This window comes from Nostoc sp., assembly GCF_036917535.1.
Classification (GTDB): Bacteria; Cyanobacteriota; Cyanobacteriia; order Cyanobacteriales; family Nostocaceae; genus Nostoc.
The window spans coordinates 1-57,671 of the sequence record NZ_JBALDA010000050.1; the positions used below are offsets into that span (position 1 = coordinate 1).

Below are 57,671 nucleotides of genomic sequence, written 5' to 3' on the forward strand. Positions count from 1 at the left end.
TGCAGAAGCTGTGCGGGGATTAATCGCCGCCCTTAATGACTCTGATTATTACGTGAGACGCAACGCGGCAGAGGCTTTAGGTAAAATTGGCAATGCAGAAGCTGTGCGGGGATTAATCGCCGCCCTTAATGACTCTGATTATTACGTGAGACGCAACGCGGCAGAGGCTTTAGGTAAAATTGGCAATGTAGAAGCTGTGCCGGAATTAATCGCCGCCCTCAAGGACTCTGAATCTGACGTGAGATACCAGGCGGCATTGGCTTTGGGTAAAATTGGCAATGCAGAAGCCGTGCCGGGATTAATCGCCGCCCTCAAGGACTCTGAATCTGACGTGAGATACCAGGCGGCATTGGCTTTGGGTAATATTGGCAATGCAGAAGCTGTGCCGGGATTAATTGCCGCCCTCAAGGACTCTGATTCTTTTGTGAGACGCAACGCGGCATCGGCTTTGGATAAAATTGGCAATGCAGAAGCTGTGCCAGGATTAATTGCCGCCCTCAAGGATTCTGATTCTTTTGTGAGACGCAACGCGGCATTGGCTTTGGGTAATATTGGCAATGCAGAAGCTGTGCGGGGATTAATCGCCGCTCTTAAGGACTCTGAATCTGACGTGAGACGCAACGCGGCATTGGCTTTGGGTAATATTGGCAATGCAGAAGTTGTGCGGGGATTAATCGCCGCTCTTAAGGACTCTGAATCTGACGTGAGACGCAACGCGGCATTGGCTTTGGGTAATATTGGCAATGCAGAAGCGTTAAACAAAATCATCGGCCTTTCGGAAATAGACATTTATGAAGCCGAAATTTTTACTTTAGCAAGGACGTTAGCAGTTAGATTTAGCAAGCAAAAGCTGTCTTTTATTCCTGTTTATCCTGAGTTAGTTAGATTTAATCCAATACTGACATTTGTAAAGCGTCGTTTGCGATTTTAGATTTTGACTTATACGAATTCCAGAAAAGAATGAAACAGATACGTAGGTTGGGTTAAACGTTCGCGTAGCGTCCCGTAGGGAAGTGAAACTTAACAAATACAAGATTTTGAGGTGTTGGGTTTCGTCCCTCAAACGCCACTTGCTTCTCCCAAGGGGAGACGCTACGCGAACAAGTCGGGAAACCCGCCCAACGCAGTGGTTCTCCAACCTACAATTTTTCACAAAGCCAAGCGTATTGCGTTATATGCATTAGGCGATCGCTTTCGTCCGATCTACTCATAGTTTGTAAACTGTAGCATTCGGCTAATCTCTGTTCACTTGCAAGGTAAGCAATTTATACTGAATAGACCCTACAATACAGAAAAAGCTTGAGTAATCTATGATCACACTGGAAGGGTATAAAGTCCTAACAGAACTGCACGCAAGCCCCAATTCTCAGGTTTATCGGGGATATCGAGAGTTAGATCGACAACCAGTAGTACTGAAAGTTCTGTGGCAAGAATACCCATCCCCAGAAGCGATCGCCCGGTTTAAACTTGAATACGATCTCACGCGTCGCTTTCAAGCGCCGGGAATTATCCAAGCCTACGACTTAAAAAAATATCAAAACACCTTAGTGTTAGTTTTAGAGGATTTTGGTGGACAACCTCTGCGTGGGTTACTCAATCAATCGCCTCTACCGCTAGAGAATTTTTTGCAATTGGCTATACAAGTAGCAGCTGCTTTAGAAGAAATTCATCAGCAACAGATTATTCATAAAGACATTAATCCTGCCAATATTCTTCTCAATCCCACGACTCAACAGACGAAAATAATTGACTTTGGCATTGCTACTTTGCTGTTGCGGGAAAATCCCACTTTGCAAAATCTGAATGTTTTAGAAGGGACTCTCGCTTATATTTCTCCCGAACAAACAGGACGGATGAATCGCTCGATTGATTATCGCACCGATTTTTACTCTTTGGGAGTCACTTTCTACGAACTGTTGACCCAGAATTTACCTTTTATTAGCGATGATCCTGTGGAACTGGTTCACAGCCATATTGCCAAACAACCGATTCCGCCCGATCAAATTAATCCCCAAATTCCGCCAGCGCTTTCGCAAATTGTGATGAAGTTGCTACAAAAGACCGCCGAAGCGCGTTATCAAAGTGCTTTTGGATTGCAAGCAGATTTACAGCAATGCCTGGAGATGTTCACCGCTACAGGGCAAATTTCCTTATTTGAACTCGGACAGCAAGATTGCTCCGGTAAATTTCAAATTCCCCAAAAACTGTACGGACGCGAGGCGGAAGTGGCAAATTTGCTCGCAGCTTTTGAGCGAGCTAGTCACGGTCAGAGCGAAGTGATGCTGATTGCAGGTTATTCTGGGATTGGCAAATCAGCTTTAGTTCAAGAAATTTATAAACCAATTACCCAGCAACGGGGATATTTTATTTCTGGGAAGTTTGACCAATTTCAACGTAACATTCCCTACAGTTCTTTAATTCAAGCCTTTCAAGCTTTAATTCGCCAACTCTTAACTACAAGTGAAGCAGAAATTACCATTTGGCGCCAAAAATTATTAGATGCTCTTGGTATGAATGGCCAGGTGATTATCGAAGTGATTGCAGAGGTGGAACTGATTATTGGTCAGCAGCCACCTGTTGTAGAACTATCGCCCAAGGAAGCACAAACTCGGTTTAATTTAGTCTTGCAAAACTTTATTAAGGTCTTTACCCAAAAGGAACATCCTTTAGTAATGTTCTTGGATGACCTGCAATGGGCGGATAGTGCATCACTTCAACTGATTCAGTTGTTAATTAGTCAGGCAGATAGTCAATATCTATTGCTGATTGGTGCTTATCGCGATAATGAAGTAAATAAAAGCCATCCACTGCGGACAACGATCGCATCTTTACAACAAGCAGGCGTAGCTATTCAGGAACTGACCTTAACGCCCTTAGCATTGCCCGAAATTCAACAACTCCTCAGCGATACCCTCAACAATGCCGATTTAGCAGAAGTTACTCCTTTAGCAGAACTGCTGCAACAGAAAACTAATGGCAATCCCTTCTTCATGAATGAATTTCTGAAGTCGCTGTATACAGAAGGATTACTACAGTTTAATTTCACCCAGCGACAATGGCAGTGGCAACTGGCAAAAATCCAGGCAGCGCAGATTACCGATAACGTCGTCGAGTTAATGGCGCTGAAAATTCAAAAGCTGCCAGCCGCCACGCAGGAAGCTTTAAAATTAGCAGCTTGTATTGGCAATTCCTTTGATTTGCATACCTTAGCGATCGCTAGCTCAAAATCCCTCCAAGATGTCGCCGCCCAACTCTGGGAAGCCGTGCAAACAGGACTAATTTTACCCCAAGGCAATGACTACCAACTCTTGCAAGTTGCCGATCAAGAAGTAACAGCGAACTTGACAAATTTGGATGTAGTCTACAAATTCCTGCACGATCGCGTCCAGCAAGCTGCCTACTCACTGATTTCTATTGACCAAAAACAGGCAGTACACTTGCAAATTGGGCAACTATTATTACAAGGCATTACTCCCCAAAAGCAAGAAGAGAAAATTTTTGACATTGTTAACCAACTGAATTTTGGCATCGACCTGATTACAGACCCTCAACAGCGACAAAAACTAGCTCAGTTGAACTTAACAGCAGGTAACAAAGCCAAAGCCTCAGCAGCCTATCAGCCAGCCTTAGATTATCTAACAATGGGGATTAACTGCCTAGCAGCTAACTGTTGGCAGCAGTATCAGCTAGCTTTGACATTGCATACCGCCGCCGCAGAAGCTGCTTATCTGGGTGGGGACTTTGAGCGCATGGATGCACTCACAGATGAAGTACTGCAAAAGACCCGCAGCACAGTCGATCAAGTACAGGTTTATGCCATCAAAATCCAAGCTGCGATCGCCCGCGATCAACTGTTAGCAGCTTCTCAACTTGGTCTGCAAGTTCTGCAACTGCTGGGCATTCCCTTAGCTAGCAACCCCGGTCAATCGCAAATTATGCTGGGATTGTTCAAAACTAAACTTGCTTTGGTAGGTAAACAGGTAGACACCTTAGCCGACTTACCAAAACTCACCCATCCCACAAAATTAGCGGCAATTCGCATCCTTGCAAGTATTGCCTCGGCGACCTACCTAGCAGCCCCGAATGTTTTTCCTTTGACGGTCTTTAAACAGGTAGAACTATCTGCAAAATACGGCAATGCGGCGGAATCAGCCTTTGCCTACGCTACCTATGGCTTGATTCTCTGTGGCGTTGTTGGGGATCTGCAAAGGGGATATAAATTTGGTGAATTAGCCTTGAAAGTGCTAGACCGCTTCCATGCCAAGCACCTGCAAGCAAGAACTTTATTTGTAGTTAATACCTTTGTCCGCCACTGGCAAGAACCACTCCAAAATACTATTCCTTCACTGCAAGCCGCATTTCAAATTGGGTGCGATACAGGTGATACTGAATACGCTGCATTTTCTGCCAATACATCCTCTATGCATTCCTACTTTTCTGGTCAAAATCTGGCTGAATTGGATGAAAGTTTAGCTATTTATGCAGAGGCAGTTCAGCAGTTTAAGAAAAAACCGATTTTTGTTCTCATTCAACTCTATCGCCAAGCAGTTGCTAATTTACAGGGCAAAAATGCTAATCCCTGTCAGTTGGTGGGGGAATTTTATGATGCAACGGCTATGTTAGCCCAGCATATTGAGAATAACTATCGCACAGCTATTTTTTATATTTATACTAATCAGTTAACGCTGAATTATTGGTTTGAAGATTATGCTACAGCCGTCAAGAATGCTGATTTAGCAATTCCTTATTTAGATGCAGTTGTGGCTTTATATATTGTGGGATGGTTCCACTTTTATGACTCATTAGGACGACTAGCTTTAGCTGCTGTTGTCAGTGCGGCAGAACGTCAAAAGTTACTCCAGCGAGTGGCAGCAAACCAGAAAAAATTGCAAGTCTGGGCAAAATTTTCTCCTGTCAACTATACCCATAAATTAGCGCTCTTAGAAGCAGAATGGCATCGGGTGCATGGAGAATCTAGTCAGGCGATCGCCTGTTATGATCGCGCTATTACCTTAGCTCAAGAAAACCAGTATTTTAATGAAGCGGCTCTCGCCAATGAATTAACTGCTAAATTTTACCTAGCCCAGAACAAATCTAAGATAGCCCAAGTTTATTTGCAAGAAGCCCGCTATCTTTATTTGCAGTGGGGAGCGATCGCCAAGGTAAAAGATTTAGAAGCCAAGTATCCCCAAATCTTAACGCGCATTCTTGAAAAAGCTGTTAAATCAACTTTATCAAGCACCAGTTCTAACCCGACCGGTCTTACAAGTACTAGTCGCTGCGAATCATTAGATTTGCTGACAGTCATCAAAGCTTCTCAAACCCTTTCCGAAGAAATTCAGCTAGATAAACTTTTATCTAATTTAATGCGAATTTTAATGGAAAACGCCGGGGCGCAACGGGGGTTTTTGCTATTGTCAACTAAAGGCAAATTTTTAATTGAAGCTCAGGGAAACGTTGGTGAGAATACCATTCAGGTGTTGGAATCACTCAGTATTGAAGATAGCCAAACTCTCTCGACTGCGATCGTTAATTATGTGATTCGCACTAAAACCAATGTAGTCTTAAACGATGCCATCAACGAAGCAGTGGGGATTGGGGAATTCATCAAAGACCCCTACATTCGCCAATATCAACCGCGATCTATTCTGTGTACTCCTTTGATTAACCGAGGAAAGTTAGCAGGGATTGTCTATTTGGAAAATAACTTGACAACAGGAGCATTTACCCCAGATCGCTTGGAGTTGCTCAACTTGCTTTCAGCACAAGCAGCTATTTCCATTGAAAATGCCCGTTTGTATACGGATTTAGCCGCACTCAATAAAGCTTATGAGCGCTTTGTCCCGCGTCAATTTCTGCAATTCCTGAATAAGCAAAGCATTATAGATGTGCAATTAGGCGATCAAGTGCAGCAGGAAATGTCAGTCTTATTTACCGACATTCGCGCCTTTACCTCCCTTTCAGAAAGCATGACTCCCGCCGAAAATTTTCGATTTATTAACTCCTATCTCAGTTGCATGGAGCCGATCATTCTCGAAAACAATGGCTTTATCGACAAATATATTGGTGATGCCATCATGGCCTTGTTTGCGGGAGATGCCGATGATGCGGTATTGGCGGGAATTGACATGTTACAGACCTTAACAACCTACAACGAAAAACGCCAAGCCAAAGGTTACTTACCAATTCAAATTGGCATTGGGATTAATACTGGTTCGTTGATTTTGGGGACAGTCGGGGGGTTGAATCGCATGGATAGTACAGTGATTAGTGATGCAGTTAATCTAGCAGCGCGAATCGAAGGATTGACGAAAACATTTAACGCCCCACTCTTAATTACCGACCAAACTTTTGAGCGTTTACAAAATCGCGATCGCTATGGCATTCGTATAATTGGTCAGGTAAAGGTGAAGGGTAAGATAAATGCTGTGACTGTTCATGAAGTGTTTGCAGCCGATCCCCCAAAAATTGTTGCAGGTAAAACAGCGACTTTAGAAGTATTTGCCTCAGCATTAGCGTGTTACGAACAACAACAATTTGCAACAGCAGCCGAGTATTTTCAAGATTGCTTGCAGCAAAACCCGTGCGATCAAGTCGCGCAGATGTATCTTCAGCGCTGTCAGCCAGGACAACAAATAGTATCAATTTTTACTGAGGCAGTTAAATTTTAACAAGAGAGGCAGGAGGCAGGGCAATACGGTTCGGTTAAGAGAGTTATCTGTTGAGGTGAGCTCTTGAGGCAGGGGGAGAAGAAGAGCAAGGGGAGAAATGAACTATTGTTTAATAACTCTTTTTCCTCCCCTGCCTCCCTTGCCTGCCTCCAGCCCCCTGCCTTCTGCCTTCTCTCAACGATAAATTTTCCCACCCAGCTACTTACTAGTTATAAAGCGTTAGCGCAGGCATCGCTAGCTTTTTCGGATATACCTGATCAAGTTAGCGGAATTTAGGAATACATGAACTTATAGATTAGCGCACCCAAAGCTAAACCTCCCAATGAAAAGATAGAGGCAGTTGAAAAAGCTAGGCCTTCTTTAAGACCCGCTCTTTGAAAGTCTATCTTGACTAATATAGTCGCTGAAATGATCAGCAAAGTATCAAGAAATACCCCAAACCAGGCAATCATGATAAAAAACAAGAAAGCTGCTAAGACGGCAATGCCGAAAGACCTAGTATTTGATTGAAGAAAAATACTGTAATATGTCATTTTCGGCCAAGGAGCGGTCAAAGTTATGATTAAAAGTAAGATAGCAACTACAGTTGCCACCCACATAAACATAGAAGCACGTGTTTCAGATATTACCCAGCCCAAAGTACTGTAACTCAATAGTACTAGCGCCAGGGACACCCAAGGAACTCTTTTCAAAATTGACATGGGTTTATATTTCTAGTACAGAGTTAAGGTCTGATCGCTTATCCCATAAAGCATAAATAAGTGTAGGAACTCAAGACTTTATTTTGCTTAAGGACTTGCTCAATTTATGATGGTTGTCCTCTCTTAAAGATATCCCAGTATCAAAGGAGTTTTTCCAATATGGATATCAGTCAGACAAGAAACCAGAAGTTCTAACAAATAAAATTATGTAGATTTAGAATATATAGCTTAAACTAGTAAGTTTAGCATCATATTTTTATAGCTTCAATCAATAGACTTTTATGCTATTCACAAGAAAGGCAAACAAGTTTGTCGAAAATTGCGGTACAAAGTAGTTAAAGATTTGTAAACTGTTAGCAGCCGAGTAGCCGCGTGTCACATCTTGTTAAGGAATTATCATGAGACAACTTATTATTGCTGAACGCGTATGCCTCATTGGTCATATCGCGTCAAAAGCCTTTGGACTGGTAGGGATGCTACTGGTAGTACCTCATGCTGAAATAATTTTCAACTTATCGCAGGTAGGAGAAACTGCCGTACAGTTAAGTATGGCTGACGGCGGTGTAGTTGATATCATCTTAGGGACAGTAGCTGTTTCTATTTATGCTCACCGGACGTTAGGATTAGGAACTTGGCTAGCATTTATGCTACCGGCTATGTTTATCTCTTTGGGAAGTGAACTACTAGGAACTAGTACAGGATTTCCATTTGGTGATTATAGCTACTTGAGTGGCTTGGGTTATAAGATTGGGGGGCTAGTTCCTTTTACAATTCCTTTATCTTGGTTTTATGTTGGGCTGTCGTCTTACTTAATTGCAAGAACTGGTTTGAAAGTAGCTCAAAAACCCAGTTGGGGTCGGCATATTGCTGCGATAGCCGTTGGTGCTTTGCTCTTCACTTGCTGGGACTTTGCCCTTGAACCAGCTATGAGTCAAACTTCTCTGCCCTTCTGGTATTGGGAACAACCAGGAGCTTTCTTTGGAACACCTTACCAGAACTATGTAGGTTGGTTTGGTACTAGCGCCCTGTTTATGAGTGTGGCAGGATTATTGTGGAGAAATACCTCGATTAAATTAGAGCGATCGCAACTCAATCTGCCCTTAGTCGTTTATTTAACTAACTTTGCCTTCGCCGCCGGACTTAGCTTGGCCGCTGGATTTTCCATTCCTGTATTACTCGGCTTATTGCTAGGTGTGATTCCGGCTGTGGTGCTGTGGTCAAGGATTTCAACCACACCTGCTCAAGTTACTATTGAACCAGTAACCAAAGAAGTATCAGTAGCAAAGGTTGAAGTTGCCTTGAAATAAGTTTAGAAAATAGTGAGTGGGGAGTGGGGAGTGGGGGAGAAATCAATTCAAAATTCAAAATTCAAAATTAAAGAACTTCTGCCTCCTGCCTCCTCTTTCCCAATGCCCCATACCCAATGACTAATGACTAATGACAACGCTTTGATAGTGGAAAGCGCAATTTCTTTTTTATTGCTACTTATCCAAGCACCAGCAACGGTGATTCTGTTTTCACGCCTGTTAAAGGGACCAAGACGCCATCCTCCAATAGAACCCCAACAACCGATACCTGAGCTTTTAGGTAGGGTTAGCATCGTTGTTCCCACGCTGAACGAGGCGCTTCGTATTAACCCTCTGTTGGTTGGTTTAAGTCAGCAAAGTTATGAAGTTCGGGAAATTATGGTTGTAGACAGCAAGTCCAGTGATGGTACCCCCAACTTGGTAAAAGCAACACAGCAAAAAGATCCGCGCTTTCGCGTGATCACAGATGATCCCTTACCCTCTGGTTGGGTGGGGCGTCCTTGGGCATTGCATAACGGTTTTCTATATAGCTCAGAGGCTAGTCAGTGGTTTCTGGGGCTGGATGCTGATATCCAACCGCATCCTGGTTTAGTTGCTGGTTTGGTGAAGACGGCCGAAGCACAAGGCTACGATTTAGTTTCTCTTTCACCCCAGTTCATCCTCAAATATCCTGGGGAGTGCTGGCTACAACCGGCTTTGTTGATGACTTTGCTTTACCGATTTGACCCAGCGGGGATCAATACAGAGCAACCAGAACGGGTAATGGCAAATGGGCAGTGTTTTTTGTGTCGTCGCTCTGTTTTAGCTGCTGTAGGTGGTTATAGCAGTGCGAAGAGTTCTTTTTGTGATGATGTCACGTTGGCACGCAATATTGCTATCCAAGGGTATAAGGTTGGCTTTTTAGACGGTGCAAAGGTGCTGAAGGTACGCATGTATGAAGGTGCGATGGAGACGTGGAAGGAGTGGGGGCGGAGTCTCGATCTTAAAGATGCAACTTCTCGCTCTCAGTTGTGGGGAGATTTATGGCTACTCACATCTGTTCAAGGTCTACCCCTTTTAATTGTCTTGACTTTTTTGTTGATGTCTCCCACACTTTTATATTCGCCCATTCCCCCACTCCTGCTGCTGGGACTGAATTTATTTCTGTTGGTGATTCGCTTTGCGATGCTAATAGCGATCGCACCTTCTTACGATCGCACAAACGCTAAAGGCAGCTGGTTATTCTGGCTTTCCCCTTTGGCCGATCCCTTAGCTGTACTGCGAATCTTTTTATCTGCATTCCGCACCCCACGCGAGTGGCGAGGACGCAAGTATATATAGTGGGGCATTGGGCATTGGGCATTGGGCATGGAGAAGAGACAAAGTAGACAAGGAAGAGGGGGGAGACAAGGAGAGAAGTCTGAGCGCCGGCTTCCGGCGTTGGCGCAGCCCGCCATAGGCATCAGAACTTCGGAGAGAGATTTATTCAATAATTCCCCCTTGTCCCTCTTGTCCCTTACTCCTCTTCCCCTCCTACTTGATCCCCGCGTTCCAATTCCCAAAGAATTTGATTTCCTTCACGGCGTACCCGTGACACTATCCAGTTTCGCCAGCGCCATTGATCTCCACGACTGGTGACAGCGCTAGCGTGGACATCCATCAAGTCTGCTAACTCAGAACTGGTGATTAAGTAGCCTTTTTCAGAAATTTCGTCAGCTATACGCAGAGCTTCGACCAAACTGCGAAGTTGCGAAACCCTCATTTCTAGCGGTTTTTCATCGGTCACGGTCGCAGTTGGGCCAATTGATGTTTCCATAACGGTTATTTCTGGTGCAGAAGTACTGATTTCTTGCGGACTTTGGTTAGTTATTCGAGAGTTTTTTTCATAATCAGCTACTTTTGCTACATTTAATTCATTTTGGGAAAGTAAAGATTTATAAAAATCTGTGGAAGATAATTGTTGTAGCGTAGGGATTTTGCCACTAGCATAAGTGCGAGCGATCGCATCACAACGTTCGTTACCTATGTTACCAGAATGTCCCCGGACGTATTGCCATTTTACTTGTTGAGTATTGAGTTGATCTAAGATTTCTAAAAGGTCTTGGTTTTGGACGGGTTTACCATCTGACTTTTTCCAGCCTTTATTTTTCCAGCCTTTAACCCATTTGGTAACGCAGTTAATCAGGTATTCGCTATCGGTATGAAGGGTGATGGGTTGAGCTTGTTGAGATGTTTGCAGAAATTGAAGGGCGGCGATCGCAGCTTGCATCTCCATTTTATTATTAGTGGTATGAGGGGATGCATCGCCCATTTCGTGGATTGAGCCGTCGCTGAAGTAGACGACAACACCCCAACCGCCAGGGCCGGGATTACCGGTGCAAGCACCATCGGTGTATATGCTTTGAATTGTGGGTTGGGTGGACATGCTTAGAGTATCGAACCGCGAAGGTAAGAGTTATTAGCGGCGAATTTTTTTAACAATATTCAGGCTATTATACTGATAAAAAGTCTTAATTCTTACTCCTGAATTCTGACTTCGGAATTCTTCTTTAATCCTCATCATCAGGCAAATTTTCCATTTCTTCAGTAATTAGCATCTGAAAATCATCGTCACAATGATTATCCAGATGAACCGCAGCAGCTAGGAGTTCTGCGAGAATTTCAGCTTGTTGGTTAGCAGTTAAGCTAGTTAACTGTAACTGGTTAACTAATGCTTGTACTTTCAGGCATTCTGTACCTAATTCAGCAATCAAGGTACTGAGGGTTGAATTGGTTATTGCAAGAGGGCGATCGCTAATCTGCATATTTATTGTCCCAATCTTTTACGTGCTTGTTGGATTGCCTTGTCAAAAGCACAAATCTCTTTTTCCCAATGCTTAATTAAACCTTCGTCAGCAAAACTATTTTCTGATTCTAATTTAATCTTTTCTTGATGTTCAGTAATTCTTTGAGCTAAAGATTCAATTGCCTTTTAATGGTGCTTCTTACTCATTACTCAGAACGATAAGCAACACGGAGACTTTGGATTAAAATCACCAAAGATGCGATCGCCATTAACCCGCCCCAAAACCAGTAAGGTAAAAGCAAATATCGCTGCATTTGCGCTGTATCAGAAATTCCCAGGGGGCCAGCAGAACTACTAAATAGATAATCAAGTTGATGGTACGTACTTACACAAGCTTGTACACCTAAAAATTGAATGACAAACCCTTGTGTCCAGCGAGGTGCTCTTAAAGCAATACCTAAGATTATTAAACCTAGTAAGGGAATTGCCACCAATCCAAACCAGGAACGCACCCAAATTAATGTGGACAACAGCAAAAAACTTCCTAAAATTTTCAAACAGAGGGTTGCTGTTGTAAAACTGCGGGAAGCCAGAATCAAAGCTGCACCGGCAAGAGGCGGCCCCATTGGCCCGGCTGCGGCGATTATTGCCGGGACAATTGGCCCTAATGACGACTGGATGCCATAATAAGTTGCGACACCAGAACCATTGCTAAAAATCTGCAACTTCTGAAACTGTCCCCCTAATAACAGTGCCATTAAACCGTGGCCCATTTCATGAAACCAAGTTGCCAGAATTGTAAATGGGTATAATATATAATCCCCTCCTGGTACTTGCCACAATAAAGCTGTTGCGATCGCTGCTGCAACTAGCCAGGTTAGCCCCATACGTTCAACAACTGGCGGGGCTTCTTTAGTGAGCAAGGGTTCAAAATTTTTACTTGGTTGCCTCATAGGTCACTTATTGGCAGTGTATTTCCATCCATCCTAGTGTAATTATTCAGGTAATGGAGTTGCTGGGCAATGCAACAATTCGCACCTCGAAGCGAAGGCTATCAGCCCCTGCGGGGAAGTCAAAAAGAGCCAGTGCGTTGGGCGGGTTCCCCGACTTGTTCGCTCTTAGCGTTCCCGCAGGGTAGCAACTGGCGTTCAAAAGTCAAAAGTCAAAATTAAGATTAAGAACCACCAAAATAAATTTAGCGCAAAGTCTGAGCGGAGGTTTCCTCCGTTGGTGCAGCCCGCCGCAGGCATCAGAACTTTGTAAGAGAGGGGCTTGTACCTTTTTCTTTCTGGTCAACTATAGCGCTATCAAGAAAAAGTAGCCATATCAGAAGTAAGCGATCGCAATGTACTTGGTCATGGCACTGGAGAATCTCATTAACCAGGCGTGGGACGAGGTAGACCAAATTCACGAGCATTACTCATTGGTGTGCCTCTACCATGTGTTGTAAACAACATTCTTTAACTATAATTCATCCCAAATTACTGGAAAGGAATAATCTGAAAACGCCGAGAAATCACGATTTTCGCTGCGAGTTTCTTCATCCAGAACTTTGACAACTTTGTTATAAATGTCTTGTGCTTGTTGCGGGGAATCACCGATGCTGGTTAATCCCACCTTGCCAAACTGCGAAAGGCAACCCATAAGATGAAACACTGTACCCGTTTCTGTACCACTATCGAAGTGTAGTCTGTGGTGAGCGATGACATCCATCAAATCATTGGGTAATAATCCTTGATAGCGCTCTTTTTGTAGATTATCAGTAGCAATGTAGTATTTTGGACGACCTTGTTGACTATAAAATAAACCCGTGGAAAGGTCATAGCGGCCGTTCGTTAATAATTTCAAGGTCATGAATGGATGAGTTGTACCACCTTTACGTAGGTTGATTTCGATCGCCTGCATATCCCATTCTCCGTTACCCTTGTCAACGGCAATAAAATCTAATCCAAATCGCTCTAAAGTGCCTTTCTCCGCTAGTTTTCTGCCGACTTGAAGCCCCAATTGCTGCAATTGCAATCGATATCTTTCATCAGCAGGAAAGCGACAACCAAGGTAAATCTGACCGTCTGGGCCTCCAAGAATTTGGTCGTGAGTTGAAAGGATTTCCACTTCGCCATTAGGTGTGATCTGTCCTTGGACGCTGGGCGATCGCTTAATTTCCCCTTCCACAAATGCTTCAGCGATTGCCCCTAACTCAGGCATTTTTCCCAAAAAACTATCCCAAGTCTCTTGTTTTGCTTGAAAGCGCATCGTTGATAAGCGATCGCTAATTGCTGCTATCCTTTCGGCATGAGTACCAATGTTTGGTGCTAAATTCTCAATCGGTCTCAGATCCAGCAATGCATTTCCCTCTCCAGAAATGCCCTCGTTAAGTTTTACTACTACCCGTTTTAATGTTGGTTGGCGTTCCCACAAATCAACGGTAGCTTCTGCCAAATCTGTGTGGTTCCAAACTTTTTCGCTGCCATCTGGATGCGGTATTCCGCTTTCTTTGAAGATTTGCCGACTGCCACTTTTTGTTCCCCAAATCTGTAAATTTGGTGCAGCAGCATACAGAGGTACACCTAATTTTAAAGACAATTCGCCTTCCCAGTAGGAAGAGTTGTAACAGATCATAAATGATTTGTCTAGCCTCAAAGATTGATGAATCCGCTCTAGCAAGCGAGGACGTTCTAAAATCTTTTGGCTTAGAGGCTTAAAGGAGGAATCATAAGTAGAAAGTAGCAGTAAACGATTGCGAGCATGAGAAAAGGGAATTCCTGGCAACAGTTGCAGATAATAATCAATGATACTAGGATGCAGTGGTACTGATGTTACGTAAATCAGTCGAGTCTGGGGATTCTGCAACCGGATCAAGGAAAATAGTAATCTTTCTTCATAATGCTCGCAGCCTTCGATCTTTTGGAGTTCACCCTGGTCGATACTCAGAGAGGGAATAATTAAAATATCTGCTTCACTATTGTCAAATAGTTCGCTCGTTTTCCAGCGATCGCGCAGGGTTAATTGTAAGTGGCGAAACTTTTCAACTTGTTCTAACTCGGAAATATTTAATGTTGCCATAACCCCTGCCCTCTAATAATCTCAATTTAGCGTACCACGCAGCCTTTTGGAAAATCTCTAGTCGCCGTGTCAAGATTCAGATAGTTTTGCAAAAAATTTCCGGAAGTCCGCAAGGAACGATAAAACTCAAGCAATTTGTAAATCGCCGACTTCTTTATTCTTTAATTTCGTTTCCATCTTAAGGTTGAGCTAATTGCAGCTTAGTTTACCTCTAGGGGGTGATAAAGTATAGCAATATAATAGTTAACTTGAAGGCATACCAAAAAGATAAATTCTTCATCACATCAGAGTTGTGTACTTATTTTCGAGGAGCGATAATGTAAGTTGCGTACAGTTGCTAAGAATAAGTAAGTTTGGCAAACATCTAAGATATACAGCAGTTTGTAAGTAAATCAGGTACAAAACGTAGGACTCATGCATCAAATATAAAGAGTTTCTACCTCCTGCCTTCTGCCTCCTGCCTCAAAATCCGTAACTTTGTACCTCATGTAAAAGAAAAGTGCTGTAAATGCCTAAAATTGCAAATGGCTAATGAGAGTTAAAGCAAAAAATAAACCTTGGGTTGAATTTCCGATCCAAGGTTTAGTTATGAAATAGTGAATGGGAGAGATGAAAAAAATGGGGTTCAATCAATCTCAATGCCTCATTCCCAATACCTAATTCAATATACAATTACCAAGACAAAACCTATGGCTAAATCAAAAGAGAAAAAAGAGCAAAAATTGCAACCGCCACAGCAACAAGAAACACCAGGTGTTCAATCAGAAATGACACCAAAACCTAAAGCAGATGATGCTCAGTATCAGGGTAGTGGTAAGTTACAAGCTAAAGTAGCATTGATTACGGGTGCAGATAGTGGTATTGGTCGTGCTATTGCGATCGCATTTGCAAAAGAAGGTGCAGATGTGGCGCTCCTTTACCTTAACGAACACGATGATGCCAAAGAAACAAAAAATTTGGTAGAAAAACAAGGGCGTCGGGCAGTAACTATTGCAGGTGATATTGGCAATGAAACTTTTTGTCAGCAAGCCATCCAACAAACAGTTGGTGAATTTGGTAAACTCGATATTCTTATCAATAACGCCGCTGAACAACATCCGAAAGAAAGTATTGAAGAAATCACCGAAGAACAACTAGAGCGAACTTTCCGCACTAATATCTTTTCGATGTTTTTCATGACTAAAGCTGCACTCAAGCATTTACAAGCAGGCAGCGCTATCATCAATACCACATCGGTAACAGCTTATAAAGGTAGCCCACAGTTACTAGATTATTCCTCTACAAAAGGTGCGATCGTTGCCTTCACTCGCTCCTTATCAAAAAATTTGGTATCCAAAGGAATTCGCGTTAATGCCGTTGCGCCAGGGCCAATTTGGACACCTTTAATTCCCTCAACTTTTCCTGACGAGAAAGTTGAAACTTTTGGTAAACAAGTACCAATGGAACGAGCCGGACAACCAGAAGAAGTTGCTCCTAGCTACGTATATTTAGCCTCTGATGATAGTTCTTATGTCTCTGGACAAGTGTTACATGTTAATGGTGGAGATGTTGTGAATGGCTAATTAAAATAGTTAAAAGTTATGAGTAATGAGTTAGAAACTAAGAGTTATAAACAATATATTTTAAGCTGACAACTTTTAATTTTTAACTCCTAATTCTAAACTTATAACTCTACCCTCATGGTCATCCATTGGAGGGATGATTTAATATCGAAATATTGATAGCCTGTCTAACAGCGTACATTTAAGAAATAATAACTACGTTTATGGCATCTCTTACACCACTGCATGGCACAGAATTAGTAGATTGTGCTAGAGCAAATGCCAAGCAAGGGATTGAAACCGCTGCTTATCAATGTGGCTATGGTCAAGACCTGAATAAATTTGCACAAGAACTTAGACAAGCTTGTGAAGAAATGAATTTACAAGTGAAAGAACTAAGTGGATTGATTACTGAGCAGGACTTGATACTGGAATTGGGTACTGGCGAAATTGTTGCTCCAGATTCAGAATCAGAATTGTAAAAGTTAGTCATTTGTCATTTGTACTTTGTTATTCACTAATGACTAATGACTCTTTTCATAACTTTAAAATTACCCGCGCCAAATTGAAATAAATCAAAACGCCTAAGACATCAACGGCTGTGGTAATGAATGGTGCTGACATTAATGCTGGATCTAAACGCAGATAGCGAAAGAGAAATGGCAGTGCTGAACCGGAGATCGAAGCTAAAATAGAAATAGCTACCAAACTAGTGCCTACAGCGATCGCTACTTCTAATCGTCCTTGCAGAAAATAAGCCCAGACAGTAGCGATCGTACCTAACATTCCTCCCAAAAATGCCCCAGCGATCACTTCCCGGCCGATTACTTGCAATACACCAAGCGATCGGATTTCATCGGTGTTCATCCCGCGAATCACCACTGTAGAAGATTGAGCGCCTACATTACCCCCAGTACCAGTCAACAAGGGGATAAAGGCCGTCAGTGTCACCACTTTTGCTAAAATATCTTCTTGCGACTTAATAATTGTGCCTGTGACGGTATTGGTTACAAGTAAGACTAATAACCAGACAACTCGCTTCCGAGCAATTTCTAGCAAATTCATTTGAAAATAGTTGTCGCCCCCCGACTGCACACCACCCAAGGCATAGATATCCTCGGTGGTTTCTTGTTGCAGAATATCAATCACATCATCCACCGTAACAATACCTACTAGAAGCTGTTCTCGATCTACCACAGGTACAGCCAAAAAATCATATCTTTGGATTAATCTTGCAACTTCTTCTTGGTCTGTATCAGTGTAGACAAACACCACATCACGGGTCATAATTTCGCCAATAATTTGCTCAGGCTGAGACGTTACTAATTCCCGCAACGATACAATCCCCGTTAAGCGCCTTGCCGCATCTATGACATAAAGATAATAAATCATCTCACTGGCATTAGCTAGGTTGCGAATTCGCTCTAGAGCTTGAGATACTGTCAAGTTTTCTTTCAGCGAGATAAACTCTAGTGTCATAATTCGCCCAGCTGTATCAGCTTCATAACCTAATAGTTGGGCTGTAGCTTGACGTTCTGCTGGACTGAGTTGTTCTAGCAGGCGATTGACAACTTTTGCCGGTAATTCATCAAATAACCTAGCTCGGTCATCCGGCGACATTTGATCGACAATATCGCAGACTTCCTGGCTTTTAAGTTCTTCAATTAACCGTTCTTGAACACTGTAGTCAAGATATTCATAAACTTTGATCGCATCATCCTTAGAAAGCAAGCGAAAAGCCAAAGCGTGCATTGCTTCTGGCAAACCCTCAATCGCCTCGGCGATATCCGCAGGCCGCACAGGTACGAGAATAGATTTTGCTCCTTGCAAGTCTCCTGCTTCCAGGAGCATTTGCAGCTGAGTCCGCACTAAATCTCGCAATTCCCTGCGTGAGAGATTCTGGATGGTAGAGTTTAAATTGTTTGTCTCAGTCAAAGTCTACTTTCCTCAGCCAGTTTGAACAAGGTTGCTGCCCTTAGTCTAGGGGAAAGTGGGAATGTGCAACGTCAAACTTGTAATTTTTCTGACTTGGAGTAAATTGAAAACTTTTGTAAATGAACGAAAGAGTAGGGTTTCGGACGCTGACAATTCTTTGCTCGTGGCGTCTCGTTGGTGTAGCCTCTCATGGAGAAACTGTCGCGTAGTAATTCGCAGGATAATCTACCCGCAACAAGGTTACTCAAAAAGTACGATTATTTCTTAATTCCAGTGGATTATGTTCCCTAGCTTAAATGCATGAATGGTAAGGCTCTTGCAAAAGTTTTTGCTCCACTGATTTGAGGTTATTACTATATTTATGCTGGTTCTGGAGGACATAAAGTAATAGTCAAGATGAAGTATAGATAAATATTAATTTTTCAAATCTTTAAAGATTAAAATTTTTCTTTAACCAATTTTTATATAGTTAATAAATCTGTAGATCAAACACACTAAATTATCTGGCATTTTGGCAGTTTTTATTTAAATATCATCAAAACTTTTATATTCCTTTAAAAAAAGATAGATCAATATGAATATTTAAATAAAATCTTATAAACAAGATAGACATAACACTGCAATCTATTGTCAAATATGTAGAAGTAAAAGGAATACTTAAGTAATCTATGTAAAGTTATTGATTAGACTAATTACGTATGTATCTGCTTTTCTTGGGCATTGCTTGCCTCAAGGAATATGCATCTGCACATCCATGAGATTAAAGGCTCTCAAGAATTCAGAACTTTGTTGAAATCAAACAAATACCAATATGTTCTTCAACTAATTATTCATAATTAGCGATTACTAAATATATATTTGTAGGTTAATCAATGATTAGCTTATCAATATATTTCTATCAAGCTTTATGATGCATTCTTTGTTGAAAATATTCATCCATACAAAACTGATCCTGAAACATTAATTATGGCATCGAATCAAAACTTATCAACATCTGTAAGTCCAGTAATTGCTACTAAATCATCTTTAGAAAATATTGATCCGGGACAAACCAGCATTGCTGCTCGGTCTAGCCTACTTTCTCAAGGAGATGGACTCAAGGCAGAGTATTACGACAACATCGATTTCACTAACCTGAAGGTAACTCGCACAGATCAGACGGTGAACTTTAACTGGGCTACTGGTTCTCCAGATTCGTCGATTGATGTAGATACCTTTTCAGCGCGGTGGACAGGTCAGGTAGAAGCCAAGTACAGCGAAACTTACAAGTTCTACACCACTGCTGATGATGGTGTGCGACTGTGGGTAAATGGTCAACAAATCATCAATCAGTTTATCGATCAACCTGCCACCGAATCCAGTGGCTCGATCGCATTGGTTGCAGGTCAGAAGTACGATATTAAACTTGAGTACTACGAAAATAAAGGCAATGCCGTTTCTCAACTACGTTGGTCAAGCGCCTCTCAGGCCAAGGAAATCATTCCTCAGTCTCAACTGTATAGTAATATCAGCACACCTAGTAATGGCAACGGAACAACTAGTAATGGCAACGGACTAAAAGCAGAGTACTACGACAACATCGACTTCACCAACCTGAAGGTAACTCGCACAGATCAGACGGTGAACTTTAACTGGGCTACTGGTTCTCCAGATTCGTCGATTGATGTAGATACCTTTTCAGCACGGTGGACAGGTCAGGTAGAAGCCAAGTACAGCGAAACTTACAAGTTCTACACCACTGCTGATGATGGTGTGCGACTGTGGGTAAATGGTCAACAAATCATCAATCAGTTTATCGATCAACCTGCCACCGAATCCAGTGGCTCGATCGCATTGGTTGCAGGTCAGAAGTACGATATTAAACTTGAGTACTACGAAAATAAAGGCAATGCCGTTTCTCAACTGCGTTGGTCAAGTGCCTCTCAGGCGAAAGAAATCATTCCTCAGTCTCAACTGTATAGTAATATCAGCACAACTAGTAATGGCAACGGACTCAAAGCAGAGTATTACGACAACATCGACTTCACTAACCTGAAGATAACTACTACAGATCCGACGGTGAACTTTAACTGGGCTGCTGATTCTCCTGCTCCGTCGATTGATGCAGATACCTTCTCAGTGCGGTGGACAGGTCAGGTAGAAGCCAAGTACAGTGAAACTTACAAGTTCTACACCACTGCTGATGATGGTGTGCGACTGTGGGTGAATGGTCAACAAATCATCAATCAGTTTATCGATCAACCTGCCACCGAATCCAGTGGCTCAATCGCACTAGTTGCAGGTCAGAAGTACGATATTAAACTTGAGTACTACGAAAATAAAGGCAATGCCGTTTCTCAACTGCGTTGGTCAAGCGCCTCTCAGGCCAAGGAAATCATTCCTCAGTCCCAACTGTATTCACCAGTTCTTCCGACCACTATCACCTTAGGCTCGTCTTCGATGACTGTGAACGAAGGCAGTGGTAGTGTTACCGTCAAACTACTTAGAACTGGAGATTTAAGTGGTACATCTTCAATCAAGTATGCGACTATAGCTAATACTGCTACAAAAGGAGTTGACTATGGCAGTGAAGGCATTGAAAGTGCTGGAACACTGACTTTTGCGCCGGGACAAAGTAGCACGCAGGTATCCATTCCGATCATTGATGATTCCTTGATAGAAGGAGATGAAACCTTTAATTTTGTCATCGACCAGGCACAGGGGGCAACACTAGGAGTCCAAAGAACTCTCGCAATTACGATTCAAGACAATGATCGCTCCGGCCTCGATTTCAGTCAGACAGTAGTTAATGAAGGTGACGGTACTGCTAAGGTGATAGTTACACGGGGCAACGCTTCGGCGGCTGCTAGCGTGGACTACACGACTGAAGATGGGACTGCTAAAGCTGGATCTGATTACAAAACTGTATCTGGAAACTTGAGTTTTGCAGTTGGACAAACCAGTAACACAATTGCTATCCCCATTGTTGATGACAACGTTGGGGAATCAAATGAAACATTTACTTTGAAGTTCAGTAACCCAGTTGGAGTACAGCTAACTAATCAACAGACAAGTATCACTATTATTGATAATGACTCTGGTAACTTTGCTTTAGATACGGTAGCTTCTGGTTTGACTCAACCCACAGCTTTTGAATGGGCACCTGATGGCAACAGCATGTTCATTACCCAGAAAGATGGAGTAGTGCGAGTCATGAAAAACGGTAGCTTATTATCAACACCATTTATTGATATTAGCAAAGAGGTAAATGATACGCGCGATCGCGGTCTATTAGGCATTGCCGTACATCCAGATTTTGGCAAAAGTTCAAACGGCAACAACTATGTTTACCTGTTGTATACCTACGATCCACCAGAAACTAGTGTAAACAATCCTAATAATAATCCCAATAGCACATTAGACGATCCCGATCAGAATGGGAATCGTACTGCACGCCTAAGTCGCTTTACAGCTGACCCCAACACTAATTACACTACTGCAATTGCTGGCAGCGAAGTTGTACTACTCGGTACAAATGGTACTTGGGCAAATATCAGCCACCCAGATGGAAATAGTACAGATGTCTCACTTGGCTATGCACCATCAGGAATTCTCAACAAAGATACTGGTAAGCCATTTACCAGCTTGCAGGATTATCTTAATAATCTCGATAAAGTCCAAAATATCGATAATTTTATAGCCAATGATAGTGAATCTCACTCAGTTGGTTCTGTGCATTTTGGTACTGATGGTTCTCTATTTGTGAGCTTAGGAGATGGTACTTCCTACAATGGGATAGACCCGCGAGCAATTCGCGTCCAGGATAAGAATAGTCTGTCCGGCAAGATTCTGCGGATTGACCCGATTACTGGTAAAGGCTTATCAAGTAATCCTTTCTACAACGGTGATCCTAATAGCAATATTTCCAAAGTTTATGACTTAGGTCTGCGTAACCCCTTCCGTTTCACAATTGATAAGAAGACTAATACCCCCTATATTGGTGATGTTGGCTTCGGTAGTTACGAAGAGGTGAATGTCGGAAAACCAGGGGCTAACTTTGGCTGGCCATTCTATGAAGGTGGCCTTGATGCAAATGGTAATATCATCAGTCTGAAACAACCATCCTACGCTACTTTAGATGCAGCAAAAGCTTTCTATAATAGTGGCTCAACTGTTACAGAACCATTGTACACTTACAAGCATTTTGGTTCTAATGCGATCCTCGTGGGTGACTTTTACACAGGTAATACTTTCCCCTCTATGTATCAAAATGCCTTATTCATTGGTGATTTCAGTCAAGGAACTATCGATGCTTTGATATTAGATAGTCAGGGCAAAGTTGCTTCAGTTAAGCAGTTTGCTTCCCAAAAGGACAGGCCTAATCTAGGACTGCCTACACAAATCACTACTGGTCCTGATGGTAATCTGTATTACGCAAACTTGACCGGAGGCGAGATTGATCGTTTCCGACCTGTTTAGAGATAAATACAGTTTAGAATGAGCAACAAAACCCTGATGTAGAGACGCGATTTATCGCGTCTTGAAAGACCAATTATCCTTAACCCAAACGTATTGGTTTAGAGATGACATAAAAGTTATTAATTATCAGCGAACAGTTATCTGACCTTTCGCTGATTTTGCTTAAGATAACTTTGTCAGAAATCTCAACAATTTTTTGGTATTTGATGTTAGGAGTGTTCGACAATAAGCATCAGCTGCTTTTTTAATCGCTTCCGCTTGAGTGGGATAAGGATGAATTACACTGCTTAACTTGCTCAAACCAATCTTATTCACCATTGCCGTAGTCACTTGTGAAATCATCTCACCCGCGTGACTGGCGACAATAGTTGCACCGATAATTTTATCAGACCCCTTTTTATGGTGGATTTTGAGAAATCCTAACTCTTCACCATCTGCGATCGCTCGATCTACACTACTAAAAGGGATCTCAATTGTTGTCACCTTAATACCCAATTTCTGCGCCTCGTGTTCGGATAACCCTACGTGAGCAATTTCTGGGTCAGTATAAGTTACCCAAGGCATCACCAAACTACTGAGTTTGGAGCGTCCCAAGCCAAAGGGAGAAAACAGCGTATTCTTAATTACAATTCGCGCCGCAGCATCAGCAGCATGGGTAAACTTCCAATTCATGCAGATATCGCCAGCTGCATAAATTTTGGGATTGGTTGTCTGGAGATAATCATTTACCTTTACACCTTGGCGCTTGTCATATTCCACCCCCACTGATTCTAAATTCAAACCTTCTACATTTGGCGATCGCCCCGCACCAACTAAAATTTCATCTACTGTCACCGAATCTCGATGACCATTAGAGGAAAAATAAAGCCGTTTCCCCTGAGTGACAGTTACCACTTCTTCTAACTTGGAATTTAGTACTACGCGAATTCCTTCGTTAATCAATACCTTTTGGAGAATTTCAGCAGCCTCAGCATCTTCTTTATTCAGAAGATGAGAACCGCTATGGAAAAGCACCACCTCAGAACCCAAGCGCCGGAAAGCTTGCGCTAATTCGCAACCAATGGGGCCGCCACCAATTACTGCCAAATGTTTTGGTCGTTGAATCAGGGAAAAAACCGTCTCGTTAGTTAGATAACCCGCCTGTTCAATTCCTGGAATCGCCAGTTGTGTAGCTCTAGTACCAGTCGCAATTACAGCTTTTTTAAACTTGAGAGTTTTGTCGCCAACTTCTACGGTATTTTTACTCGCAAATCTACCGCTACCCAAAAAGATATCAACACCCAACAATGAAAACCGCTCTGCCGAGTCGTTATGGCTGATACCAGCTCTTACCCGCCGCATCCTTGCCATGACTTTGGGAAAATCAACATCAATATTATTATGTTGGGGAATATTAACTCCCAAATCTTTAGCATCCCAGATTTCGCCAACGACGCGGGCAGACCGAATAATAGTTTTAGATGGTACGCAACCAACATTTAAGCAATCTCCACCCATGAGATGCTTTTCAATTAACGCCACTTTTAAACCCAAATCCAGTCCCGCCGCACCCGCCGCCACCACTAATCCCGCCGTACCAGCACCAATTACTACCAAGTCGTAAACGTCGACAGGTTGAGGATTAACCCAATTTGGCGGATGGACGTGAGACACCAACTTTTGATTATACTCATCCGTTGGGCGAACTGTAACGATCTCGAATTCGGAATTGGTCATTGGCAAAACCTCTTTTAAGAATTGAAAATACTAAAGTCAACTGCCTTTTAAGGGAATTCAAAATTAAAAATTCAGAATCCCGATAAATTTAGGTGGCTCAATCTTTTATTTATGCTTGTTTAATAATGAATACAGCCTTTGAATTGTTTTGTCCGTTTGAGAATTGACAGATACGATTGAAGTTTTCCTGTATAAACGTTTCAGCAATGGATAATTTACAGTAAAGGGATTAAGGGGGGTAAAGAACATACTTCCTTTAGATGCAAAATGCTGTATTACTCTCTACTTTTCTAATCTTCTTTAATTAAACGGTTGATTTCCTGTTGTGTGAATGGATTCTTCCCAGCGCTCAAAATTTTTACCCAACTTTGGCGTTGTAATTTTCTTTCTTTATCGTCAGTCTGAGCGATGAATGCTTGAAAGTCTTCTATTGCGCCTTGAGTGTTCCCTGTTAGCGCCCTAGCAAGACCACGACTATCACGAGCATTACCATCATCAGGAGCAAGCGCCACAGCTTTTTCACAGGCAGACAATACATCTTTTGCATGATCCCGCAGACTCCCTTGCCGACAAAGGTTGTTCCACGAATCCGCGTCAATTTCTCTGTTGGCAGCGAATTGTTGAGCTTTGGTGTAAGCGACTGCTGCTTCTTTAAACTTACCTTCCTCTATAAGTTTACTTCCCTTATCAATCAGAATTGAAACAGCTTTTTCCTTTAGCTCAAATTCAAGGCTAGGGTCTAGTTGCCATGCAGTTTGAAAAGCTGTAACAGCACCATCAATATTACCTACCTTTACTAAATCCTCACCCTTGTTAGCTTGATTTGCAGCTTCTACTAATGACTTTGCTTTTGCCTCTGGGTCAAATTTTAAGTTGGGATTCCACTTCAAAGCTTTACGAAAAGTAGTAACTGCTTCTTGAGCATCACCTTGTCTTGCTTGCTCCTCACCTTGCCTGATCAGAAATGGCGCTGCTGCCATTAAAATAGGTTGATTTTGGCATACTGATAGTTTTTCCAAGTCTTGAGGATGGGTAACAAAGTAATCGTGCAGCCAAGCACAACCTCTAGCCAACTGTTGATTTAAGCTTTCCACCGGCCACACCCTTGCTGTCTTGTCATCACTTGCAGTCACAATCAGCTTGCCATCGGGGCTAAAACTGGCATTGTTGACTCTTCCCTGATGCCCTTTGAGTTGGGCTAACTGCTTACCCGTTGTGTCCCACACCCTTGCTGTGTTGTCATAACTAGCAGTGACAATCAGCTTGCTATCGGGGCTAAAACTGGCATTGTTGACTCTTCCCTGATGCCCTTTAAGTTGAGCTAACTGCTTACCCGTTGTGTCCCACACCCTTGCTGTGTCATCATAACTAGCAGTGACAATCAGCTTGATATCGGGGCTAAAACTGGCATTGTAGACTATTCCCTGATGCCCTATGAGTTGGGCTAACTGCTTACCCGTTGTGTCCCACACCCTTGCTGTGTTGTCATAACTGGCAGTAACAATCAGCTTGCTATCGGGGCTAAAACTGGCACTTGTGACTGAACTCTGATGCCCTATGAGTTGAGCTAACTGCTTACCCGTTGTGTCCCACACCCTTGCTGTGTTGTCATCACTTTTAGTGACAATCAGCTTGCTATTAGGGCTAAAACTGGCATTGTAGACTATTCCCTGATGCCCTATGAGTTGGGCTAACTGCTTACCCGTTGTGTCCCACACCCTTGCTGTCTTGTCATAACTGGCAGTGACAATCAGCTTGCTATCCGGGCTAAAACTGGCATTGTAGACTATTCCCTGATGCCCTTTGAGTTGAGCTAATTGCTTACCCATTGTGTCCCACACCCTTGCTGTCTTGTCAGTACTGGCAGTCACAATCAGCTTGCTATCCGGGCTAAAACTGGCATTTGCCACTATTCCCTGATGCCCTATGAGTTGGGCTAACTGCTTACCCGTTGTGTCCCACACCCTTGCTGTGTTGTCATAACTAGCAGTGACAATCAGCTTGCTATCCGGGCTAAAACTGGCATTTGTCACTATTCCCTGATGCCCTTTGAGTTGAGCTAATTGCTTATCCGTTGTGTCCCACACCTTTGCTGTGTTGTCATAACTAGCAGTGACAATCAGCTTGCTATCCGGGCTAAAACTGGCATTTATGACTGAACCCTGATGTCCTTTGAGTTGAGCTAACTGCTTACCCGTTGTGTCCCATACCCGCGCTGTCTTGTCATCACTTTCAGTAACAATCAGCTTGCTATCCGGGCTAAAACTGGCATCGTTGACTGAACTCTGATGCCCTTTGAGTTGGGCTAACTGCTTACCCGTTGTGTCCCACACCCTTGCTGTCTTGTCAGCACTGGCAGTGACAATCAGCTTGCTATCGGAGCTAAAACTGGCATTGTAGACTATTCCCTGATGCCCTATAAGTTGGGCTAACTGCTTACCCGTTGTGTCCCACACCCGCGCTGTGTTGTCAGTACTGGCAGTGACAATCAGCTTGCTATCCGGGCTAAAACTGGCATTGTAGACTGAACTCTGATGCCCTTTGAGTTGGGCTAACTGCTTACCCGTTGTGTCCCATACCCTTGCTGTATTGTCAGCACTGGCAGTGACAATCAGCTTGCTATCCGGGCTAAAACTGGCATTGTTAACCGAACGCTGATGCCCTTTGAGTTGGGCTAACTGTTTACCCGTTGTGTCCCATACCCTTGCTGTATTGTCAGCACTGGCAGTGACAATCAGCTTGCTATCCGGGCTAAAACTGGCATTTATGACTGAACCCTGATGCCCTTTGAGTTGAGCTAACTGCTTACCCGTTGTGTCCCACACCCTTGCTGTGTTGTCAGCACTGGCAGTGACAATTAACTTGCTATCCGGGCTAAAACTGGCATTGTTGACCGAACGCTGATGCCCTTTGAGTTGAGCTAACTGCTTACCCGTTGTGTCCCACACCCTTGCTGTGTTGTCATCACTTGCAGTTACAATCAGCTTGCTATTGGGGCTAAAACTGGCATTGTAAACTGTTCCCTGATGCCCTGTAAGCTGCGTCCGTTCTTGAATCCCATCTAAAATTGTTTGTAAAGCTAATATGGGGCTGACGACTGAATATTCTTCTAAAGGGCGACCATCCTTAACCAATTGCTGCAACCCTTGCCCTGCGCTCATAGCTGAGAGTAAGGCTTCTATTGATTGCAACTCAAACTGCTGTTGAGCTGCAACTCCCTCTCGCTCTAGCCTTGTGCCTTCTTGGGCTTCTTGAATAGTTTTGTTTGCCCAGGCTCCAGCTATTGCTGCTGATACCAATGTCACAGCCAGGACGCCAAAACCAATGCGAACCATCTGTCTTGCCTGCTGTCCAGCTTTCATCAATCTTTGATACGCTGCTTCAGCTTCGCGGCTTTTACTAATGTAGTTCTTCTGCTGTTGGGTTGGTTGGGGTTCTTGAGCTGCACTAGAGACAAGCCATTGCTCTGCTGCGTCTAAATCAGTTCCACGTAGCAAAAAGCTGTCGTTACGTCCCTTGTTCTCCCACTCCAGCGCCCGAATCAGCAAGCGCGTATGCCCGCGCACATATTCTAAATTCGTATCAATTGCTTTAATTAGCTGGGGAAAAACAGTGTCGAAATCATCTTGTTCCCGAAAAAACAGCCAGTTGTGCTTGGCAAGGGCAGGGTTAACCTGCTCCATGTCGAAGCCTTCTCGCCGCACAATTGGCACAAGGCGCTTATTATTTTTGACTGCATGTTCAATTTCTTGATGGCAAACTTTAGAAGCAATGGAATCTGGGCTAATTACAAAGACAAAGGTGTTAGTTGCCTCAATCCCGGCTTCAATTTCTGCCCACCAGTCAGCAGTCAAAGGAATATCTTTCCAGTCAACCCAGGTTTCACGATTCTGAGCTTTGAGGGCGTTTTGGAGAGTAACGACGAACTCCTTGTCCCGGCGCGAATAGGAGATAAAAACGTCTGTCATGTAATTTGCTCAGTCTGGGTCTAGGTTAATTTAAACTGGTGAAACTACTAAGTAGAAGACAGGAGACACACTTCGGCTACTTCGACTTCGCTCAGTACAAGTTCGCTCAGTGACTAGGAGGCAGAAGGTAAAATCCTCAACAGTAAAAGGTTTTGCTAGTTTGGATTTTATATTTAATTATGTCCGCTTACTTATAATGTCTGTTTTATTTTTTATTGACAACTGCGATCGCCCCCATTAGGATTTGATTGTATAACAGGGAACAGGTTTAAAAGCCGTTTAGTTTCTATATTAATTTCAGGTTATTTAAGGCTGAGTTTCATCATTGGTTATTTCTGCTACTGCTACACTTTTAGCTAGAGCTTTCTGAGCAATTTTTTTAATATAAACAGTCACAGCAACGGTAGCAATTAAACCCACTATTCGCATTACCCATTGCCAGATTTGAGTTTCTGGAGTAATTGGTTGATGAGATGTATTAATCGTGGCAAAATTCCCAGCTAAAAAACCAATATAAACATACATTACAGTACCGGGAATAATGCCAAAAGAACCTAATATCTAATTTTTAAGAGAAACTTGTGTAAATCCAAAAGTATAATTCAATAAATTGAGAAGTAATGCATTCAAAGCCCGCACATGCCTAAGCGCTACTAGGCATAAATGTAATTATTTCAATTAGCATATTCACCGTAGTTTTTCACATCTGGAGAGGATTTTATTGCACAAAACGTAGGCGTAGCCCGTCGTAGACATCGCTTGAATCAATAACTAACAATTTGGATTAGTATCTCAATAACATAAGCAAGCAAAATGCAGCAAAAGTCTGAGTAATTTTAGCTACCATAACATTGAATTGGGTTCTGTATGGAAGTGTGAGGAGTAGGGGTGGATGAATTAGCACTCAGGACTATTTGTCCAAATGCGTTTAGTGTCGCACCTGTTGCTTCAACAATGCGTTTAGGAGTGGAAGTAGTTGATTCAATCCTAACAGGTGGTAAGGAACGGTTGTTGTTGCGGTGTTTAAGGGATACCCAATCTATTAGTGATGCATCTGGAGTGAGAATGTCTTTGGGATTGGGTGGTAAACCGCCGCGTCCAACGATTACAAATCGGTTTTGGGCGTAACCAGGACTGTAACAACCTTGGGCTATCTTGGTGTCAACTGGTGTTGTTGGCAATTCGGTTAAACCACTGTTGGGGTCAATATCTGGGGTGTTGAGTTCTACAGTGCCTTGTGTACCAAATTCGGAACTAGCAGTGATGTCACTCAAGGAAGTTGGACTTTCACGAAACTGAATACCATAAATGCCAAAGGCTTTGATATCCACTCTCCCACCTTTGCCTGTAAAAGCATTGGCAGTGATGTCGCTGTTTTCATTTGGCACGGCAAGGATGAAGCCATTAGGGGCATCGATGGTGATATTGCCGCCGTTTCCACCAGCCCTTTCAGTGCCTGCGGTGGTGGATATCTGACTGCCACGGTGCATTATCAAAAAGTCCTGCGGTCGCAACTCAATATTACCACCCTCACCTAATGTGGTTGTAGCTGAAATCACTCCTTGGTTGTCTAAGTTGATAGAGCGAGCCTTTACCCAAATTTTACCTGCATCAGCAGTTTGCTCACCTCGTACGCGAGCAAACAAACCACTGGCAGGACCATCATTATCAACTATAATCTGACTCAATTGCTGATTTAAGCGATCAGAGTAAGTCGGATCGCTCCCAGAAATTTTTACGCTGTCAGTGGCTGTTACCGTGATGTCACCTGCACGTCCAGTGCTGAAGGTACTGGTGATGACTTGTCCGCCATTAGTAGCCTTAAGGGTGTTAACATTAACAATGATATTACCGCCTGGGGAGGCATTTCTAGTTCGCGCAGTCAAAACTCCTCCGTCTGATAGGCGTAATTCCCCAGTAGTCACACTAATATTGCCACCCTCACCAGCGCCTTCTTCCTCACTAGAAGTCACCAAGCCACTAGAGTATCCCTCTGTTGGGTCTGCATTAAACCCAGAAATGTTGACAGAGCTAAAAGCATTGACGGGATAGATATTAATATTGCCTGCATTCCCTTCTCCAGTGGTTAAGGACGATATTTGACTACCGTTGGTTAAGTTAAGTTCCCCAGCCGTGATATTGATCGTGCCAGCATCTCCTAACCCAGAAGTATTGCTTGTGACTAAGCTATCTTCAACAGAGACGGTATTTTGAGCATCAATAATCACGTTCCCAGCACGTCCTGCTGTAGAGTTGCTGGTAGTTAGTTGAGAGTTGCTGGTTAAATATAACGACCCAGTTTGAATATTGATGTTACCAGAATTTTTAAGCTCAGTTTTTTTACCTAGACTTATGGTGGAGAGTATAGCGTCGTCGGTTAAGGAGAGCGACCCTGCCTTAATCAGGATACTGCCAGAATTACCTACAGCTGTAAAATCCACGTAATTAAAGATAGAACTGTTGGAGATTTTCATTTCTCCTGTAGCATCAAGCGTAATATTTACTGCTGGAGTGCCATCTGAGTTTAAATCTCTTACTATCCCAGCCTCAAGAGTACTATCTTTCAAAACATCTAATTTTTGTGCGTTGATTGCAATACTACCTCCTCCTTTGTCACTTACTCTAACTTCAGATTCATTCGTAAGTAATACATTTGCTCGTTGTACTTGTACAGGGTAATTTAAACGTAGAGTATTAGCCTCAACATTTAGTCCTATTGTTCCCAATCCTGCAACTCCTCCCAACTCAATTCGACCATCCGGTGCTTTCAATTTTGCGTTATTATCTAAGGTGACATTGCCGCCCACTAACAACAAATTCTGACCGTTATCAACCGATAGAGATGCTCCATTTACTTGAATAGAATTAATCGGCTGATTGACAATTTGATTGAATAGAAAAGCAGAAGGATTCACCGTCAGCAAAGGGTTAAGCGGATTGACGGGTGAAGTCATAGAAAATTCTCCACCACCCGGAAACTGGATCGCATTGGCTGTTGTGACGATAAATGATCCGCCAATATTTAATTTGGCATTTTTTCCAAATATAATGCCGTTGGGATTTATTAAAAAAAGATTAGCTTTACCTTGAGCGCTAATCAATCCTTGAATAACTGATTGATTTCCCCCTGTAACTCGTGAAAAAATATTGACTATCGTTGGGTCATTGAGAAAATTGGCTCTTCCTCCATCAGGAACATCAAAACGATTGAAACTATGGAATAAGTTTCTCTCACCAACGGTTGTACCCCCTCTAATTTGGTAGGTTCTGCCGTCCGTTGACTCCACTTTAGTTCCCAAAAAGGGATCGGGAGTGACCTGAGCAAATGTGTGATCGCCTCCTTCAATTCCAATCGCACCCACTAAAATCATCAAGCCCGACACCCCTAAGTGACAACCGTGACCAAACCAGCTTCTTAAACTCACAAAACTTGTCTCCTATATATAGCAGAGATATTATTATTAGGACGGGAGCAACAGTAGACGATGTAGCGGCAATTCATGAATTGCTGCTACGTGACAAATAGGGTTTCGGCTTGAATGTTGCGAAGAAAAGATGAAACCCTTGCCAGGGCAGAGTGTGAGGGTATTTGGGTTGCATGGTGAAAGTAAGTATTCTTATTTGGTTCTCAATTCTTTCCCTTACACCCTTACACCCAAAAGCCAACCACATTAGAGGTTTGCACTTTTTTAGTGCAATTTCGGTTTCGGCTCTTGTTAGGATCAGGGATTGACCTGATATAGCAGTATGTAGTCAGCTTTACCCTCTTGGAATCGCTGCAAACTTTCTCCATTCTTTCTGACATCGTAAGGGCCAATTTTCGTACTACCTATGTCTATTTCTATGAAAGCTATATCATCAAAATTCACACTTCCACAAAGTGGGGCAGTTTCTCCAGCCCACATATTAGAACTCCAGTTATATGGTATGTTGTTGCCTTGGGCTATCAGCAATACATAGTCAGGATTATTTTCGCCAGCAAGAGTGCTTTTACACACAAGAGATTTTAAAACTAATACTTTATCTTGTGGCACACTGTCTGGGTCATTCTTGTTTAGCTCGCACATACAAACCTCTAAGAAGTAGTAAATCTATGCACTTGTCAATTGCTTGCTAAAAGGATGTTTCAAAAATAACGAATTATACTAAAAATCTCACTTCCATTCCTCTCCCCAGAGGTAAGACTTGCTCAAGGGATTGGGTTTAGAAGGTATTGCTGTTATTAACAATACTTTTCAAACATCCTCTTATGATTAACAGAGACTAACGTCAAAATAGCGCTATTAACATTTTCTCTATCAATATCAATCAAAATTTTAATATGATGTTAACACACGCTTTCAGTGAAATCACGATTATCTTTACAAACTATAAAGCCCAATAATCGGTGCATCGGCAAATTTTGATAAACTAAAAGCTGTTAACAAATTAACCCAATCCCCAGTAACCACACCTGAATTAGTACGTCGCATTTGGGCTAAATTAGTTACAGCATCCTGCTAAATATGGTTGACAGCAGAGGCAGTATATGCTTTTATTTTTGCAGTCTTTAACTGACTTTCAAGCTCGCTTGTTAGCGGCATCTGTTGCACCCATGCTTTAACATAAAAAGGAGTAAAATGTGGTTTGGCGATCGCAAAGCAACTCCTTGGGAGTCAGGCTTCCTCATTTTTATAAGTTTCGTGTTCAGAGCCTGAAGTTTTATATTCAAAACCTGAAGTTTCAGCTTCAAAGACTCAACACCGAAGCTCAACACTTCAAATCCAATGACCCCAAGATATACTACCTACACGAGAAACAGCTTAAACCCTCTTAAATTTTTCTCGGCGATACCAGCGACGAATTCGCTCAGGTGAAACGCCAAGTAAATAAGCAATAATTACTATTTGATTGAGTAGCGTAGTTTTGAATACTCCCTTTTGCAACCATCTACGAGCTGAGGTAACAACTGGTGTGGAGATAATTGCAATATGTCCTTTCGCTTTTAAACGACGCATGAATTCAAAGTCTTCCATGATAGGCAATTCGGGAAAAGTGCCGATTTGCTGAAATACTGCTTTTGTTAAAAAAATTGCTTGGTCGCCATAAGGAATTTGGTAAAAATGCGTAGGCATAGCCCGTCGTAGACATTGCAAATTTACTCCCCACTCCACCCATCGTAAACTTAAAAGTGACGCATCAATCCACAACTTAAAAGCACCAGCCACAGTCTCAGGCTGTTTTAGTGCTGTGCGAATCATCTCATCAAACCCCGTTGGCAAACGGGTATCTGCATGAAGAAATAACAGAATCTCACTGCTAGCCGCTAAAGCACCAGCGTTCATTTGAATAGCACGACCGGGAGATGATGAAATAACTTTGACACCTAAAGACTGGGCTATTTCTACTGTGTCATCCTTTGAGTCACCATCTACTACTATGACTTCTATATTTAAATTAGGTTGAGTAGTCGCAATTGCTTCTTTAATATTTCTTGCTTCATTAATAACTGGAATAATAATCGAAATTTTACCAGCACCAATATTCTGACTCATGATTGCTGAGTTTGTTTTTCCAATTGGTCAGGAAATGAACACTCTACCGTTACCTTAAGATTGCTTTCAGCCGTGCCTTTAGTTACGTAAGGTATACCTGCTTCACCGCCAACTTTGATGCCAAATTCTAGAGTAACTTTATCAATATTAGCAACAGGGATTTTCTTAAAAGCATTAAGTGAATAAACAGTGTAAGCCCGAATTGTACCTTCAATTGCTTGGAAATTTTGCACTATCTGTTTTTGTGCAGCATCAGCATCCCATCCCTTATCAATTAGTGCTTCTTCTTCTCCCTCTGGAGAAACTTCGGTAATGACTGCTGGAGCATCTATATTATCTGTAGCTTCAACGTAAATAATCGTGCCATCTTCTAACTGAATAGGTGTAAGTTGAGTCATAGGATAAATCTTGCCTAAAAGAATTGCGTGTAGGGTAGCCCAGATGTGCTAACTACAAATTTTTACGGAAAATGCGGTAAATTTCTTGTAGCTGGAAATAATTCGGCACAACTATCATAGGGTTTTCTAAGATGAGTCGAGACGCTTTGGTGGTGGGAATTAATACGTATGACCGCTTAAAATGTCTCAACGCACCAGCTACGGATGCTGAAGCGATCGCTCAAATCTTACAACAATATGGTGAATTTCGGGTAACGCGGCTGCCAGCAGTCAAAGACAAGGAAAATGAGACGATTCGCATTGGTAAGCAAACTAAAGTTAGTTTAACTCAGTTAGAAAGAGCGATCGCCCAATTGTTTAAGCCAGACGGAAAGCCGCCAGACACCGCGCTGTTGTATTTTTCTGGTCATGGATTGCGGAAAAATTTAGGAATTCAGGAAGGTTATTTAGCGACGAGTGAAGTCAACCCCGATGCGGGTAATTGGGGACTATCTCTACAATGGCTGCGGCGACTGCTGCAAGAAAGTGAAGTCAGACAACAAATTGTAATTTTGGATTGCTGCTATAGCGGGGAAGTGCTAAATTTTGCAGAGGCAGATCCAGGCGATCGCGGTAAAGGCAGAGACAGGTGTTTTATTGCGGCTTCTCGTGATTTTGAAGTAGCTTTTGAAGAGATTAACAGCCAACACAGCGTTCTCACCGCCTCACTGCTCAAAGGTTTGGAACCAAAACAAGACCGTTGGGTGAGTAACTACACCTTAGTAGACTTGCTCAACCAAGAACATCACCCGTTTCCCCAGCGTCCCATTTTTGCTAACTCTGGTGAAGCAATTAATCTCACCCGCAAATGGAATTCCTCTGTTGTTAACTCCACCGTACAGGTATCAACTATTTGTCCTTACAAAGGGTTGTCTCATTTTGATTGCACAGAAGCAGATGCCAACTTATTTTATGGCAGAACAGCGTTAACCGACGAATTATTAGAAAAAGTGCGATCGGGTAATTTCCTTGCTGTGTTGGGAGCGTCAGGAAGTGGTAAGTCTAGTGTTGTCAGAGCGGGTTTACTTTATCAATTAAAGTTAGGACGTAGGTTATCAGGTAGCGATACTTGGCAGTTGAAAATATTTCGACCAGGGATTAATCCCTTACAAAATTTAGCACTGGCATTTGTAGAATTAGAATTATCAGATATTGACCGAGCCTCACAATTAACAAAAGCTGAAGAATTAATAGCTAGAGGCGCAGTTGGTTTAGGACAGTTGATTACTGCTAGCCAAAATCAGCGGGTGATGCTAGTGGTAGATCAGTTTGAGGAAGCTTTTACTCAATGTCAAAACATTACAAAACGACAGCAGTTTTTTGAATGTGTGCTAGGTGCTTTGCAACGAGATGACAATAAACTCTGCCTAATAATTACAATGCGGGCTGATTTCTTTGGCAAATGTCTTGAACAAGAGTATGGCGGACTAGCTAAGAAGATTCAAGAGCATTTAGTAACAGTAACACCGATGAATAAGGAGGAATTAGAAATAGCAATTATCAAACCTGCCCAACAGGTGAACTTAGCAGTAAAACCGGAATTAGTTTCTCAAATGATTGCAGATGTAGAAAATTCACCGGGGAGTTTACCGTTGTTGCAGTACACGCTGACAGAACTGTGGAAGCAAAGGACTGAGGAACGATTAACTCTTAGCGCCTATACCAAACTGGGTGGAGTTAGGGGAACATTACAAAAACGCGCTACAGAATTTTATGAGTTGTTATCACCAGAGGAACAGCAGGCAACCAAGCGGATTTTTTTAGAATTGACGCAGTTGGGAGAAGGAACAGAAGACACACGCAGACAGGTTTTGCAACGAGATTTAGTTACTTCACAGTATCCAGAAGCTGTGATTAATAAGGTAATTCAACGCTTAGCAGATGAGAAATTAGTTGTCACCAGTACCGTAACAGAGAAAGAATCTGGTTCTGGTCAAGTTGCTGTAGTAGATGTGGCTCATGAAGCATTGATTCGCCATTGGTCGTTGTTGCATAAGTGGGTGAATGAAAGTCGAGAGTATCTTATACAAAAGCGAAAAATTGAGGCAACGGCTTATGAGTGGCAAAAAAAGGGGAAGGCGAAAGACTATCTCCTCCAAGGAAAACCCTTGACAGATGCCAAGGCGTTTCAGAACAAGCAATCTGCAAACCTGCGGCTATCTGACCAAGCTCTTGAGTTTATTCAAAAAAGCATTAAGCAAAAATGGAATAATCGCCTTAAGCTCGTTGGGTTTGGCTTAACTATTATAGTTCTTGCTGTAGGTAGAAGCAATTATCCGTATTTTAGCTATGGTGAGAAGCTGTTCATAGTAGAGGGGTTTCGAGTGCTTAGCGTACAGGAAGAGGAAGAAAGAAAAAAAGCAATTGAAACACTAGTAAAAGGAAATAGCAGCCTATCTAAAATCAGCCTCAGTAATGCTGATCTTAGATATGCTGAACTCAGCAATGCCAAATTTCACGGTTTCAACCTCAGTGGTGCCAACCTTAGCAGTGCCAACCTTAGCGATGCCGACCTTAGCAATGCAGATTTGAGCAATGCTGACCTAAGATATGCTAACCTAAGAGATGCCAATTTTAGCGGTGCCAACCTGAGAAATGCCAACCTCGGTCATGCCAACCTCGGTGGTATCTCACTATTCAACACCAACCTTAGCGATACCAACCTCAACGATGTTGACTTTAGCGATGCCAACCTCAAAAATACCAACCTCTACGATGCCGACCTTAGCAATGCAGATCTGAGGAATGCCAAACTAGTCAATGTCAACCTCAGTGGTGCTGACCTCAGATCTGCCAATTTCAAAAGTGCCTATCTCAAAGGTACTAACCTCAAAGATACTAACCTCAGGGCTGCTAAAAGCTTAACTTCTGAGCAAGTTAAATCTGCTAAGAATTGGGATAAGGCTAAATATGATGAGGTTTTTCGTGCCAAGCTCGGTTTACCACCAGAACCAGCTAAGTGAATACTTTGGGGTTGTGTTTTTACTTTTAACCAATCCTGCAACGCAACTTTTTGCAAACTTTTTCTACTCTACATTATTCGACTAAAAGTAGTTGTTTTGCGGTCTTTTTTGCGTTTTTAAGCAAAACAAAAAGATTTATTTGTTAGAGCGAGCAAAGCTCACAAGACTTAGAGATTATTTTGCTCGCAATGAGTTTTTATAATTAAGCGATCGCACAGCTAATCTGAAAAAATGGTATCAAAGAGTGATCGCAACACATAGAGATTGCTTTGCTGGCAATGAGTTTTTATAATTAAGCGATCGCACAGCTAATCTGAAAAAATGGTATCAAAGAGCGATCGCAAGGCTCAAACATTGCTTCGCTGGCAATTAGTTTTTATAATTAGGCGATCGCAGCAGACAAAAATGAACTCTGAAGCAACTTCTGTCAACCCTGAAGTAGTTTTTGCGAACCCTGAAGCAACTTCTGCGAACTCTGCATCTAATCTGAGAAAATGGCATCAAAGAGCGATCGCTTGACTCTGAAATTCATTGCCAGGATGTCTTGATACAATTGGTCTGTGCTACTAATGGTGATTTTGCCATCTACCTGAAGTTTCTTGATGACTGCTAAGGTTCCCTTAACATTTAATCCCAGTCGAGTTGCTTCTTTTCTGGCTGCGAAGTCATCTAAAATTATGTAGTCTGTTTGTAACTCAGTACCTAAAGCAATGGCCTCTGATTCTCCTCTCCCTAGTCGTATATTTAGACGATTGGCTAAGGAAAGTAATTGAATTTCTTTGACTAATATTTTCTCGACATCAATTAAAGCTTTTACCTGCTGACTAGCTGCATCAGATTTAGCACTGATTTCTTCTGCAACAAAATTTGGCAAAAAAAGTCATCGTCAGAATCTAGAAAAATATCAAGAAATTCCAGACACGATAAAAAGATTAATGGAGAAGAATTAAAACAACCTTCACACACCCTACCAATCCTTCTCTATAGCGATATCTTGTTCAGTCAAGTAAGAAAATTCCAGCCCCATCAAATCTAATAGCTCAATAAATACATCAGGTTTTATTTCCATGATTTCTGCGGCTTTTTTCAAACTAATAACTCTCGAAAATAACGCCCCTATCACAAACAAAAATGTTTCTTTTTGCTCAATATTATTAAACAATTGAATTTCTGAGGCAACACTTCTTAATTCTTCCTTACTAGTCATAGGTATTTCAAGCTACTGACTGAATATCTTCTAGATTATCCCAAACTTCTGCAAGCGATGTCTAACGACAACCGAAATGGGCGGTTATTGCACGTCAGTTGATTCCGAGAAAAATTTTCGTATCAAACTGGGTTTACTACCAGAACCAGGTAAGTTACTTCCAAAGAACGAATTATCACAAACATAACCGCCTTTAGTACAATTATATTAACTATCCCAATAGCTGCTTCCTCTAGATTATCAGGGAAAAAATGCCAGCAAAAGATGTATACCATGATGCGGTTAAAAATGCCTTAATTAAAGATGGTTGGATAATTACAGCCGATCCTTATCCGATAAAATATGAAGAAGTTAAACTATTTGCTGATCTAGCTGGTGAAAAAACCATTGCCGCAAGTAGAGAAGGAAAACAAATTGTTATTGAAATTAAAAGTTTTCTGAGCCGTTCTCCTATGCGTGATTTTGAAACCGCATTAGGTCAGTATCTCATTTATAAAGCTCTACTTTCTCTTGAATATCCTGAACAGCAATTATATTTGGCAATAAGTGAAATCATTTATGAAGATTTCTTTCAAAAAGTTGCAATTAAATTAATTTTGGCAAAGTATCAAGTTTTACTATTAGTTATTAATATGAATCAACAGGAGATTGTAAAATGGATAAGTTAACTCAACATCAAAAGACAATTAAGCAAATATTAACAGAGTATCAAAGAATATCTTCACAAGTTCCTGTTGTTGATATAGATGAAGTATTAATGTTTGATGATGAGAGAAGTCAATATTTGTGGTTCAATATTGGTTGGAAACAAGGGAAAAGAGTTAAAGGAATTTCTGTCTATATTCGCATCAAAAATGAGAAAATTTATATTGAAGAAGATTTGACTGAGGAAGGAATAGCAACTGAGTTAATACGTTTAAATGTTCCTGCCAGTGATATTGTCTTAGCTTTTCAGCCTCCAGAAGCGAGGAAATACACTGAGTTTGCAACCGTTTAAAGCAGCAGAGCAGATTCAAATTTAAGGAGGGTTAGGGATAATCAAACCTTAACCCAAGTCCATTTGCAGATAATTAACTACGATTATCTATCTGAGCGCGTTGTAAACTTCCAGAGAAGTCAACATAGACACTTTTCCATTCTGTGAAAACATCCAAAGCAGTAGTTCCAGCTTCGCGGTGTCCGTTACCAGTTTGTTTCACACCACCAAAGGGTAAGTGTACCTCTGCCCCAATAGTCGGGCCGTTAATATAGGTGATACCTGCTTCGATGTCGCGCATGGCAGTAAAAGCCCGATTGATATCGCGGGTGTAAACTGAAGAAGAAAGACCATAATTGCTATCGTTGAGAATTGCGATCGCATCCTCAAAGGAGCTAACCTCAATTAATGCCACCACTGGCCCAAATATCTCTTCACGAGCAACGCGCATATCAGGAGTTACATCAGTCAAAATAGTTGGTTGAAAGAAATAACCGTTTTTCAATGAGCCTTCACTAGCAATTTCCCCACCAATTAAAACCTTTGCTCCTTCCTCACGAGCGATATTCAAATACTTGCTTACCTGTTGGAGTTGCTTTTCATTGACTATCGGGCCAATATCTGTATCAGAGTCAGTGCCAGCACCCAAGCGTAACTTACTGGTACGCTCATAAAGCATAGCGGTAAATTTTTCCTTGATATCACGATGCAAAATCAGCCGACTAGTAGCCGTACACCGTTGCCCAGTTGTCCCAAACGCTCCCCACACTGCACCATCAAGAGCAAGTTCTAAATCGGCATCTTCCATCACCACTTGAGCGTTTTTACCACCCATTTCCAAACAGACACGTTTGTAAGTGCGTCCGCAAGTAGCGCCGACAAAAGCACCCGTTTCTGAAGAACCAGTAAACGATACTAAATCAACATCAGGATGCTCAACTAAAGCTTTCCCCGCCTCTTCTCCCACACCATGCACCAAGTTAATTACTCCTGGTGGTAAACCTGCTTCTTGAAAAATTTCAATCAATTTAGTTGCACAGGCGGAAGTATCTTCAGCAGGTTTGAGGATGACTGTATTGCCACACACCAAGGCTGGCATAGCTTTCCAGCAAGGAATTGCTACCGGGAAATTCCAGGGAGTAATTAAGGCACAGATTCCGATGGGCATCCGCATAGTCATGGCGAATTTATTGGACATTTCCGAGGGTGTGGTTTGCCCAAATAGTCGCCTTCCTTCGCCAGCAGTGTAAAAGGCACAGTCAATACCTTCTTGGACATCTCCCCTAGCTTCCGTCAAGGGTTTACCCATTTCCCGACTGATTAACTGGGCAAGTTCTTCTTTATGCTGGAGTAATATTTCCCCAACGCGAAAGATGTATTCTGCCCTCGCAGGGGCCGGGACTTGGCGCCAACTGCGGTAGGCTTTGCGGGCAGCGGCTACCGCTGTATCTACATCTTTAACTTGAGAACGGGGAAATGTGGCAACGACTTCGGTTTTGTCGGCAGGGTTGCGACTTTCTAGGGTTGCTTCTCCTACAGCACTCAACCATTGACCGTCTATATAATTACGGCAAGATAGTGGAGTTATCATCACAAACACCTCCGAATGATAATTTAGTGGAATTTGTGTACTAAGCTTGCTTACTTTCTACGTTATCGTCAAGTCAGGAGTCAGGTTTTTATCTCACCCAAAGGTAAAGCAGGGCGGTTTTACAGATTGATACTGTTGACTTCATTGCATTTGTTCAACTGCATTTTTAACATCCTTTATTTCTAGTACTTCCATCTGGCATAATCGTTCTACAAAAGATTGCACCATCAAAGCAACACCCGTGGTTATTAGCTTCTTCATATAAATATGCTTCTTGAAAACTTACGTCACTTAAATTAACGGCAATGAAGGAATTATCAGCTAAACCTGCTTCCTTAAAAACAGAACCACTCAAATCAGCAAAATCAAAAAAAGATTTTTGAATATTTGAACTTTCAAAATTACAGTTTCTCAATTCAGCATAACGTAGCTCACAGTCTGAAACCCATCTGAAATGAAGAGTACTGTAACTTAATTTAATTCCTGTCAAATCTAAAGAACGTTCAAACGTAAAAATTCTCTCTCCTGAGTCATAGCATTTTTGTAATGACTCAACAGCCTTGCTAGGTTGATAGTGATAACTTTCAATTTTTCCATTAGGTAATATAGCTTCATGAAAAATTACGTCAGTGTAATTCCAATCCCAATTAGCGTTTAGAAAAATTGTTTGGCGACAGAAAGAACCTGATAAATTACATTCCTGTATCGTTGCTGAGGTTAAATTCGTTCTAACTAAACTAGAGTCACAAAGAAACGTTTTGATTAAATCAGCATTGGTTAAATTACTTTCGTTAAAGTTAGTTGCCTCTATTTGTGAGTTACTTAAATTAACATTGGTTAAATTGGCAGAACCTAAGTAGCAAAATCTCAGATTAGCACCGCTTATGTTTGCACTGCTTAAATTGGTTCCCATCAAACAAGTAGATTCAAGCCAAGCTTGATTGAGATTGATGTCACTCAAATCAAGGTGATTTAGCTGAAGACCTTTCAAAACGACTTTAGAAAAATCTCGTTCTCCTGATTCATAACGTCTGAGAAGCTCTTCAGCATTCATTACAAGTTACACCGTTTGATTGCCCTGTATATCATTATTATTAAGTATCAATTCTGAATTCCGACTCTTGAGTTCTGAATTCTTTGCCTTAAGGCACGAACGCCAATACCCCCACAGGAGAACCAGAACCACCACGTAACCTCAGAACTGCGATCGCTAGAGTAGTACCTTTAGGTGGCAGTTGATCCAAATTTGTCAGATTCTCTAACACAATGCGCGGTTGTTCTAAAATTAGGCGGTTAATCGTAAAACTGTTATCCTGTCCGGGGTCTACACCATGAGTATCAATTCCTACCCCAATTATTTGCCGTTGATCAAGTAAAAATTGAGTTGCATCGCTGCCAAATCCAGGAAAGTGGGGAATCCCTTGAGCATCATGATTTAGGAATGCACTTTTATCCAACCACTTTTTTTGCCAACCAGTATACAGTATAACTACGCAGCCACCAGAAATTTCACCGTATTCTGCTTCCCAAACCAAAATATCAGCAATAGTCAGGGCATAATCAGGATTTACTGCTGTAGCTTGACAAACATTTATGACTACCGCAGGTACAACCAAAGACTGGGCTGGGTATTGGTCAATTCCCACAGCAGAACTATGAAAACTATTAGGGGCGTTGATATGAGTAGCACTATGTTCCCCCAAAGAGAAACGCCGCAGGTAATAGCCATCATTATTTAGTTCAGCCACAGTTTCAAATTCTACTGTGGGATCTCCAGACCATTGGGGAATATCTACGTCAATTACATGACTTAGGTGGATAACGCGTGTGTAGGTGATACTATTTTGACTTTGCGGTTGTATCATCCAGCCTTCTATTTTATTTATACTCAGGGATTTTTTTGTCAGGTGCGTAGGTGCAGTTCATTGTGTACATTATCTGGATTGGCTACGCCTACGCAAAGATAGTACTACCATTACAACTTTTTTCCAACCTAATTCCCTATACTTAAAGAAATAATCCCCCCAATTCCTGTAAATTTTAGGTTATTGAGGGGGTTCAAATGTTGCAGCAAAAAGTGAGTTGATCTTAGTTAACAACTATTAGGTTAATTTTTGATTAAGCTTAGATTAAGATTAGATATCTCCAGAAATTAAATATGCGTTATCCAGAACCTTGTAGAGACGTAGCAGTGCTACATCTCTACATTTTTTTCACTCATTCATATCTGTATTTTGTTGATACCAAACCCAGTTAATCACTTATGATTACCGAATCTGTGCAAAAATCCCAACCCAAAAGCCTTTTTCCCGGTGCTACTTGCCCTCTGGGCCCCTGCTCCTACTGCCTAAATGATAAGTCTTTAGCCAGACACAATATGATATCTACGTTGAGGGTTCTTGCTTTAGTGGAATCATCACAACAAACTCGGCACCTTCTCCTGGTGCTGAAATACACTGGATCTTTCCACCGTGTTTTTGGACTATAATTTGGTAGCTAATTGATAATCCCATACCTGTACCTTTACCCACAGGTTTTGTCGTGAAGAATGGATCAAATAAGCGTTTGCGTACTTCCTCACTCATGCCTGGGCCATTGTCAGCAATTCTAATGATTACATGGTCTTCTTGAATGAGGCTGCGAATGCGAATTTGTGGAAAAATCATTTGTCCTTGGGAGGCAGTGCATTGGGGAGGCAGTGCGGTCTTCTCCCAAGGGGAGACGCCAAGGGCGATGGGGTCTTCCCAAGTGGAGCAACTGCCGTCGGGTTTCCCGGCTTGTACCCCTGCTCTTAAGCAAGCTACGCGCAGCGTCTCTGACAGGAGAAGCAACTGCGGTTCATTTGTCCTTTGTTCAGTGTTGTTTACTAATGACATAGGCACTTCGCCTTTTTGCAGGGTATGACTCTTGACATAGGCGCTTCGCCTTTTTGCAGGGTATGACTCTTCTAAAGCATCAATCGCATTTGTCAACAGATTCATAAACACCTGATTCATCTGTCCGGCATGACAGACTACTGGTGGTAGATTGCCGTAATCTCGAATTACTTGGATTTCGGGATGTCCTGGTTTGGCTTTTAGGCGATTTTGCAACAGCAGCAAGGTGCTATCCATCCCTTCATGAATATCCACTGCCTTGATACCGTCTTCATCAAGGCGAGAAAAATTGCGTAAAGATAGGACAATCTGCCGAATGCGTTCAGATCCCATCTTCATAGACTCCAGGATTTTGGGTAAATCTTGCTTGAGAAAGTCTAAATCAATGGTATTGATTTGTTGATCGATCTCTGGTGTTGGTAGGCAATAGCTCTGTTGATAAAGTTCTACTAAGTGCAGCAAATCCTTAGTATATTCACGGGCGTGGCTAATATTGCCGTAGATGAAATTAACGGGATTATTGATTTCGTGGGCAATACCTGCAACCAATTGTCCTAAACTGGACATTTTTTCAGTTTGAATCAGTTGCGTTTGAGTTTGTTGAAGTTCTAACAGTGCTGCTTCTAGTTGTTGGGCTTTGTCTTGAGCAGTTTGGGCAGTAATGCGACTTTGGGTGTAAAGTTTAGCTTGGTCAATAGCGATCGCTAGTTGAACTGTAACTGCTTGTAGTAACTCTACTTCGTTGTTTAGCCAAGGACGAAAGCCACTACAATAACCACAGCTAAATGCACCAATTTCGCCAGACTGGGTGTGTACGGGTAGCGACATAAAAGCAGTGAAACCAAAATCCTGCAAAAACTGTCGTCCTATGGAATCGTCCACAGTCTCGACATCATCAATGCGGATGATTTCTCCGTTCAAGGTTTTGGCTGCGATTAGTTCGATTTCTCCATTAGTTGCTTCTTGGTCGTTAAGCAGGCAGGGTAAAAATAAATTTTTCGCCTCATATACTCTCTCCCAGTAGGGTACATCAACATCTTGCCGATACCAAAAAAAGACGCAGCGATCAATCTGGAATAAGTTATGAATCTCCTGCACTGCGGTTTCCACAATGTGATTGAGATCCAAAGAAGCTCGAATCTGATTAGAAAGACGATTGAGTAATGCTTCTCGTTGGGCGCTTTCTCTGAGTGCAATTTCTGCTTGTTTGCGCTTGATACCAATGGCAATCTCTTGAGCGGCAAATTCTAATGCTGTGAAAGTTGATTCTGTCACTGTTTGGCGGGCAAACATCGCTATCACCCCTACAGTTTCATCTTCAACAATTAAGGGATAGCCAGCGAAGGCGACCATACCCTCTTGCTGTGCCCACTCTTTGTTACCTACACGAGGATCTGTCTGCACAGAATTAGTTAAATGGGGTTTGCCCTCTTCGGCAATCAAACCAATTTTGAATTGACCGACTGGCACACATTTATGAGGCCCATTGATATGGGTGTACATCCCAGAACTGACTTGCAACTCCAATACGTTGTCTTGTTTGTTCAGCGTCCAGATGCGAGCAAAGGCTGCATCAAGATGTTCAATTAAGGCGTCAGTACAGCGACGCATCATATTCTGTAAGCTGTCACTCTGGGTCAACGCCGCGTCTACATCGGCACGAAAATTTGCTAAACGCGCTCGTTCTGCTAGAGCGACTTCTGCTTCTTTACGGTCGGTAGTGTCATAGCAAATACCAACAAAGTATAAAATATTGCCATTAGCGTCTTTAATCGCAGATGAGTTGCTTGTATGCCATCGCCAACTACCATTTTTGTGTTTGACTCGATATTCAATTGCCTCTTGTTTCTTGCCTGTTGTTAAAATTCTTTGGAAATAATCTGTACAAATATGTACATCGTCAGGATGTATAAAGGGAATAAAAGATTTGCCTTCAACTTCTGCAACCTCATGCCCAAAAATCTCAGTCCAGTTAGGAGAAACGTAGGAAAATACCCCTTCAAGTGTCAGCGCAAAAATAACGTTGTTGGCATTTTCTACAATGCTGCGGAACTTGGCATCGCTTTCTATTAAGGCTGCTTGGATGTTGTCGCTGGTGTCGCGGATCAAAACTATGATTTGCTGGTCTGGTAATGGTAATAATCTCGCTGCAAAATTATTATTTTCTTCTGGTAGCGGTAAGGTATATTCAAAACTGACTACAGATTGAGTTTCAAGTACTTGATTTATTGCTTGGTGGAAGTGATCGCCTACAGCAGTCGGTAAGCATTCTCGCAAACTCTTGCCCTGATAATCTTCTGGTAATGAAATATACAAACTATCCATCTTTTCTGGCATGTAATCCAGAATACTTCCATCAGCATCAAGGCGGAAGTATGAATCAGGAAGTACTTGCAAAATCGCTGCAAATTCTGATGTTTTTTGGCGTAACTGTGCTTCAACTGCTTGACGTTTGGTAATTTCAGTTTGCAGTTGCTCTAATGCTTTTGCTAATTCTGTTGCCCATTCTCTATCTGCAATTTCCTCTTCAACTATGATTTGTTTAACGTAGCTCTGCACCTTTTTAGAAAACACTTTTGCCTGCCTGCTCTGCCTAAATTATTAAGGTAATATGCTGAAAATACAATTTTTTAATACATGGATATAATCTTGTTTATGCAAACCTGCTAACGATCTTAATACTTTATTTATTTTTTTATATGTATAAATTCCTCTTTTACTGTAAATAAATTGAAAAAAAGCTGAAGTTATCATTAAGATTAACTCCAGCATCTTTTGTGAAATTTAAACTATCTCTATATCAGGTAACTTGTTTGATTTTGTTTCTTTTTGAAGTCACTGAGAAATTTATCTTAGCTATGTAATTGCATTGCTCAAAAACCTGATTTAGCTTTACGGAAACTATATGATTCTCTGCAAGGCATTTACATCTTTATCATAAATTCACAATAATCAGGAATTTTATTCAAAATAAATATTGATTTTTTATCAAGAAGAATTCAGCATGAATTAAAATCTGGCTGATGGATCTAGCTTGCTTAAAATCGGAGGTATAAAAGAGTTTGATAACCACATCTGTATGAAGCAGTTACTAACTCCTTAGTGGTATAAAAGCCAACTTTATTTATTTGTAATCCTGGATGATGATGGATGTATTCTTTTCTATTGTTCCCTACAAAACCCAATTTTTTAAACTTGTCTTGACTAGTCAAAATGCCTTATATAGCAATCCTATCTGAGTGATGATAAATCTAGGTGATGACGAACTATCTCTCTACGAGACACTACATGTAGCTTGCTTCCTTGTAAGGTACGCGCAGCATCTTGTAGAAAAGTATGCCAAGAAAAGAGAACAAATCTCACGAATGATTTAGGATTGCTATAACAAAATCGCAAATTAAATGAGAGAAATGCTAAATGTGATATCAACTGGTTGCAACAATTGCTGGTAATTGCATTTTATATGTTATAAAGCTCACAGAAATTAATGTTAGGCGGAAACTACTTTATGGAACCAGATAAACTGGGCCGTTTTAAGGAGTACGGCGAATTCATCCTCCGAAAGATAGATTCTGTGCCCCAGTACCCTTCTAAACAAGAAGATTGGGTTCCAGCTAGTCTTGATGACTGTCTTCTTCGTTTGCGATCGGCTGCCCAGAAAACTGTAGACCTGGCAACTTCGCCTGTCAAAATTGGTGTGATGGGAGAATTTAGTAGTGGAAAAACCTTACTTTTAGGCAGTCTAATTGGATATGCAGATGGTTTGCCAGTCAGTGAAAACCCTACTACAGGTAATGTTACTGCCATACACATTCTCCCGCAAGACGATTTTGCAACAACGCAATTAAGTAACTTTACGGTAGAGTATCTTTCTCATGAAGGAGTACATGAGTGTTTACGCTTCATGCTAGGGGAAGCCAATAAACGAACAACAGCAGCAGGGCTTCCTCCGATACCAGTATCAAAACTCAACTCAGGCACAGATATTATTAGCTGGTGTGAAGAAGCATGGAATAGCAGTAACAATTTAGAGCTACGTTATTTACTGAGGGAGTTGGTACTATTCCTGCGGGCTTATCAAGCTTATGGGGAGGTTATGTGTGGTGGACATTACCAAATTGATGCTATCACTGCTCGTCAGGGGCTACAGCTCGTTGAACAGCCAATGGCAATCCAAACTCTGAAATTTGAGGATTTACCTCCAGCGCATATCCGATTACCGAGTCCACCCCAGAGGCTACCAACAAAGTTATTGCAAAACAGCTTTCCACTGATCCGCCGCGTAGATATCGATGTGAAAATCTCACGGGAAATTTGGGATTTTGCAGATGCAGCTAAATTTATTCTCATCGACTTTCCGGGATTGGGGGCTGCTAATTCCGGGGCTAGAGATACCTTTTTGTCATTGCGGGAATTAGCAGAAGTACAGACAATTTTGGTATTGCTAAATGGTAAATCTCCAGGGAGCGATCGCGCTAATAAAATCTTCACCATGATGCAGCAGCAGCGACCGGGACAAGACCTGAAAGATTTAATTCTCGTCGGTGTGGGTCGCTTCGATCAACTACCTCTAGATAGCGAGGGTGGCGAAAGAGAACTCGATCAATTGATTGAAGATAGCTCATATTTGCAGGAAGAAACGGTACTCCAAAAACTCAAAGTTCTGCAAACTACCATTGATGGCGCACAAGCGTTTACAACCCAAAAAGACCGCATCGTTTTACTGTCGCCACTATTGGGATTGGCTGAATTGGCAAAACGTTCTACTACAGTCAAAGCTGGATCGCCAGAGTTTTTGACTAACTTGGACTATCCTGATTATCTAGATCGGTCTAAACGGCTACAAGATAAATGGGAGCTATTAAGTAAACATCTGCTAGAATCTAATACCCGTAGCTATTTAGGCAGACAGTTGGGTTACTTTGTTCAAGATGGGGGACTTAGTAAGCTGCGGGAATTGATTCAAACTCACGTAGCTACTCATGGTCTCAAGCAACTGCATGAAGATACTAAAAGATCTGCTGATGTGGTGAATCAGCAACAAGATCACTTGAAAGACATCATAGATGAAATTCACGAGCAAGGCATCCCCACAGGCGATAGTCCCGCTTTTATCGAATTGCGTTTTTTGGTCGAAAGCTTAGATAAAATCTACAGAAATTTTCAAAAAGATATTGGCAAAGAACCACTCAAAGATCGGCGCGGTGTTGTTGTCAGCGATGTAGTTAAAGACGAACTCACCTTTAAAATCCTCAATTGGAACCAGTGGACTTTACTCTTCAACAAAGCCAATAATGGAGCGATCGCTTTGGCAGAATCTAAAGGTGCAGCCGGAAAATTATTCGATCGGGGAAACCGCGTAAATACTTCCCTTCCGACTAAGAGTGATGATTTTTATCCAGTATTTGAAAAAACCGTTAAAGAAGTAGAAGATTTTGCCCGCGATCGCATTCATCAAGCCGTGGTAGATTTATTAAATCAATTATCAAATTATATCGCCCCAGAACGCGAACAATTGCAGGCATTTTTCTACCCAGAAATGGAACAGGAAATCGAAGAAAAATTTGGTTTTGAAGATGCGGATCTATTTTATAAATTACTACTAGGATGCGACCCTAACGCATGGAAAGAAGCAATTATCGCTGAAATCAGTAGTAAAGACAAAACCGTTGCACCGGAAATTATCTTTCCTTTAGCACGTCAAGATGATAAACACAACGTTGGTCAAATCTTTGATTGGGCACCAGAGAAAAGCCAAGGCTTACCCAGATCGACTAATCATCAACTTTTAGTACTGCGACTGCGAGATGAAATTACTGCTAGTGCCAGCCTGCATCTTGTGCAGTATGTTAGCGAAGTTAATCAGCAAATTAATTCTGAACTAGAAGGCATTTTAGATCAAATTATTCCTAGTCTGCAAAACCTTTCAAAAAAAGAAACTTTACTAAGATATTTGGCAGCTGGAGAATTACCATCTGAGATCCAAATTCCTACTTGGTTACAGATTATTTCAGAAATCGCCGTAGTTTCTCACTCAGGTTGATTTGAATTTGAGATGACGCGATCGTGTAGAGAGATGAGGATGTATTTGTGAGACGTGATGCGATTTTTTATACAATTTTTAAGCGTGTCCCAGGATTATTTTTTGAGTTAGTAGAACAACCACCAGTAGAAGCTGCTAGCTATCGCTTTGAATCAGTTGAAGTTAAAGAACCAACATTTCGGATTGATGGGGTATTTTTACCTCCACCGGATGCCACATCTCAGACGATCTTTTTTGCTGAGGTACAATTCCAAAAAGCGGAAAGTGCGGTCTTGGGGTCTCCCCAAGTAGAGCAACTTTCCAAGACAGATGAGTTACTGTACCATCGCTTTTTCTCCGAATCCATGCTGTATATGTATCGTAATCCGTCCCTTTACGATGACTGGTACGGGGTAATTATTTTACAGTCTCGCAGCTTGGAACCGGAAAACACCACTATTCATAGATCATTACTGAACAGTTCCCAAGTACAACGAATTTATTTAGATGAGTTAGGTAGTCCTGATGAGCAAAAAGTAGGTATCAGTTTGATGCAGTTGACTATTGCCTCAGAGACTCAAATGGTGCAAGAAGCGAAACGTTTAATCGAGCGGGTGCAACAAGAACAGATAACTGTCTTGGCTAAGAAAGAGATAATAGACGTAATCACAACAATCGCTGTTTATAAATTTGCAAACTTAAGTCGTGAAGAGGTAGAGGCAATGTTAGGAGTTAAGTTAGAAGAAACTAGGGTTTATCAAGAAGCAAAACAAGAGGGACTAGAACAAGGATTAGAACAAGGAATCCAACAAGGACGAGAACTAGCAAAACTTGAACTTGTACTTCAGTTCTTAGCTCGTGGTATGTCGATGGAAGAGGTTGCCCAATTACTTAATTTAAGTATCGAACAAGTAAGGCTTGCAGCGGAGCAAGAATCTTCAACATCAACTCAGTAACTGCGCTAATTTTCATAGTGATGCCTAGTTTAGGCTACGCCTACACCCTTTCATATAAAAGCATAGGCGTGGCCTGTCAACGCTAAAGAGAATAAATGTTACAAGACCAACGATTAAAAGTCTTTACCATGAAAATTCTCTAAATTTTTCATTTATATGATATGACATCACAGTTTTTAGCTTGCTATAAAACTAACAAAAGAAAGTGATATTATAATGAACCCTTTTCAACTCAACAAATATAGTGAGCAAGAACCAAGTGAGAAACTACAAAAAAGATTTCCAGGATGGTTTGCTTTAGATTTTGGTACGTCAAATTCGACAGTGACACTTTTTGATCCAATTGAAGTACCGATCGCAGAAATTTTACCCAAAGAACAAGAAATACGGTTGCGCGATCGCTTATCACAATGGCTAAGTTCTCCCGCCTCAGTTGCTTTACCAGATGTCAGCGCTGATGATTGGGAAAAGTTCATCGTAGAAATTAGCAAAAACCTGGAGATAGAACCCAGCCAATTGAGTGAAATATTTGAAAGTGATAATAAAGAGCGATTTTTAGAAGCAATTCGCCAAATTGAACTTTCTTTAGGAAACAGCGAGAGATTCCGCCGAGCTGTCAGCAAAAAACTTTACCAAATTTATCATGAGGTATTCCGCGTCCCTACCCTAGAGTCGCAAAATCTGATTCCAGTTGTGTTGGATATCGATCGCCGCGATACGGAAATTCCCAGCGAGTCGGAAATTTCGCACTTAGAAGACTTAAAACTGCGAATGGGTAGAGAAGCTAGAGATAACAGAAAAAAAGCGATCGCTCAGGGTACAAGCGGTTCTTTAAAGGAAATTATCAGCAGGTTTCACCATTCACCCAAACGCTATTTTGGTCAAGAGCGATCGTTTTCAGTTATTTTAGATGGCGAAGAAGAAACAATTACCGCCAACCAACTGATCCAATCTGCTTGGGCGCATTTAATCGAGTTAACTGAAGACTACCGCCAACACGCACAACGCAGATTTTCTGAAGGAGATTTTTTAACAGCAGTTGTCACCTACCCTACTGTCGCCCCACCAGTTGTTCGCAAGGAAGTCAGAGAATTAGTAGAGCAGTTGGGGATCGATGATGTACAAACTGCTTATGATGAAGCCGTTTCTGTGGCAATATTTTTTTTATGGCGAGAATTTGGCGGTAATCTCAACATTGGGATTGAGTCATTCAAAACCCGTTGTCGCCAACTAGGAAACAAATGGTCACAAAATGTCCTCGTCTTGGATATTGGCGGTGGAACCACAGACTTAGCTTTAATTGAACTGACTTTAGAAGATAAAACTCCAGCTTTTGCCGATTATGAAGACCGGGGTTTAGGAGGACGTTATTATAAACTTACCCCCAAACTATTAGGTTCATCTGGTCATTTACAGTTAGGTGGTGAGTTAATTACACTGCGAATCTTTAGATTATTAAAAGTTGCGATCGCAGACTTTCTGTTGACAGCAGTAACAATCGGCGATCTAGAAAGCGAAAAGCTAGAAGATTTAATTAACTCTGAATTAAACGAGCGTTTCTTAGAACAAGGCAAATTCAAAACTGGCAGTCTTTTAAAATGTCTGGACAGAGAGAATCCAGAAGGCGATATTGCTTACAAAGATGCTCTTGACACTGCTGAGAAAGTATTGCCCACTCGTTGGCAACAAGCACCTCAACGTCTGCAATCTTTTTATCTTCTCTGGGATTATGCAGAAGCCGCTAAACTTAAACTTGGGCAAAAGCCACCAGCAGAGAATTCTCTATTAACCTTCACACTTTCTGAGCAGCAAATTTCTGAATTGCTCACCCAAAGTATCGTTAAATTGCAAGTCAAAGATCCAAATAACATCTGCATCACTCTAGACAACCAGCAATTTGAACGAGCCGCTGCTTCTGGAATTAAAGAAGCGATCGGAATTGCCCAAGGATTAATGGAAAGTCGTTTGTGTCCTGATGATATCACCAAAGATTCTTGGAATTCTCAAAAAGTTGATTGGTTAATTTTGTCTGGAAAAACTTGTAATTTAGACATAGTGCAGCGCCAAATTTATCAAGAATTTAGTAAGTCTCCATATTTTGTCTGGAATCCAGAACGAATTACCTTTGTGTTGGAATTTACTAAGCTAGCCACCTCCGCTGGTGCTTGCTATGCTGAGAAATTGCGAAGATTGAGATTCGATCCAGAAGAGTCTAAAAGCTTGCTGCGTAAGGGAGCCAACCAGCTAGAAATTGATGTCAAAAACCTGTTTTATTATTTACCTTGCAACTTCAAACGCAAAACCCAAAGCAACGATTTACTAACTATATTCAAAGCTGGACAAGAACTTTATCAACTCGCACCTTGGGAAACTGTTGCTAAAGTTCGTACTCATTGGCAAGGCATACAATTAACTAATATTATCTACCGTCAGGATTACGAAGAAGGGGATTTACGACTTTGGGGAAGCTTTGACGGCAAAAACCTCATGAATAAATTGGAAATGCCAGAAGTAGAATTTCTGAAAAAAATCAAAGTCCAGTTTGAGATTGACCAAACCCTCGAATTTAACGTATTGCTTTGTCAAGGAAATCCCCATTATTTAATTGACATTTCTGGCATTGATTTAGAATCGGTAGTTTCAGAAACTTCAGCGCTATTTGCTGATGGTAAATTAAACTGGAATATTGCTGTAGAACGCTTCAATAAAGATTTGAATGATGGTGATATTGCCGTCAATGTTATTGAGTCAGCAACTGTCGATCAACCAGATGCTTATCATCTTGTATTTGAAGTCGGAAATGATGGTAGTAAAACGTTTCATAAATTTCACTATTTGCGCGATGGCGTGACGCAACCAGGAATTGGGTTAATTAGTAATCCCTTACCTCCATTTCCCCAAACTGGACAGCACACTTTCTATGTTTATCAAACAGATGCTGAAACTAACAGCAAAAAATGGATCAGAATTGGCGCACTCAGCAAACCAGATGTAACCACAGATTACCCTTGCCAATATCGTGTAACTCTAGATGAGCGAGGCATTTTGCGGATGCACGCTGGGGAAGTACCTTACTGGACATCACAAAATCAAGAATGCCTGAAAGAAGAAGGATGTATTTATCTTGCTGAATTAGAGTTGCAACCTAATGAAGTTGATAAAGAACGCGATCCATTTTGCGGCATACATTAACTCTTGCATTAAACCTCTGCGTTCTTTTGTATTTACTTTGCGCCCCTCTGCGTTTTTAAAAATATTAATTTTTCAACGCAGAGGAACGCAAAGGTTAGCGCAGAGTAACGCAGAGTTTAATTCGCTATCAAAATATTTGGAGGTGATATTCATGCAGCACTTGCGTCAATTATTAGAGATAGAAAACTCAGAGTTAGCCCGGTTACTGCGGTTTAGTCTGTATGGACTAGAGGCTACTCTGAATCAGGCTCGTACAGAATTGCCACTAGATCCAGGATCTAAAATATGCGATGAGGTGCTGCAAGAACTTCATAGCCTGTTGCAACCTGCACCGCTACAGCAAAATACTGATTGTAAAGATGCGCCAGATGAGTTAAAACTAAGTCACCTCCGAGAAGCTTTTGATTCTGACACAGAACTTAGTTATTATCTGGGTAATTCCCAACTGCAAAGCCAAACAGATTCAGATTTATGGAATGAGATTCAACGCAAACTGCTGCGAGTCCCAGAAGATTTAGCTGCAACTTGGCGACAGCGCACCCTAGATTTAGCTCAAGAAGTTGGTGCGATCGCAGATAATTCTAACCTTTATCAACTTCCCTTTATCCGCGACGAAATTATTTACCCCGGTTTGAGTGGTACTGTTCAAACTCAGGGATTGAGTTTGTATCAACAACCACTTTCAAATCCTCTAGTTACTCAAGGTAATGCATCTGATTTACCAGCAGCATTCCTATTTTTATATATGAATTTTATCGAAATAGACCCAGATTTACATCATGCTTTAAAGAGCGTTTTTAGCTTCGATGTCATTTCCTTGCACTCCAAACCAGAACAGCGCGATCAATATATTAATGCTTTAAGCGATCGCTTCCAACGCACCCAAAAAGCTGAGAAAAACACTGACCCTCTGTCAATTCTCCGTGCCTGGATTGACATGGATGAAGCTATACATTCACTAGTATTTGTACCACCAGCTGAACGCTATTCTTGGTGGGGAAAGCTACAACATGAATCACGGCGCATCCTGAAGAAAGTTGCTGATGAAGCAATTAATGCAGGTAATGAAGTGCGAATTCGGCAATTATCAGGACTTTATGCAGATATTTGTGCTGTATCCAAGGATGACTTACAACTAGACTATGGTGGTATTCCTGGCGAAGTTTTAACTTGTCTTCGAGTATATGCACGAATTAATCAAGAAGAATCTCCAGGTCGCGTAATATTTCGCTCATCAAAGTAGTTACTGGCAAGTTTTTTAATTCTTGAGATTACGAGGCAAGGCAGACGATTTTACTAATCCCCGCCTTGCCTCATAATCTAATGAAGGTAAGAACGTTTAAATCTAAAGGATGCCCCAGAAGTGTAAAATTCCTTGACCAGAAAACACTTCAAGTAGAACAGCAGATAAAAAACCAATCATTGCAAAACGACCGTTCCAGTTTTCGCTCTGAGGAGTGAAGCCCCAGCGTAAAGCATTAGGAGCTTCTGAAACTGAAGGCGTAGTCTTCTTAACGTTTGCCATAAATAACATTCCGAGCTTTTATGTTGTAACAGTTATGACTGCATGTAAAGTAATGTAACAGATTTTTACGAAATTGCAACATAAACTCAAAAACAAATTTAGCAAGAGATATTACGGGTACGTACTTTTTTATTGGTAGATTTGCAATCACTTAAGTAAGTTGACACGATAAAACCAAGGCATGTTAAGTTTTGTAAAACCCTAGAATGATTCATTTATAAGCTTTTTGCTGACTTTACACTTTGTTACATAGGTTAATTTTTTAACGGCGATTGACTTAACTTAATTTTTCACCAATTTTTTGTAAATAATGCCATAGTAGCAAAAAACTAATATAAGTATAGGGTAAAATTCATGAGTTTTATTGATGAAAAACTTAACTCATGGGCTGAAATAAAGTCTCAATTTGATAAAGAAAGTGGAATTTTCCTTGGCAATGGGTTTAGCTGTGCAGTCTGGGAGAAGTTTGAATACCCATCACTCTATGAAAAAGCTTCTTCTAGCACGGATATTGAGCATTCTTTATCTCCTGAAGATATGCAGTTATTTAAAGAAATGAGGACGAATAATTTTGAAAGGATACTTTCTATGTTATTTAACGCTAGTAAAGTAAACAAAATTTTTAGCCAAGAATATATGCTGTTGGATCAGCGTCATGAACACATAAAAACAGCTTTGGGTGAAGCTGTTAAATGTGTTCATGTTCCGTGGGAAAAAGTGAATTTATCTAACATATTACCAACAATAAGAGAAGAATTAAAAAAATATAAATTTGTCTACTCAACAAACTATGATTTATTGATTTACTGGGCTATTATGTCAGATGAAGGTAATATAGATGACTTTAAAGATTTTTTCTGGAACAGTGTAGTATCTACTAATTCCAAGAGATTCGACATTACGAATACTAATATTCATGGTAATTCAACAAGAGTGCTATATCTTCATGGCGCTCTACATCTTTATCGAGATCCACAGTTGGAAAGAACTTATAAGCTAAAGAATAATGGATATCAAAACTTACTTGAGATGATTGATGTACCTCTATTCATTACTGAAGGGTCATCAGAGGATAAACTTCGTGCAATCAACAGTTCGGATTATTTATTCTTTGCATATAATAAATTATTAAATCATGATGGTTCTTTGGTGATATTTGGTCATTCATTAAGTGATACAGATGAACATCTTGTGAAGGCTATAAGAAAAAGTAATGCTATGAATATTGCTATCTCTATTCGTAGTAACAACTCTCCAGACACTATTAGACAAAAGAAAGCTAATTTATATAAAAGACTATGTGATGATCAAAATCCAAGACCTAATTTATTCTTTTTTGATGCTCAAACTCATCCCTTAGGTTCTCCAGATATCAAAATACAATAATGCGATTAATAGAATTAAAGCCACAAAATTTACTTTTTTGTCAGAATACTCAAAAGCTCTCTCCGATATCCTGGTGGTAGAGTTAAATTGAGGCAATCGTGGGTTAGAATTAAAAGGTCATGTATTATCAAGAAACTAAACTAATATGACATTCATAATTACATATAATAGCTGAGGTGTAGTGCGGTGAGTCAGGTTTTAAGCTTAGAATTAAGTGATGAAGTCTACGCAGCATTGCAACAGCAAGCCGAGGTTGCAGGCGTGTCTCTTGCAGAATTGGTAGCTACTTCCATAGAACAGCAGTATGGTTCTCCAAGACGTAAAAAATCGCAAGCTGAAATAGAGAAAGAAGTCGCTCGTCAACGTTTCCGAAGTCATGCTGGAAGCATTAATCTCGGTTACGCTACAGGAGCAGACAATGAAAGCATTGATGCTGATTTAGCCAGAGCATACAGTGATACTTCTGAGGAAACAAATTGAGTGCTTCTATTTGATACATCTGGGCTACTTTGCTATGTCCACAGTGGTGAACCAGAACATCAAAAAGCAGTTGAGTTTCTGGATAGTGTTAGTAGAAGTTTAACTCATAGCTATGTTTTAGCAGAGTTTATTACTTTAGCTCAGGTTCGTCGCTTTCCACGTACAGAAGCACTGCAATTTATTATTGATTTATTAGAAAATCCAGATATCGAGACGGTATGGGTCTATGAGTTGTTATATCAAGAAGCTGTTAAACTTCTAATGGCTCGGCAAGATAAGACCTACTCTTTATGCGACGCTGTTAGCTTTGTGTTGATGCGTCAGCGTGGTGTCACCGAAGCATTAACCACCGATCGCCATTTTGAGCAGGAGGGCTTTCGACGTTTGTTATTACCCCAAGTG

At 41.4% G+C, this 57,671-nt stretch carries 37 protein-coding genes and 1 pseudogene (1 of these 38 running past the window's edge); 18 read left to right on the forward strand and 20 right to left on the reverse strand.

The features are described from left to right. The coding region (locus tag V7K56_RS16170) for a HEAT repeat domain-containing protein (RefSeq protein ID WP_334911896.1) at positions 1–931 on the forward strand (931 nt) is incomplete at its 5' end. Positions 932–1,310: 379 nt separating this feature from the next. Next, positions 1,311–6,671 carry an AAA family ATPase gene (locus tag V7K56_RS16175; protein WP_334911897.1) on the forward strand — a complete coding sequence of 1,787 codons (5,361 nt, stop codon included), beginning with the start codon at positions 1,311–1,313 and terminating at the stop codon, positions 6,669–6,671. Positions 6,672–6,943: 272 nt separating this feature from the next. Here the strand turns inward: V7K56_RS16175 and V7K56_RS16180 are convergent, their stop codons facing one another. After that, positions 6,944–7,372 carry a hypothetical protein gene (locus tag V7K56_RS16180; RefSeq protein ID WP_334911898.1) on the reverse strand — a complete coding sequence of 143 codons (429 nt, stop codon included), beginning with the start codon at positions 7,370–7,372 and terminating at the stop codon, positions 6,944–6,946. 398 nt (positions 7,373–7,770) lie between these two features. Here V7K56_RS16180 and cruF point away from each other — a divergent pair, with 398 nt between their 5' ends. Together cruF and cruG are read left to right on the forward strand one after the other, a co-directional pair. Further along, entirely contained in the window at positions 7,771–8,679 is a 909-nt protein-coding gene (cruF, locus tag V7K56_RS16185; RefSeq protein ID WP_334911899.1) for a gamma-carotene 1'-hydroxylase CruF, read from the forward strand. A 123-nt stretch (positions 8,680–8,802) separates the two neighbouring features. After that, the gene (gene cruG / locus V7K56_RS16190; RefSeq protein ID WP_334911900.1) at positions 8,803–9,999 is read left to right on the forward strand and encodes a 2'-O-glycosyltransferase CruG; all 1,197 of its coding nucleotides are present in this window, start codon (positions 8,803–8,805) and stop codon (positions 9,997–9,999) included. Positions 10,000–10,174: 175 nt separating this feature from the next. On the opposite strand, the gene rnhA is transcribed toward cruG, so the two are convergent. From rnhA to V7K56_RS16210, 4 genes are all read right to left on the reverse strand, one after another. Beyond that, positions 10,175–11,083: a ribonuclease HI gene (gene rnhA, locus V7K56_RS16195; protein ID WP_334911901.1), complete on the reverse strand. Its 909-nt coding sequence runs from the start codon at positions 11,081–11,083 to the stop codon at positions 10,175–10,177. A gap of 124 nt (positions 11,084–11,207) precedes the next feature. Further along, a complete protein-coding gene (locus V7K56_RS16200; RefSeq protein ID WP_334911902.1) occupies positions 11,208–11,462 on the reverse strand; it encodes a hypothetical protein in 255 nt (84 codons plus the stop codon). 187 nt (positions 11,463–11,649) lie between these two features. Continuing rightward, positions 11,650–12,396: a M50 family metallopeptidase gene (locus V7K56_RS16205; RefSeq protein WP_334911903.1), complete on the reverse strand. Its 747-nt coding sequence runs from the start codon at positions 12,394–12,396 to the stop codon at positions 11,650–11,652. A gap of 511 nt (positions 12,397–12,907) precedes the next feature. Beyond that, entirely contained in the window at positions 12,908–14,506 is a 1,599-nt protein-coding gene (locus tag V7K56_RS16210; RefSeq protein ID WP_334911904.1) for a peptide ligase PGM1-related protein, read from the reverse strand. Between the two features lie 689 nt (positions 14,507–15,195). Here V7K56_RS16210 and V7K56_RS16215 point away from each other — a divergent pair. Together V7K56_RS16215 and V7K56_RS16220 are read left to right on the forward strand one after the other, a co-directional pair. Next, on the forward strand, positions 15,196–16,068 hold the full coding sequence (locus V7K56_RS16215) for an SDR family oxidoreductase (protein ID WP_334911905.1): 873 nt from the start codon (positions 15,196–15,198) through the stop codon (positions 16,066–16,068). Between the two features lie 203 nt (positions 16,069–16,271). Then, on the forward strand, positions 16,272–16,529 hold the full coding sequence (locus V7K56_RS16220) for a hypothetical protein (protein WP_334911906.1): 258 nt from the start codon (positions 16,272–16,274) through the stop codon (positions 16,527–16,529). Between the two features lie 55 nt (positions 16,530–16,584). Here the strand turns inward: V7K56_RS16220 and mgtE are convergent, their stop codons facing one another. Further along, positions 16,585–17,982 (reverse strand): magnesium transporter, encoded by a 1,398-nt coding sequence (gene mgtE / locus V7K56_RS16225; protein ID WP_334911907.1) that lies wholly within the window; start codon positions 17,980–17,982, stop codon positions 16,585–16,587. 966 nt (positions 17,983–18,948) lie between these two features. On the opposite strand from mgtE, the gene V7K56_RS16230 reads away from it, so the two are divergent. Continuing rightward, positions 18,949–22,440 (forward strand): PA14 domain-containing protein, encoded by a 3,492-nt coding sequence (locus V7K56_RS16230; protein ID WP_334911908.1) that lies wholly within the window; start codon positions 18,949–18,951, stop codon positions 22,438–22,440. 162 nt (positions 22,441–22,602) lie between these two features. Here the strand turns inward: V7K56_RS16230 and V7K56_RS16235 are convergent, their stop codons facing one another. From V7K56_RS16235 to V7K56_RS16265, 7 genes and pseudogenes are all read right to left on the reverse strand, one after another. Next, positions 22,603–24,156: a mercuric reductase gene (locus tag V7K56_RS16235; protein ID WP_334911909.1), complete on the reverse strand. Its 1,554-nt coding sequence runs from the start codon at positions 24,154–24,156 to the stop codon at positions 22,603–22,605. Between the two features lie 290 nt (positions 24,157–24,446). Then, a complete protein-coding gene (locus V7K56_RS16240; RefSeq protein ID WP_334911910.1) occupies positions 24,447–28,124 on the reverse strand; it encodes an eIF2A-related protein in 3,678 nt (1,225 codons plus the stop codon). Positions 28,125–28,430: 306 nt separating this feature from the next. After that, a pseudogene (locus tag V7K56_RS16245) lies at positions 28,431–28,736 on the reverse strand (TVP38/TMEM64 family protein); the annotation flags it as partial. A 224-nt stretch (positions 28,737–28,960) separates the two neighbouring features. Further along, entirely contained in the window at positions 28,961–31,549 is a 2,589-nt protein-coding gene (locus V7K56_RS16250) for a two-partner secretion domain-containing protein (RefSeq protein WP_334911911.1), read from the reverse strand. 297 nt (positions 31,550–31,846) lie between these two features. Next, the gene (locus V7K56_RS16255) at positions 31,847–32,191 is read right to left on the reverse strand and encodes a hypothetical protein (protein WP_334911912.1); all 345 of its coding nucleotides are present in this window, start codon (positions 32,189–32,191) and stop codon (positions 31,847–31,849) included. Positions 32,192–32,926: 735 nt separating this feature from the next. After that, positions 32,927–33,658, reverse strand: coding sequence for a TIGR04283 family arsenosugar biosynthesis glycosyltransferase (locus V7K56_RS16260; protein ID WP_334911913.1), 732 nt, complete (start codon positions 33,656–33,658; stop codon positions 32,927–32,929). After that, the gene (locus V7K56_RS16265; protein WP_334911914.1) at positions 33,655–34,056 is read right to left on the reverse strand and encodes a CU044_2847 family protein; all 402 of its coding nucleotides are present in this window, start codon (positions 34,054–34,056) and stop codon (positions 33,655–33,657) included. Before V7K56_RS16265 ends, V7K56_RS16260 begins: the two co-directional genes overlap by 4 nt. 131 nt (positions 34,057–34,187) lie before the next feature. Here V7K56_RS16265 and V7K56_RS16270 point away from each other — a divergent pair, with 131 nt between their 5' ends. Together V7K56_RS16270 and V7K56_RS16275 are read left to right on the forward strand one after the other, a co-directional pair. Next, on the forward strand, positions 34,188–37,058 hold the full coding sequence (locus tag V7K56_RS16270; protein ID WP_334911915.1) for an nSTAND1 domain-containing NTPase: 2,871 nt from the start codon (positions 34,188–34,190) through the stop codon (positions 37,056–37,058). A gap of 321 nt (positions 37,059–37,379) precedes the next feature. Continuing rightward, positions 37,380–37,577 carry a hypothetical protein gene (locus V7K56_RS16275; RefSeq protein WP_334911916.1) on the forward strand — a complete coding sequence of 66 codons (198 nt, stop codon included), beginning with the start codon at positions 37,380–37,382 and terminating at the stop codon, positions 37,575–37,577. On the opposite strand, the gene V7K56_RS16280 is transcribed toward V7K56_RS16275, so the two are convergent. Together V7K56_RS16280 and V7K56_RS16285 are read right to left on the reverse strand one after the other, a co-directional pair. After that, positions 37,540–37,932, reverse strand: a complete 393-nt coding sequence (locus V7K56_RS16280) for a DUF3368 domain-containing protein (protein ID WP_334911917.1) — start codon at positions 37,930–37,932, stop codon at positions 37,540–37,542. The two genes, V7K56_RS16275 and V7K56_RS16280, sit on opposite strands and share 38 nt — an antisense overlap. 93 nt (positions 37,933–38,025) lie before the next feature. Next, positions 38,026–38,265, reverse strand: a complete 240-nt coding sequence (locus tag V7K56_RS16285; RefSeq protein ID WP_334911918.1) for a hypothetical protein — start codon at positions 38,263–38,265, stop codon at positions 38,026–38,028. A gap of 251 nt (positions 38,266–38,516) precedes the next feature. Between V7K56_RS16285 and V7K56_RS16290 the strand changes: the two genes are divergently transcribed. Both V7K56_RS16290 and V7K56_RS16295 read left to right on the forward strand, forming a co-directional pair. Further along, positions 38,517–38,933 (forward strand): XisH family protein, encoded by a 417-nt coding sequence (locus tag V7K56_RS16290; protein WP_334911919.1) that lies wholly within the window; start codon positions 38,517–38,519, stop codon positions 38,931–38,933. Next, complete coding sequence (locus V7K56_RS16295; protein ID WP_334911920.1) at positions 38,921–39,262, forward strand: XisI protein; 342 nt, start codon at positions 38,921–38,923, stop codon at positions 39,260–39,262. Before V7K56_RS16290 ends, V7K56_RS16295 begins: the two co-directional genes overlap by 13 nt. Positions 39,263–39,335: 73 nt before the next feature. Here V7K56_RS16295 and V7K56_RS16300 read toward each other — a convergent pair whose 3' ends face one another. From V7K56_RS16300 to V7K56_RS16315, 4 genes are all read right to left on the reverse strand, one after another. Beyond that, positions 39,336–40,832 (reverse strand): aldehyde dehydrogenase family protein, encoded by a 1,497-nt coding sequence (locus V7K56_RS16300; RefSeq protein WP_334911921.1) that lies wholly within the window; start codon positions 40,830–40,832, stop codon positions 39,336–39,338. 166 nt (positions 40,833–40,998) lie between these two features. Then, positions 40,999–41,886 carry a pentapeptide repeat-containing protein gene (locus tag V7K56_RS16305; protein ID WP_334911922.1) on the reverse strand — a complete coding sequence of 296 codons (888 nt, stop codon included), beginning with the start codon at positions 41,884–41,886 and terminating at the stop codon, positions 40,999–41,001. An 88-nt stretch (positions 41,887–41,974) separates the two neighbouring features. Beyond that, a complete protein-coding gene (locus tag V7K56_RS16310) occupies positions 41,975–42,697 on the reverse strand; it encodes a cyclase family protein (protein ID WP_334911923.1) in 723 nt (240 codons plus the stop codon). Between the two features lie 519 nt (positions 42,698–43,216). Next, a complete protein-coding gene (locus V7K56_RS16315; RefSeq protein ID WP_334911924.1) occupies positions 43,217–46,282 on the reverse strand; it encodes a GAF domain-containing protein in 3,066 nt (1,021 codons plus the stop codon). Between the two features lie 934 nt (positions 46,283–47,216). Between V7K56_RS16315 and V7K56_RS16320 the strand changes: the two genes are divergently transcribed. The 4 genes from V7K56_RS16320 (at position 47,217) to V7K56_RS16335 (ending at position 55,121) form a co-directional block, all read left to right on the forward strand. Further along, complete coding sequence (locus V7K56_RS16320; RefSeq protein WP_334911925.1) at positions 47,217–49,751, forward strand: proteasome protein; 2,535 nt, start codon at positions 47,217–47,219, stop codon at positions 49,749–49,751. Positions 49,752–49,798: 47 nt separating this feature from the next. Beyond that, on the forward strand, positions 49,799–50,686 hold the full coding sequence (locus tag V7K56_RS16325) for an Rpn family recombination-promoting nuclease/putative transposase (protein ID WP_334911926.1): 888 nt from the start codon (positions 49,799–49,801) through the stop codon (positions 50,684–50,686). A 216-nt stretch (positions 50,687–50,902) separates the two neighbouring features. Further along, positions 50,903–53,878: a molecular chaperone gene (locus V7K56_RS16330; protein ID WP_334911927.1), complete on the forward strand. Its 2,976-nt coding sequence runs from the start codon at positions 50,903–50,905 to the stop codon at positions 53,876–53,878. Between the two features lie 151 nt (positions 53,879–54,029). Beyond that, complete coding sequence (locus tag V7K56_RS16335) at positions 54,030–55,121, forward strand: hypothetical protein (protein WP_334911928.1); 1,092 nt, start codon at positions 54,030–54,032, stop codon at positions 55,119–55,121. A gap of 102 nt (positions 55,122–55,223) precedes the next feature. Here V7K56_RS16335 and V7K56_RS16340 read toward each other — a convergent pair whose 3' ends face one another. After that, positions 55,224–55,403 (reverse strand): high light inducible protein, encoded by a 180-nt coding sequence (locus V7K56_RS16340; protein ID WP_334911929.1) that lies wholly within the window; start codon positions 55,401–55,403, stop codon positions 55,224–55,226. 354 nt (positions 55,404–55,757) lie between these two features. Between V7K56_RS16340 and V7K56_RS16345 the strand changes: the two genes are divergently transcribed. From V7K56_RS16345 to V7K56_RS16355, 3 genes are all read left to right on the forward strand, one after another. Further along, positions 55,758–56,789, forward strand: a complete 1,032-nt coding sequence (locus V7K56_RS16345; RefSeq protein ID WP_334911930.1) for a DUF4917 family protein — start codon at positions 55,758–55,760, stop codon at positions 56,787–56,789. A 186-nt stretch (positions 56,790–56,975) separates the two neighbouring features. After that, entirely contained in the window at positions 56,976–57,269 is a 294-nt protein-coding gene (locus tag V7K56_RS16350) for a hypothetical protein (RefSeq protein WP_334911931.1), read from the forward strand. Further along, a protein-coding gene (locus tag V7K56_RS16355) for a type II toxin-antitoxin system VapC family toxin (RefSeq protein ID WP_334911932.1) crosses the window boundary here: on the forward strand, positions 57,270–57,671 show its 5' portion. It continues 3 nt past the right edge of the window; the window shows 402 of its 405 coding nt (coding positions 1–402); the start codon lies at positions 57,270–57,272; its stop codon lies off the right edge, out of view.

Excerpts from the sequence above, each read along its gene's own strand:
- V7K56_RS16175 (WP_334911897.1), top strand. The coding sequence starts at position 1,311 with ATGATCACACTGGAAGGGTATAAAGTCCTAACAGAACTGCACGCAAGC.
- V7K56_RS16180 (WP_334911898.1), bottom strand. The coding sequence starts at position 7,372 with ATGTCAATTTTGAAAAGAGTTCCTTGGGTGTCCCTGGCGCTAGTACTA.
- cruF (WP_334911899.1), top strand. The coding sequence starts at position 7,771 with ATGAGACAACTTATTATTGCTGAACGCGTATGCCTCATTGGTCATATC.
- cruG (WP_334911900.1), top strand. The coding sequence starts at position 8,803 with ATGACTAATGACAACGCTTTGATAGTGGAAAGCGCAATTTCTTTTTTA.
- rnhA (WP_334911901.1), bottom strand. The coding sequence starts at position 11,083 with ATGTCCACCCAACCCACAATTCAAAGCATATACACCGATGGTGCTTGC.
- V7K56_RS16200 (WP_334911902.1), bottom strand. The coding sequence starts at position 11,462 with ATGCAGATTAGCGATCGCCCTCTTGCAATAACCAATTCAACCCTCAGT.
- V7K56_RS16205 (WP_334911903.1), bottom strand. The coding sequence starts at position 12,396 with ATGAGGCAACCAAGTAAAAATTTTGAACCCTTGCTCACTAAAGAAGCC.
- V7K56_RS16210 (WP_334911904.1), bottom strand. The coding sequence starts at position 14,506 with ATGGCAACATTAAATATTTCCGAGTTAGAACAAGTTGAAAAGTTTCGC.
- V7K56_RS16215 (WP_334911905.1), top strand. The coding sequence starts at position 15,196 with ATGGCTAAATCAAAAGAGAAAAAAGAGCAAAAATTGCAACCGCCACAG.
- V7K56_RS16220 (WP_334911906.1), top strand. The coding sequence starts at position 16,272 with ATGGCATCTCTTACACCACTGCATGGCACAGAATTAGTAGATTGTGCT.
- V7K56_RS16230 (WP_334911908.1), top strand. The coding sequence starts at position 18,949 with ATGGCATCGAATCAAAACTTATCAACATCTGTAAGTCCAGTAATTGCT.
- V7K56_RS16235 (WP_334911909.1), bottom strand. The coding sequence starts at position 24,156 with ATGACCAATTCCGAATTCGAGATCGTTACAGTTCGCCCAACGGATGAG.
- V7K56_RS16240 (WP_334911910.1), bottom strand. The coding sequence starts at position 28,124 with ATGACAGACGTTTTTATCTCCTATTCGCGCCGGGACAAGGAGTTCGTC.
- V7K56_RS16255 (WP_334911912.1), bottom strand. The coding sequence starts at position 32,191 with ATGTGCGAGCTAAACAAGAATGACCCAGACAGTGTGCCACAAGATAAA.
- V7K56_RS16260 (WP_334911913.1), bottom strand. The coding sequence starts at position 33,658 with ATGAGTCAGAATATTGGTGCTGGTAAAATTTCGATTATTATTCCAGTT.
- V7K56_RS16265 (WP_334911914.1), bottom strand. The coding sequence starts at position 34,056 with ATGACTCAACTTACACCTATTCAGTTAGAAGATGGCACGATTATTTAC.
- V7K56_RS16270 (WP_334911915.1), top strand. The coding sequence starts at position 34,188 with ATGAGTCGAGACGCTTTGGTGGTGGGAATTAATACGTATGACCGCTTA.
- V7K56_RS16275 (WP_334911916.1), top strand. The coding sequence starts at position 37,380 with ATGGTATCAAAGAGCGATCGCAAGGCTCAAACATTGCTTCGCTGGCAA.
- V7K56_RS16285 (WP_334911918.1), bottom strand. The coding sequence starts at position 38,265 with ATGACTAGTAAGGAAGAATTAAGAAGTGTTGCCTCAGAAATTCAATTG.
- V7K56_RS16290 (WP_334911919.1), top strand. The coding sequence starts at position 38,517 with ATGCCAGCAAAAGATGTATACCATGATGCGGTTAAAAATGCCTTAATT.
- V7K56_RS16295 (WP_334911920.1), top strand. The coding sequence starts at position 38,921 with ATGGATAAGTTAACTCAACATCAAAAGACAATTAAGCAAATATTAACA.
- V7K56_RS16300 (WP_334911921.1), bottom strand. The coding sequence starts at position 40,832 with ATGATAACTCCACTATCTTGCCGTAATTATATAGACGGTCAATGGTTG.
- V7K56_RS16305 (WP_334911922.1), bottom strand. The coding sequence starts at position 41,886 with ATGAATGCTGAAGAGCTTCTCAGACGTTATGAATCAGGAGAACGAGAT.
- V7K56_RS16310 (WP_334911923.1), bottom strand. The coding sequence starts at position 42,697 with ATGATACAACCGCAAAGTCAAAATAGTATCACCTACACACGCGTTATC.
- V7K56_RS16320 (WP_334911925.1), top strand. The coding sequence starts at position 47,217 with ATGGAACCAGATAAACTGGGCCGTTTTAAGGAGTACGGCGAATTCATC.
- V7K56_RS16330 (WP_334911927.1), top strand. The coding sequence starts at position 50,903 with ATGAACCCTTTTCAACTCAACAAATATAGTGAGCAAGAACCAAGTGAG.
- V7K56_RS16335 (WP_334911928.1), top strand. The coding sequence starts at position 54,030 with ATGCAGCACTTGCGTCAATTATTAGAGATAGAAAACTCAGAGTTAGCC.
- V7K56_RS16340 (WP_334911929.1), bottom strand. The coding sequence starts at position 55,403 with ATGGCAAACGTTAAGAAGACTACGCCTTCAGTTTCAGAAGCTCCTAAT.
- V7K56_RS16345 (WP_334911930.1), top strand. The coding sequence starts at position 55,758 with ATGAGTTTTATTGATGAAAAACTTAACTCATGGGCTGAAATAAAGTCT.